Origin of the sequence: Roseiflexus sp. RS-1, from assembly GCF_000016665.1 — a bacterium.
Classification (GTDB): Bacteria; Chloroflexota; Chloroflexia; order Chloroflexales; family Roseiflexaceae; genus Roseiflexus.
This window is the reverse complement of record NC_009523.1, coordinates 1-57,671: the sequence shown is the minus strand read 5'-3', so window position 1 is coordinate 57,671 and position 57,671 is coordinate 1. Positions and strand designations below refer to the sequence as shown.

The 57,671-nt window shown below is 59.4% G+C and carries 50 protein-coding genes (1 of these 50 running past the window's edge); 29 read left to right on the top strand and 21 right to left on the bottom strand.

Annotation, left to right across the window (positions count from 1 at the left end; genetic code table 11):
• The 3 genes from ROSERS_RS00255 to ROSERS_RS00245 all read left to right on the top strand — a co-directional run.
• Positions 1 to 325: the 3' portion of a CaiB/BaiF CoA transferase family protein gene (locus ROSERS_RS00255; RefSeq protein WP_011954853.1), read on the top strand. The gene continues 890 nt to the left of window position 1, outside the view; 325 of the gene's 1,215 nt are visible here — the last part of the coding sequence; its start codon lies off the left edge, out of view; its stop codon occupies positions 323 to 325.
• Between the two features lie 3 nt (positions 326 to 328).
• Complete coding sequence (locus ROSERS_RS00250; RefSeq protein WP_011954852.1) at positions 329 to 1,243, top strand: hydroxymethylglutaryl-CoA lyase; 915 nt, start codon at positions 329 to 331, stop codon at positions 1,241 to 1,243.
• A gap of 279 nt (positions 1,244 to 1,522) precedes the next feature.
• Complete coding sequence (locus ROSERS_RS00245; RefSeq protein ID WP_011954851.1) at positions 1,523 to 2,155, top strand: N-carbamoylsarcosine amidohydrolase; 633 nt, start codon at positions 1,523 to 1,525, stop codon at positions 2,153 to 2,155.
• Between the two features lie 205 nt (positions 2,156 to 2,360).
• Here ROSERS_RS00245 and gyrB read toward each other — a convergent pair whose 3' ends face one another.
• Both gyrB and ROSERS_RS00235 read right to left on the bottom strand, forming a co-directional pair.
• Positions 2,361 to 4,298, bottom strand: coding sequence for a DNA topoisomerase (ATP-hydrolyzing) subunit B (gene gyrB, locus ROSERS_RS00240; RefSeq protein WP_011954850.1), 1,938 nt, complete (start codon positions 4,296 to 4,298; stop codon positions 2,361 to 2,363).
• Between the two features lie 120 nt (positions 4,299 to 4,418).
• Positions 4,419 to 5,384 carry a hypothetical protein gene (locus ROSERS_RS00235; RefSeq protein WP_011954849.1) on the bottom strand — a complete coding sequence of 322 codons (966 nt, stop codon included), beginning with the start codon at positions 5,382 to 5,384 and terminating at the stop codon, positions 4,419 to 4,421.
• Between the two features lie 191 nt (positions 5,385 to 5,575).
• Between ROSERS_RS00235 and ROSERS_RS00230 the strand changes: the two genes are divergently transcribed.
• Positions 5,576 to 7,312 carry an McrB family protein gene (locus ROSERS_RS00230; protein ID WP_011954848.1) on the top strand — a complete coding sequence of 579 codons (1,737 nt, stop codon included), beginning with the start codon at positions 5,576 to 5,578 and terminating at the stop codon, positions 7,310 to 7,312.
• Between the two features lie 317 nt (positions 7,313 to 7,629).
• Here ROSERS_RS00230 and ROSERS_RS00220 read toward each other — a convergent pair whose 3' ends face one another.
• Positions 7,630 to 8,670: a zinc ribbon domain-containing protein gene (locus ROSERS_RS00220; protein WP_198136341.1), complete on the bottom strand. Its 1,041-nt coding sequence runs from the start codon at positions 8,668 to 8,670 to the stop codon at positions 7,630 to 7,632.
• A gap of 295 nt (positions 8,671 to 8,965) precedes the next feature.
• Here ROSERS_RS00220 and purB point away from each other — a divergent pair, with 295 nt between their 5' ends.
• A complete protein-coding gene (purB, locus tag ROSERS_RS00215; RefSeq protein ID WP_011954846.1) occupies positions 8,966 to 10,321 on the top strand; it encodes an adenylosuccinate lyase in 1,356 nt (451 codons plus the stop codon).
• 34 nt (positions 10,322 to 10,355) lie between these two features.
• Here the strand turns inward: purB and ROSERS_RS00210 are convergent, their stop codons facing one another.
• Genes ROSERS_RS00210 through ROSERS_RS00200 form a run of 3 tightly spaced genes read right to left on the bottom strand, consistent with a single transcriptional unit; the run spans position 10,356 to position 14,286 of the window.
• Positions 10,356 to 10,775 carry a YbaN family protein gene (locus ROSERS_RS00210; protein ID WP_011954845.1) on the bottom strand — a complete coding sequence of 140 codons (420 nt, stop codon included), beginning with the start codon at positions 10,773 to 10,775 and terminating at the stop codon, positions 10,356 to 10,358.
• Positions 10,772 to 12,556, bottom strand: coding sequence for a thiol reductant ABC exporter subunit CydC (cydC, locus tag ROSERS_RS00205; RefSeq protein ID WP_011954844.1), 1,785 nt, complete (start codon positions 12,554 to 12,556; stop codon positions 10,772 to 10,774). Before cydC ends, ROSERS_RS00210 begins: the two co-directional genes overlap by 4 nt.
• Positions 12,553 to 14,286 (bottom strand): ABC transporter ATP-binding protein/permease, encoded by a 1,734-nt coding sequence (locus ROSERS_RS00200; RefSeq protein ID WP_049767443.1) that lies wholly within the window; start codon positions 14,284 to 14,286, stop codon positions 12,553 to 12,555. Before ROSERS_RS00200 ends, cydC begins: the two co-directional genes overlap by 4 nt.
• 326 nt (positions 14,287 to 14,612) lie before the next feature.
• On the opposite strand from ROSERS_RS00200, the gene ROSERS_RS00195 reads away from it, so the two are divergent.
• The 11 genes from ROSERS_RS00195 (at position 14,613) to ROSERS_RS00145 (ending at position 26,633) form a co-directional block, all read left to right on the top strand.
• The gene (locus ROSERS_RS00195; RefSeq protein ID WP_011954842.1) at positions 14,613 to 15,077 is read left to right on the top strand and encodes a chemotaxis protein CheW; all 465 of its coding nucleotides are present in this window, start codon (positions 14,613 to 14,615) and stop codon (positions 15,075 to 15,077) included.
• A 322-nt stretch (positions 15,078 to 15,399) separates the two neighbouring features.
• Complete coding sequence (locus ROSERS_RS00190; RefSeq protein ID WP_011954841.1) at positions 15,400 to 15,816, top strand: chemotaxis protein CheW; 417 nt, start codon at positions 15,400 to 15,402, stop codon at positions 15,814 to 15,816.
• Positions 15,817 to 15,824: 8 nt separating this feature from the next.
• Complete coding sequence (locus ROSERS_RS00185) at positions 15,825 to 17,330, top strand: methyl-accepting chemotaxis protein (RefSeq protein ID WP_011954840.1); 1,506 nt, start codon at positions 15,825 to 15,827, stop codon at positions 17,328 to 17,330.
• A gap of 60 nt (positions 17,331 to 17,390) precedes the next feature.
• On the top strand, positions 17,391 to 19,619 hold the full coding sequence (locus tag ROSERS_RS00180; protein WP_011954839.1) for a hybrid sensor histidine kinase/response regulator: 2,229 nt from the start codon (positions 17,391 to 17,393) through the stop codon (positions 19,617 to 19,619).
• Between the two features lie 70 nt (positions 19,620 to 19,689).
• Entirely contained in the window at positions 19,690 to 20,052 is a 363-nt protein-coding gene (locus ROSERS_RS00175) for a response regulator (RefSeq protein WP_011954838.1), read from the top strand.
• A 165-nt stretch (positions 20,053 to 20,217) separates the two neighbouring features.
• On the top strand, positions 20,218 to 21,366 hold the full coding sequence (gene cheB / locus ROSERS_RS00170; protein ID WP_011954837.1) for a chemotaxis-specific protein-glutamate methyltransferase CheB: 1,149 nt from the start codon (positions 20,218 to 20,220) through the stop codon (positions 21,364 to 21,366).
• 187 nt (positions 21,367 to 21,553) lie between these two features.
• Entirely contained in the window at positions 21,554 to 23,062 is a 1,509-nt protein-coding gene (locus ROSERS_RS00165) for a CheR family methyltransferase (protein WP_083763235.1), read from the top strand.
• A gap of 6 nt (positions 23,063 to 23,068) precedes the next feature.
• Complete coding sequence (locus ROSERS_RS00160) at positions 23,069 to 24,166, top strand: PP2C family protein-serine/threonine phosphatase (RefSeq protein ID WP_011954835.1); 1,098 nt, start codon at positions 23,069 to 23,071, stop codon at positions 24,164 to 24,166.
• Between the two features lie 108 nt (positions 24,167 to 24,274).
• Positions 24,275 to 25,843, top strand: a complete 1,569-nt coding sequence (locus ROSERS_RS00155; protein ID WP_011954834.1) for a tetratricopeptide repeat protein — start codon at positions 24,275 to 24,277, stop codon at positions 25,841 to 25,843.
• A gap of 21 nt (positions 25,844 to 25,864) precedes the next feature.
• Positions 25,865 to 26,299 carry an ATP-binding protein gene (locus ROSERS_RS00150; RefSeq protein ID WP_011954833.1) on the top strand — a complete coding sequence of 145 codons (435 nt, stop codon included), beginning with the start codon at positions 25,865 to 25,867 and terminating at the stop codon, positions 26,297 to 26,299.
• Positions 26,289 to 26,633 carry an STAS domain-containing protein gene (locus ROSERS_RS00145; RefSeq protein ID WP_011954832.1) on the top strand — a complete coding sequence of 115 codons (345 nt, stop codon included), beginning with the start codon at positions 26,289 to 26,291 and terminating at the stop codon, positions 26,631 to 26,633. The genes ROSERS_RS00150 and ROSERS_RS00145 overlap by 11 nt, the downstream gene beginning before the upstream one ends.
• A gap of 802 nt (positions 26,634 to 27,435) precedes the next feature.
• Here the strand turns inward: ROSERS_RS00145 and ROSERS_RS00140 are convergent.
• Positions 27,436 to 28,566 carry a hypothetical protein gene (locus tag ROSERS_RS00140; protein ID WP_011954831.1) on the bottom strand — a complete coding sequence of 377 codons (1,131 nt, stop codon included), beginning with the start codon at positions 28,564 to 28,566 and terminating at the stop codon, positions 27,436 to 27,438.
• Positions 28,567 to 28,770: 204 nt separating this feature from the next.
• Between ROSERS_RS00140 and ROSERS_RS00135 the strand changes: the two genes are divergently transcribed.
• The 5 genes from ROSERS_RS00135 to menE all read left to right on the top strand — a co-directional run bounded on the left by ROSERS_RS00135 (position 28,771) and on the right by menE (position 35,120).
• Positions 28,771 to 29,400, top strand: coding sequence for a TetR/AcrR family transcriptional regulator (locus ROSERS_RS00135; protein ID WP_011954830.1), 630 nt, complete (start codon positions 28,771 to 28,773; stop codon positions 29,398 to 29,400).
• On the top strand, positions 29,390 to 30,757 hold the full coding sequence (locus tag ROSERS_RS00130; protein WP_011954829.1) for an isochorismate synthase: 1,368 nt from the start codon (positions 29,390 to 29,392) through the stop codon (positions 30,755 to 30,757). Before ROSERS_RS00135 ends, ROSERS_RS00130 begins: the two co-directional genes overlap by 11 nt.
• 100 nt (positions 30,758 to 30,857) lie before the next feature.
• Positions 30,858 to 32,609, top strand: a complete 1,752-nt coding sequence (gene menD, locus ROSERS_RS00125; RefSeq protein WP_011954828.1) for a 2-succinyl-5-enolpyruvyl-6-hydroxy-3-cyclohexene-1-carboxylic-acid synthase — start codon at positions 30,858 to 30,860, stop codon at positions 32,607 to 32,609.
• A 166-nt stretch (positions 32,610 to 32,775) separates the two neighbouring features.
• A complete protein-coding gene (gene menB, locus ROSERS_RS00120) occupies positions 32,776 to 33,639 on the top strand; it encodes a 1,4-dihydroxy-2-naphthoyl-CoA synthase (RefSeq protein ID WP_011954827.1) in 864 nt (287 codons plus the stop codon).
• A complete protein-coding gene (menE, locus tag ROSERS_RS00115; protein WP_011954826.1) occupies positions 33,636 to 35,120 on the top strand; it encodes an o-succinylbenzoate--CoA ligase in 1,485 nt (494 codons plus the stop codon). The genes menB and menE overlap by 4 nt, the downstream gene beginning before the upstream one ends.
• Before the next feature lie 34 nt (positions 35,121 to 35,154).
• On the opposite strand, the gene ROSERS_RS00110 is transcribed toward menE, so the two are convergent.
• From ROSERS_RS00110 to ROSERS_RS00090, 5 genes are all read right to left on the bottom strand, one after another.
• Positions 35,155 to 35,406, bottom strand: a complete 252-nt coding sequence (locus tag ROSERS_RS00110; protein WP_011954825.1) for a hypothetical protein — start codon at positions 35,404 to 35,406, stop codon at positions 35,155 to 35,157.
• Positions 35,407 to 35,471: 65 nt separating this feature from the next.
• Positions 35,472 to 35,702 carry a YgiT-type zinc finger protein gene (locus ROSERS_RS00105; protein ID WP_011954824.1) on the bottom strand — a complete coding sequence of 77 codons (231 nt, stop codon included), beginning with the start codon at positions 35,700 to 35,702 and terminating at the stop codon, positions 35,472 to 35,474.
• On the bottom strand, positions 35,702 to 36,013 hold the full coding sequence (locus ROSERS_RS00100; RefSeq protein ID WP_011954823.1) for a DUF4258 domain-containing protein: 312 nt from the start codon (positions 36,011 to 36,013) through the stop codon (positions 35,702 to 35,704). The genes ROSERS_RS00105 and ROSERS_RS00100 overlap by 1 nt, the downstream gene beginning before the upstream one ends.
• Entirely contained in the window at positions 36,010 to 36,198 is a 189-nt protein-coding gene (locus ROSERS_RS00095) for a hypothetical protein (protein ID WP_011954822.1), read from the bottom strand. The genes ROSERS_RS00100 and ROSERS_RS00095 overlap by 4 nt, the downstream gene beginning before the upstream one ends.
• 878 nt (positions 36,199 to 37,076) lie before the next feature.
• Positions 37,077 to 37,382: a hypothetical protein gene (locus tag ROSERS_RS00090; RefSeq protein ID WP_011954821.1), complete on the bottom strand. Its 306-nt coding sequence runs from the start codon at positions 37,380 to 37,382 to the stop codon at positions 37,077 to 37,079.
• A gap of 113 nt (positions 37,383 to 37,495) precedes the next feature.
• Between ROSERS_RS00090 and ROSERS_RS00085 the strand changes: the two genes are divergently transcribed.
• The 3 genes from ROSERS_RS00085 (at position 37,496) to ROSERS_RS00075 (ending at position 39,600) form a co-directional block, all read left to right on the top strand.
• Positions 37,496 to 38,203 carry a TetR/AcrR family transcriptional regulator gene (locus ROSERS_RS00085; protein ID WP_011954820.1) on the top strand — a complete coding sequence of 236 codons (708 nt, stop codon included), beginning with the start codon at positions 37,496 to 37,498 and terminating at the stop codon, positions 38,201 to 38,203.
• Positions 38,204 to 38,292: 89 nt separating this feature from the next.
• On the top strand, positions 38,293 to 38,718 hold the full coding sequence (locus ROSERS_RS00080; RefSeq protein WP_011954819.1) for a hypothetical protein: 426 nt from the start codon (positions 38,293 to 38,295) through the stop codon (positions 38,716 to 38,718).
• 15 nt (positions 38,719 to 38,733) lie between these two features.
• Entirely contained in the window at positions 38,734 to 39,600 is an 867-nt protein-coding gene (locus ROSERS_RS00075; protein ID WP_011954818.1) for an SDR family oxidoreductase, read from the top strand.
• Between the two features lie 601 nt (positions 39,601 to 40,201).
• Here the strand turns inward: ROSERS_RS00075 and ROSERS_RS00070 are convergent.
• The 6 genes from ROSERS_RS00070 to ROSERS_RS00045 all read right to left on the bottom strand — a co-directional run bounded on the left by ROSERS_RS00070 (position 40,202) and on the right by ROSERS_RS00045 (position 48,312).
• A complete protein-coding gene (locus ROSERS_RS00070; RefSeq protein ID WP_011954817.1) occupies positions 40,202 to 41,989 on the bottom strand; it encodes an alpha-amylase family glycosyl hydrolase in 1,788 nt (595 codons plus the stop codon).
• Positions 41,986 to 42,441 (bottom strand): hypothetical protein, encoded by a 456-nt coding sequence (locus ROSERS_RS00065; RefSeq protein WP_011954816.1) that lies wholly within the window; start codon positions 42,439 to 42,441, stop codon positions 41,986 to 41,988. The genes ROSERS_RS00070 and ROSERS_RS00065 overlap by 4 nt, the downstream gene beginning before the upstream one ends.
• A gap of 79 nt (positions 42,442 to 42,520) precedes the next feature.
• Positions 42,521 to 43,546, bottom strand: coding sequence for a 1-acyl-sn-glycerol-3-phosphate acyltransferase (locus ROSERS_RS00060; protein ID WP_232282866.1), 1,026 nt, complete (start codon positions 43,544 to 43,546; stop codon positions 42,521 to 42,523).
• Positions 43,524 to 44,336, bottom strand: coding sequence for an FAD-binding domain-containing protein (locus ROSERS_RS00055; protein WP_011954814.1), 813 nt, complete (start codon positions 44,334 to 44,336; stop codon positions 43,524 to 43,526). The genes ROSERS_RS00060 and ROSERS_RS00055 overlap by 23 nt, the downstream gene beginning before the upstream one ends.
• A 251-nt stretch (positions 44,337 to 44,587) precedes the next feature.
• Positions 44,588 to 46,306 carry a TolB family protein gene (locus ROSERS_RS00050; RefSeq protein WP_198136339.1) on the bottom strand — a complete coding sequence of 573 codons (1,719 nt, stop codon included), beginning with the start codon at positions 46,304 to 46,306 and terminating at the stop codon, positions 44,588 to 44,590.
• Between the two features lie 479 nt (positions 46,307 to 46,785).
• Positions 46,786 to 48,312 carry a cryptochrome/photolyase family protein gene (locus ROSERS_RS00045; RefSeq protein WP_011954812.1) on the bottom strand — a complete coding sequence of 509 codons (1,527 nt, stop codon included), beginning with the start codon at positions 48,310 to 48,312 and terminating at the stop codon, positions 46,786 to 46,788.
• 320 nt (positions 48,313 to 48,632) lie between these two features.
• On the opposite strand from ROSERS_RS00045, the gene ROSERS_RS00040 reads away from it, so the two are divergent.
• The 5 genes from ROSERS_RS00040 (at position 48,633) to ROSERS_RS00020 (ending at position 53,670) form a co-directional block, all read left to right on the top strand.
• Complete coding sequence (locus ROSERS_RS00040; RefSeq protein WP_011954811.1) at positions 48,633 to 49,358, top strand: MSMEG_4193 family putative phosphomutase; 726 nt, start codon at positions 48,633 to 48,635, stop codon at positions 49,356 to 49,358.
• A gap of 33 nt (positions 49,359 to 49,391) precedes the next feature.
• Positions 49,392 to 49,904, top strand: coding sequence for a DUF3090 domain-containing protein (locus tag ROSERS_RS00035; protein ID WP_041332586.1), 513 nt, complete (start codon positions 49,392 to 49,394; stop codon positions 49,902 to 49,904).
• Position 49,905: 1 nt separating this feature from the next.
• Entirely contained in the window at positions 49,906 to 50,637 is a 732-nt protein-coding gene (locus ROSERS_RS00030; protein ID WP_011954809.1) for an SCO1664 family protein, read from the top strand.
• Between the two features lie 178 nt (positions 50,638 to 50,815).
• On the top strand, positions 50,816 to 52,219 hold the full coding sequence (locus ROSERS_RS00025) for an FAD-dependent oxidoreductase (RefSeq protein WP_011954808.1): 1,404 nt from the start codon (positions 50,816 to 50,818) through the stop codon (positions 52,217 to 52,219).
• Between the two features lie 587 nt (positions 52,220 to 52,806).
• On the top strand, positions 52,807 to 53,670 hold the full coding sequence (locus tag ROSERS_RS00020; protein ID WP_011954807.1) for a hypothetical protein: 864 nt from the start codon (positions 52,807 to 52,809) through the stop codon (positions 53,668 to 53,670).
• A gap of 45 nt (positions 53,671 to 53,715) precedes the next feature.
• On the opposite strand, the gene ROSERS_RS00015 is transcribed toward ROSERS_RS00020, so the two are convergent.
• From ROSERS_RS00015 to dnaA, 3 genes are all read right to left on the bottom strand, one after another.
• On the bottom strand, positions 53,716 to 54,429 hold the full coding sequence (locus ROSERS_RS00015) for an SDR family oxidoreductase (protein WP_011954806.1): 714 nt from the start codon (positions 54,427 to 54,429) through the stop codon (positions 53,716 to 53,718).
• Positions 54,430 to 54,475: 46 nt separating this feature from the next.
• The gene (locus ROSERS_RS00010) at positions 54,476 to 55,651 is read right to left on the bottom strand and encodes a class II aldolase/adducin family protein (RefSeq protein ID WP_011954805.1); all 1,176 of its coding nucleotides are present in this window, start codon (positions 55,649 to 55,651) and stop codon (positions 54,476 to 54,478) included.
• Positions 55,652 to 55,811: 160 nt separating this feature from the next.
• Positions 55,812 to 57,257 carry a chromosomal replication initiator protein DnaA gene (dnaA, locus tag ROSERS_RS00005; RefSeq protein ID WP_011954804.1) on the bottom strand — a complete coding sequence of 482 codons (1,446 nt, stop codon included), beginning with the start codon at positions 57,255 to 57,257 and terminating at the stop codon, positions 55,812 to 55,814.
• Positions 57,258 to 57,671: the final 414 nt, after the last annotated feature.

Sequence of the window (57,671 nt, the reverse complement as noted above, 5' to 3'; positions counted from 1 at the left end):
GATCGCCGCCTGGACGATCCAGCATACAACTGACGAGTTGCAGCAGTTAATGGATGCGCATGGCGTACCTGCCAGTCGTATCTACACCGCACGCGAAATGTTATCCGATCCGCACTTCGTTGCGCGCCAGGCGATCATCAGCGTTCAGGCGCCCGGCATTGGCGACATGGTGATGCAGAATGTGATTCCTCGCTTGAGCGAAACTCCCGGTGGCGTGGACTGGACCGGTCCCGAACTCGGCGAGCATACCGGGGCTGTGCTGGGCGAGTTGCTTGGCCTGTCATCTGCTGAACTTGCGGCGTTGCGCGATCAGGGGGTCATTTGAAACGTGGACAACCTTCAGCGAGACATAACCATCATCGACGTCGCTCCGCGCGACGGATTGCAAAACGAGCCGGAAATACTCCCGGTTGTCACAAAAGTCGCGTTGATCCGGCGTCTGGTGGAATCGGGTATACCGTGGGTGGAGATCGGCGCTTTCGTCAACCCGCGCCAGGTTCCGCAGCAAGCTGGCACGACCGAGGTGGCAATGGCGCTGACAGATGGTGAGACTGCCAGATTTACCTGCCTGATCCCGAATATGCGCGGGTACGAACTGGCTGTTGCTGCCGGTATGCGTCATGTTCGTCTGGTGCTGGCAGCCAGCGAGTCGTTGAATCAGGCGAACTTCAAACGCAGTGTGAGCGACTCGCTGGCAGATTTTGCACATATTGCCGGGCAAGCCGTCCGTGATGGCGTGGCGTTTGGCGTTGCCGTCGGCGCTGCTTTTGGCTGTCCATTCGAGGGTGCAGTCGCGCCGGTGCGTGTCCTGGATCTCGTGCGCCGCGCAGTCGATCTAGGGGCGACCGAGATCATCCTGGCGGATACCACTGGCATGGGGGCGCCGACACAGGTTGCCAGGTTGTGCCGTGAAGCCCTGACCCTGCTCGATCAACGCGCAGCACTGACTGTTCATTTTCACAACACGCGCAATACCGGCTACGCCAATGCGTTTGCTGCCTGGCAGGTCGGCGTGCGACGCTTCGACGCCAGTCTGGGGGGGATCGGCGGATGTCCGTTTGCGCCGCGAGCGGTGGGGAATATTGCGACTGAAGATCTGGTGCATATGTTCCACGGCATGGGGGTACGCACCGGGATCGATCTCGGCACATTGCTGGACGCAGCGAACTGGCTGGCCGCGCACCTGGGACGACCGCTCCCGGCGCTGGTAGGGAAAGCGGGTCCGGTCTACCATTCGAGTTGAGCAGGGTGGGCAGCGGTATCCAGTTCGCCACTGGAGGAGTTGCTGTCACGCTGCGAAGCAGAAACAGGCCTTCCCGCACCGCGCAAGCCGGTTCCGCTGCGGTGGGCGGCTGCGAAAGCCCGACGCAGGACGCAGCCTTCTGGCGAAAGCAACGGGGCAGCAGCGCAGGTCGGAGATGTCACTTCAGGTTCGGACGGGGCGCGTCTGTCGTGAGGAACGCAATTCCGCCGGACGATGGTTCTGCTGGAGTAACATCGTAGTATGGGGGTATGGACGTCGATGGCCGATCTCGAATCTGATTACAAACGCCACGGGCTTGCTGCGCGGGTCGGCTTTGGTTCGCGCCCCGCGCTTCTCGTGGTCGATTTCATCAAAGCATATACGACCCCCGGCTCGCCGCTGTATGCTGCGCCCGGCGTTCCTGATGCAGTACGCGCCAGTGCGCGCCTCCTCCAGTCTGTACGGGAGCGCAACATTCCTGTGATCTACACAACAGTCAGTTATGCGCCTGACGGACGCGACGGCGGCTGGTTTGTCCGGAAAGTGCCCGCGCTGCTCCAACTCACCGCCGACTCGCCGCTCGCTCAGATTGTCGATGAACTTGCACCGCGTGATGGGGATCTGGTAATCACCAAGAAGTATGCCAGCGCGTTCTTTGGAACACCAGTCGCTGCCACACTCACGGCGCTTGGGGTGGATACCATCATTCTCATCGGATGCTCGACAAGCGGGTGTGTCCGCGCCAGCGCCGTTGATGGCATGCAGTACGGTTTCAGGGTCATCGTTCCGCGTGAGTGTGTCGGGGATCGCGCTCCCGGTCCCCACGAAGCCAACCTGTTCGATATCGACGCAAAGTATGGCGATGTGATGTCGCTGGAAGAGGTTTTGGAGTATCTGCAGGGTGTGGAATAGCGCCCCTGTTTCACGTGAAACACCCCTGCCTCCGTTTCGCACTCAATATCGGGGAACAACACCCCTCCAGGATCTTGCGTTCCATCTCCTGTTCGGTCGCCATGACGCCAGAAGGACCCCCTTCTCCCGTACAAGGAGAAGGGGGGCAGGGGACGCAGTGTGCGCATTGAGTGAACATGAAGCGAGGAAAAGTGGGCGCACACCATCAAATGTCGAGGTTCCGCACCTCCAGCGCGTGCGTCTGAATGAAGCGTTTGCGTGGCGGCACCAGATCGCCCATCAGCATGGTAAATGTCTCATCCGCCTGTTGCGCATCTTCGAGCGTCACCTGGAGCAGCAGACGGTTGAGCGGATTCATCGTCGTCTCCCACAACTGTGCTGCGTTCATCTCGCCAAGCCCCTTGTAGCGCGTGATCGTCGCTTTATTCCGCTCGGAAGACGAAAGTGTCGCCAGGTACTGATCACGCTCCGCATCGGTAAAGACATACTTTTCCGTCTTGCCGTGAACAATCCGGTACAGCGGCGGTTGCGCCAGATAGAGGTGCCCATTGGTGATAATCTGACGCATATAGCGGAAAAAGAAGGTGAGCAACAGCGTGCGAATATGGCTTCCATCGACATCGGCGTCGCACATTAGAATGATCCGGTGATACCGGAGTTTTGCTGGATCGAACTGATCGCCGACACCGGCGCCGATGGCGGTGATCAGCGCCTTTACCTCGTTGTTGGAAAGCATTTTGTCGAGCCGACTCTTCTCGACATTGAGGATTTTACCGCGCAGCGGCAGAATCGCCTGGTAGCGCCGGTCGCGCCCCTGCTTCGCACTCCCGCCAGCGCTATCGCCCTCAACAATGAACAGTTCAGTGCGCGCCGGATTGGTATCCGAGCAGTCTGCCAGTTTACCCGGCAGCGAAAAACCCTCCATCGCACTCTTGCGCGCCGTTTCACGCACCTTCTGAACAGCGATGCGCGTGCGCGCCGCCGCAATACACTTCTCGATGATCCGCCGCGCTTCCTGTGGATTCTCCTCAAGCCAGGCGCTGAACGCGTCGCCAAACACCGTATTGACCGCGCCCGACGCCGCAGGACTGACCAGTTTTTCCTTGGTTTGCGAACTGAACTGCGGATCGCGCAGTTTGACGCTGATCACCGCCGTCAACCCTTCACGCACATCATCGCCGGTCAGATTGCCCTCATTCTCCTTAAGCAGCCCTTTACTGCGCGCATAGGCGTTGATCACCCGCGTCAGCGCACTGCGGAAACCGGCGACGTGCGCACCGCCATCAGTGTTGTTGATGCCATTAGCAAATGCATACACCGAGTCGGTATCAAAACTTTCGGTGTACTGCAACGCCACTTCCACCATCACATCATCGACGATCCGTTCAACATAGAACGGTTGTTTATGCAGGACATTCCTGTCCTTGTTGAGGTGGCGCACATACGAGCGGATACCGCCCTCGAAGTAGAAATTGACCTCGTTCCCGTCACGTTCGTCAACAAACTTGAAGCGCAACCCTTTGTTGAGATACGCCATTTCACGGAAGCGCTGCGCCAGCGTTTTGAAGTTGTAATCCAGCGTTTGAATAATCGTCGTATCCGGCAGAAAGCGCGTGATCGTCCCGCGCCGCGTGGTCGGACCGACCTTCTGCACCTCGCACTGCGGCACACCGCAGCGATACTCCTGGAAGTAGTGCATCCCGTCGCGTGCATTATGTACATCAACACGCATGTATGCCGAGAGCGCATTGACCGCCGATACGCCAACGCCATGCAATCCCGATGAGACTTTATAACTCTTGTTATCGAACTTCCCGCCAGCGTGCAGCACGGTCATCACCACCTGAAGCGTGCTGACGCCCAGTTTGGGATGCGGACCGGTGGGAATGCCATACCCGTCGTCGGCGACCGTCACCGAACCGTCGCGGTGAATGGTGACTTCAACGGTCGTCGCGCGCCCGGCCATCACCTCATCGACCGAATTATCGACGACTTCGCGCACCATGGTGTGCAGTCCGTTGACATCGGTCGGACCGATATACATGCCAGGTCGGCGGCGTACCGCCTCCATACCTTCGAGAACCTGGATCTGATTTTCGTCGTAGCCGGTTGCTTCGACCGGCTGCAGTGGTTCTGTCGTCATAGGTGGCTCGAGTCGTTCTTCGTTATGTTGATACGATAGATGCCTGAACGATACTGATGGCGTCGTTCCGACAACGGATGCTGTGCAGGTCAACGGATGTACACAATGCGTGTCACACTGTTATGCCCCTGGTCGGACCAGGTGCTGCTCACTCAGACGACGCAGGCGCTCACGGTAGAACGCCATACGCGCCGCCGCCAGTCCGGCGCCGATGTACGCACTGCCAAGCGCCGCCGCTATGCCGCCTGCTGTCGAATTGCCGAACATTTCCCAGATCACCTCGGTTCCACGGGTAATGATCAGGGACAGGATCAACAGACCGACGACGCCCCACAGGTTGCGGCGCACCACCTCGAAACTCGTCCGAATAGCGCGCAGCGGTCCCACCCGGCTCATCACAATCGCTTCGTTGGCAAAACCGACATAAATCTGCACCCAGATGATCACTACCAGGATCAGGCTGAACGCCAGGATGCCCAGCACCTCATTCACCGCCATCAGCAGGGCAGCCGCGAAGGTGAACGGTATGCCGATCAGCACGAACGCTGCGGCGAGGATTGCCATCACCCCAAGGACTGCCACACCAATGTGCACCAGCACGCGCCAGAAATCGCGGTGCAACACCGGCTCACCACGCACTGCTGCACCAACCAGCGTGAGAAACAGAATACCGATCGGAAAGACGATCAGGTTGATCAGGACGAACGTGAGCAGCGCCTCCGGAACACTGGCGATGGTCACCACCGCGCTCATACTGCCGGTCGCCAGCGCACCGGGCGCAAACCGCGGAATAACAAACCGCGGCATCACGTTCATCAACGCCAGCGTCTGTCGCAGGTCTGTCTGACCAAGCTCCGCCAGCAGTGCACTCATCTGAACCTGTGTGTCGCTGTTTGTGTCCGTCGATGCGCCTGCCAGCCTGGTCAGAAAACTATCGAAGCGATTGAAAAGCGGCGCAAATGAGACCGGTGCTGTGATCAGAAGCGCCAGATTAAAGACGAACACCAGCAGCAGCGCAGCCGGCCTCCGGTGAATGGCGCGATACCCTTCGCTCAGCGTGTCGATGATCGAGGCGGATTGCCGCATACGGACGCTCTAAATATGTCACAGACAACCTCCATATTATACCATATATCGCCAGGGATCGGGGAGGGATGTGAACGGGTGTTCGTTTTGGACAACGTGACACATGTATCTCCTGCCCCTTCTCGCTTGCCGGTCCATCATCGTCAACGGTGCTATAATAAGAAGGTTACAATGCATCAGAAAGCCAGGAAATGACGCTCTCCACCGTGTCGGATCAGAGCATGTTCACGCCAGAAGCGCTTGCCGCGCTGACGGTTCCCGGTGTCGCAGCGCGCTGGAATGCCATTCAGGAACGGTTGCATCCGGTGCTGGCAACATGCGCAGCACGTCTCGGCGCAGAGGCTTCCGTGCGTTTTCCGCGCATCTGGAACCTCTACGAGATCAGTTACCGCAGTCAACGCTCCATCAACCGTGGTCGGGGAGTGCGGGATCCAATCAACGAGTATTACATGGTCGTTGATCGACCGCCGCGCGGTGCAGGAGTCTACGTGGCGGTCAGCGGCGCCGAGCGTCTGATCCTTGTTGCGTTGCACGTCGCGCGGCGACGCAAAGAAGACCTGGCGCGTCTGTGGGAGGAATCACGCGCTTTCTGGTCGCCGCTGGTCGAACGGCTCACCGACGTGCGATTTGCCGAACGCGAACGTCCTTCCGATGTGGAGACGCACTGGCTCGACCGTTATCTGGCGAACCGTGCAGCATCGTCGCTGCTGGCAGGATTCGCCTATCGCTGGGACGATCCGCAGGTGCTGCAACCGGGGTTTATCGAGCGGTTGATCGACGATGCGCTGACCCTGCTGCCGCTCAATGAGGCGCTCATGGAGCGAGCCGAAGCGCGCGATCCGACCGGCGCCGCCTGGTTGCGCGAACAGCGCGCTGCCTACACGGCAGCGGAAGAACCTCCTGTTGAGGTGATTATCGAGCGCATCCACGCCCGTGGTTTTACCCTGTCGGAGCGTATTATTCGTGCGTACCATGTCGCGCTGCGCACCCGTCCGCTTGTCATCCTGCCGGGCATTTCCGGCACCGGCAAAACCCGCCTGACTCGTCTGTACGCCGATGCGGTGGTCGGTGAACGCTTCGCGCCTGGTCAGGAAAATGAGCGCTATCTGCTCGTCGCCGTGCAGCCCGACTGGCATAGCGCCCGCGATCTGCTCGGCTATTACAATGCGATCACCGGAAAATACCATCCAACGCCGTTTCTCCGCTTTCTGCTGCGCGCATCCGCCGACCCTTCCGCGCGCTACTTTGTCTGTCTCGATGAAATGAACCTGGCGCGACCGGAATACTACCTGGCGCCGATCCTGTCGGCGATGGAAACCGATGATCGCCTGATCGACCTCGGCGCGCCCGCCGCTGTTGTTGAGACGGTCACCGGCGAGGTGCTGTCCAATCCTTTTCGCCTGCCGGCGAATGTGGCGATCACCGGCACGGTCAATGTCGATGAAAGCGCGCATGCGCTCTCCGATAAACTGCTCGACCGCGCGAATGTGATTGAATTGACCGATGTCGATCTGGAAGGGTTCCGCACAGCATACCCTGGCGCTATCGACGATACGATCTGGAACGTCATTGTCGCAGTGCATAGCATTGTCGCGCGTGCCGGACAACCATTCGGGTATCGTGTGCTGAACGAGATAATACGCTACATTGAACAGTCGCAGGGGGTGATGACACCGCAGCAGGCGCTCGATCTTCAGATCAAGCAGAAGATCCTGCCAAAACTGCGCGGCGATGATACGCCACGTTTGCGGCGCGCCTTGACCGAACTGCTGGAACTGCTGCTCGGCGCACCGCAGAGCGTCTGGAAGCGCGCCGCGCATATCGCCGCTGAAACGATCGCGGAAGCGCCGTTCCCCGAATCGGCGGAGAAAGTGCGGCGCATGCTCGAACGCCTGGATGCTGATGGGTTCACCGATTTCTATGGATGACGTTGCTGCAAACACGCACCGCTGAGACGCCGGGGGCGCAGAGGGTAAAAAACGACATACATGCGCGTGACGCGATACGGAAGCCGCCGCTGCGAACGCCGCGTCGCTGCGGTGACATGCCCTTTTTGCAGCGGACTCGTGCTTTGCTGCAAAGACGCACCGCTGAGACGCCGGGGGCGCAGAGAACCCTGAAAACGACCCATGCATGGCGTAGCGTGCGTGTGCGTGATACGCGAGAGAATCTTCCTCTGCAAACGCCGCGTCGCTGCGGTGACATGCCCTTTTTGCAGCGGACTCATGGATGAAAACACATGCGCTCATGTGCTCGACGCGCCCTTGATGGCAGCCACCCATTGTTCGTCCAGCATCGCAATGTCGGGTTGATCTGGCGTGTAGCGCACCTGCACCGTCGCGCGCGTCTGGAGATAATCGTGTAACTCCTTGCCGATCTTCTGCGCCTGCCGGTAGCGTATGGTCCTTCCGTATCGGTCGATGACGGTCAGTTCCCAGGCGACGACAAATGGCTCACCCTCGAAGCCTTCATACTGCCAGACATCCAGGACTGGCGCTTCGGCAACCGCTGTGGCGTTGCGCAGCGATCGTGCGAACCGATACATTTGCATCCCCTGGATGATGTTGATGATTCCCGGAACGAGAAACAGTGACGGCAGAAGAAGTGACAGAAAGAGCGCTCCTGGGTGTGCCGTCCAGTTCTGTTGGATCGTCCATGCAATGATAGCGCCTGCGATGCACGTGATGACGATACCGACGATTGTCGTGGCATTAAACAAACGCGGCACACAGATCCGCTTCAAGGATTGTCCGGTAAGCCGTCGTTGCTCTTCCCTGGTCAGCGGCGTGCGTTTCGGGTATGATAGGGTGTCGGATGCGGAAGACGGCGGCGCAAGCGGGCTCTTGCAAAACGCACAGACCGTGTCGGTCGCCCCGATCGGTGCGCCGCACTGCGGACAATGGCGCGCCTGGTCTTGCGGCGCCTCTCCCTCCTGTGTGACGGTCTGCGCATGTATGGGAGCGGAAGACGACGATGAGCGAGACGCCTGATCCGGCGCGCTGGCGTCATGAGGCGCACGCGACGGCTGTGAATCAGACAACTTCTGGAGTGCGCGACGCGCGATCTGGCTGTTCGGGTTGATCGTCAGCGCACGTTCCAGGCACTCACGCCGCCGTTCAGGAGTCTCGGCGACGGATGCCATCCCCAACCAGGCGGTTTCGTTGCGTGGATCGATGCGCAGCGCCTGGGCGAGGAGCGTTCGTCCCCGCGCTTTGTCGCCGGAGCGGATGGCGGTGACGGCGTCGGTAAGAATGCGATGGACGTCGGGCGAAACGGTGTGCGACACGGGCGCCTCCGATGATGGATGATATGTTCGACTTCGCTGCAACAACGCACCGCTGAGACGCCGGGCGCGCAGAGGGTCAAAAAAACGAACCATGATGGATGCACGGCGAAGCATACGTGTGCGTGACGCGATACGGAAGCCGCCGCTGCGAACGCTGCGCTGCGGTGAAATATCCTTGTTGCAGTGGACTCACGTTTTGCTCCAATCTATCCAAATGATACCCAGGATCGCGGACAACGAATTAATCGCTTTGATTGCAAAAATGCAACAGAGTCGCTACTGAGGGAGAAAGGGAATGTCGCTGACTGCACTCTCGCCGCTCGACGGGCGCTATCGGGCGGATGTCGCCGAACTCGAAGCGTACTTCAGCGAGGCGGCGTTGTTCCGCTACCGGGTGCGCGTCGAGGTCGAGTATCTGATCTTTCTAACGCGCGCGCGGAACATCGATTTTGTGCCGAAACTCGATCCGCGCGCGGCTGCGGCGCTGCGCAACCTGTACCGCTCGTTCTCCGCCGCCGACGCGGAAGCGATTGCTGTATGGGATCGCCGGGTCAACCACGATGTCAAGGCAGTCGAATACTGGTTGCGTGAACGTCTCGATGCACTCGGTCTTGGCGCCTGGAAGGAAGCGGTGCATTTCGCCCTGACATCGGAGGATGTCAACAATCTCGCATATGCGCTGATGACCCGCGAAGCGCGTGACATGACGCTCATGCCTGCGGTCGGCGAGATCATCGTCGCGCTGCGCGACCTGGCGTTGACCGAAGCCGAAACGCCCATGCTGGCGCGCACGCACGGACAACCTGCCACGCCGACGACATTCGGCAAGGAGATGGCGGTCTTTGCTGCACGTCTGCAACGCGCCCACGAACAGGCGTCCGGCATCCGACTCACCGGCAAATTGAACGGCGCAACCGGAACCTTCGCCGCCCATGTCGCAGCGCTGCCCCAGGTGGACTGGATCGCATTCAGTCGCGGGTTCATCCGTTTTCTCGACCTGGAGCCGGTGCTGTTGACGACGCAGATCGAACCGCACGATACGCTTGCCGAACTGTGCGACGCGCTGCGCCGGCTCAATACGGTGGTGATCGACCTGTGTCAGGATATGTGGCGCTACATCAGCGATGGCTACCTGGTGCAGATCGCGCGCTCCGGCGAGGTCGGGTCGTCCACCATGCCGCACAAGGTCAACCCTATCGACTTTGAGAATGCCGAAGGCAACCTGGGGTTGGCAAATGCGCTACTGGAGCATTTCAGTCGCAAACTGCCGGTCTCGCGCTTGCAGCGCGACCTGACCGACAGCACTGTGCTGCGCAATCTCGGTGTCGCATTTGGCTACTGTCTGCTCGGTTATCGGCGCGTCAGCCGGGGGTTGGGAAGGATCGCGGTTGATCGGGCGCGGTTACTGGACGATCTGCGCGCCCATCCGGAAGTGCTGGCGGAGGCAGTGCAAACCATCCTGCGTCGCGCCGGGTATCCTGAGCCATACGAGGCGCTCAAGCGCCTGACGCGCGGTCGCGCACTGACCCGCGAGGCGTTGCTTGCATTTATTGATGAACTTGACGTGTCTTCCGACATTAAGGCGGAACTGCGCGCGTTGACTCCCGAAACCTATACCGGGCTTGCCGACCGCCTGGCGCGGATGGTGTAAACTCATCAGGTGCGCCGATGCGCGCGAATGAATGCTACGACGGTCGGGCAGTCTTGAGACGCAGAATGACGATCGTCTTGACAATCGCCAGTCCGATGAGAAAACCGCGCATAAAAAGGCTATCGACCAGAAAGATCGCCGCAGCGAGCAGCACGATCCAGGCAAGCCCCAGGACAGTCGCCTTTGCACGCATGGTCATTGAACGGTCCTGCTGAAAGCGCTGAAGATGTGGTCTGATTAAGGGATGACCGGTCATCCAGCGATGCAGACGTGGCGAAGAGCGGAAGAACAGGGCAGCAGCCAGAAGAAAAAAGGGTGTTGAAGGGAGAACCGGCAGGAACGCACCCAAAAATCCGAGCATGAGAAAAAACGTTCCACCCACCAGTAAGAGTGTACGCAAAAGAGGGTTTGAGGGCGCAGTGGATGCGGTTGATGTCTTGTCTGTATTGCTCATACACCGACCCTTTCCTGGTGCAGGTCTTCCCACACATCGCGCTGTTGTGCAAAGAGGTGCGCATATGCTCCATTGCGCATGAGCAGATCGTCGTGGGCGCCACGCTCGACTAATCGACCGTTGTCCAGCACCAGAATCTCGTCAGCCATGCGCACTGCCGACAAACGGTGCGCAATAATGATCGTTGTGCGTTCCTCTGCGGTTTCCCGCAGAGCGTCCTGGATAGCGTGCTCCGTTTCCGGGTCCAGATTGGCAGTTGCTTCATCGAGCACGAGAATCGGCGCATGCTTCAGCAAAGCGCGCGCGAGCGCCAGTCGTTGCCGCTGTCCGCCGGAGAATCGATTGCCCAGTTCACCGACCGGCGTATCGTAACCGTGCGGCAGGGTCATGACAAAGTCGTGCAAACGGGCGGTTCTCGCGGCTGCGATGATCTCCTGCTCTGGAGCCGACGGATTGCCCAGTCGAATGTTCTCACGGATGGACGTATTGAACACATGCGCGTTTTGCGAAACGACCGCAATATGGTCGCGTAATGCCGTCAGCGACAACTCGCGAATATCGATGCCGTTCAGCGTTATACGTCCGGCAGTCGGGTCCCAGAAGCGGAGCAGAAGTGCGAGCAGTGTTGATTTTCCTGCGCCGCTTCTGCCCACAATGGCGATGGAGCGACCGAAGGGTATCTCGAAGGTCACATTGTCCAGTGCCGGTTGAACGCTCTTTTCTTCGGACTCCTGCGGATAGCAAAACGAGACATGCTCGAAGCGCAGGTGCAGCGGTTGATTGACCGGAAACGGTCGTGGATGGGCTGGCTCCCTGACGACCGGGGGTTGATCCATCAGTGTGAACAGACGCTCTGCGCTCGCCATCGCGCCGTTAAAATCGTTGATGACGCCGCTGACGCCCAGCAACGGTTGAAACGCCATCCATCCCAGCGCCACAACGACCGGAACATCGCTGACGGCCAGCGCGTCAGATCGGACAAGCCAGGCGCTGATGGCAAGGAGCGTCAACACACCGCCTGCTATGAACGCTTCGATCACCCCATTTTGAATCGCGCCGGCGCGAACCAGTTCATTCTGCGCATTGCGCAGCCGCTCACCGGCAGCGCGCAGGAGCGCGCGGCGGCGTTCGCCGTAGTTGAACGCCAGAACCTCGCGCACGCCTTGAAAACTGTCGGTCAGCAAAGCGCTGAGCTCTCCTGCAATGATGCGTGTTTTTGCAGCAGGAGAGCGACTTGCGCGGTAGGCGATCCATGGCGCAACAACGCCGATCAGCAGCAGGAACGGCAGCAACCCCAGGACAAGGGTGATATGGTACAGTCCAAGGACCAGAAGCAACGCCAGTGGTGTGATGATGGCGGCGAAGAAGGGCGCAATCGTATGCGCATAGAAAGGTTCAATACGATCAATATCCGCTATCACGCGCGAGACGGCATCGCCGCTGCGCAGGCGTTGCAGCCCGGCCGGCGCCTGTGGTTCCAGGGCGCTATAGAACTGATAGCGCAGTTGGGCGAGCAGGTGAAATGCAACATAGTGCCCGGTGTACTGTTCGATATACCGGACGGTGCCTTTGAACAGCGCCAGCATCACCAGCGTGACCGCAACCGTTTCCAGCGCGAGCGGTTCAGCGAGAGCGGCACGCGCTACCGCATAGACGCCGATTGCCAGCAGCGCTGCTCCGGCAAGAAGGTTCAAAATGCGCGCTATAATCGAGATCGCCATCACCCAATACAGAGGGCGCAAGATATCAAGCAGACGTCTGAGAATCCCGGATCGGCTCATCGCATAACTCCTGAAGCGAGATGAACCATACGTGCGAATACGCCGTTCTGTCGCAGCAGCCCGGCAGGCGAACCTGACTCGACAATTCGTCCGTGCTCCATCACCACGATGTGATCGGCGCGACTGGCCGTGCTCAAACGGTGAGCGATAATGATCACCGTCTTATTTTTGAGGAGATGGTCGATAGAATCCTGAATAACCGCTTCAGTCTGACTATCAAGTTGTGACGTTGGCTCGTCGAGCAGCACGATCGGCGCGTCCTTCAGGAATGCACGCGCCAGCGCCAGACGCTGCGCCTGTCCGCCGCTCAGGGTGCTGCCGCGTTCGCCGATAATGGTGCTCAAACCGGCGGGGAGTTGCGCGACAACGTCATCAAAGTGTGCGGCGCGCATGGCGCGTTCCAGTTCCTCGGCGGTTGCGTCGGGCTTTGCCACCCGCAGATTTTCCTCGACAGTTCCGTAGAAGATGTAGGGGTCTTGCGATACCAGTGAAATCGATGCACGCAGCTGGTCAGGTGAAAACTCCGAGATAGGAATGCCATTAATGAGAATAGTCCCCTTTTGTGCTGCGATAAAGCGGAGCAGCAAATGGAAGACCGTGCTCTTCCCGGCGCCGCTCGCCCCCACCAGCGCAACCCGTTCACCCGCCCGGATGGTCAGCGAGAAATTGTCCAGTGCAGGAGCGTCTCTTCCCACATGCTGGAATGTCACACCCTCCAATCGAATATCAGGCGCAGTGGTGATGGTGATCGTATGCGCCGACGGAGACGTCTCTGCGACTCCTGGCGGCGTATCAAGAAACGCGGTAATCTTTTTCGCCACTGCGCGACCGATGGCGCCAGCGAAGAAAAACTGCCCGATAAGATTGAGCGGGCGGGCAAGCTCGAAGCTGAGCAGGACGAAGGTAACGGCTGTTCCCAGCGTAATGCTGTCTGTTGACAGCCGCCAGAGCGATGTGAGCGTCAACGCTGTCGTTGTCGCCAGGGCGAATCCACCGTCCACGACAAACAGCATGATCTGATTAACCGCCAGCAGGCGCATCGTTTCCCGGCGTAGCGTCTCATTTTCCTGACGAAACTGCTCGCCGCGAGCTTTTCCCTGATTGAACATCTTGAGGGTCGTCAATCCTTGCAGGCTGTCGAGGAACTGGGCACTCAAATGGTTCGCAGTCGCAAAAAAGCGATCGCTGACTGCTTTGAACCGTTGGGAAGTCGCTCCCAGCAGGAGCGGCGGCAGCGGCAATGCCAGCAGCAGAATCAGCGCTGTCACGATATCCTGCGTGGCAAGGTAGGCGATGACCAGCACAGGGCTGATCATGCCAACAAAGAACTGCGCCAGGTAGATGCTATAGTACTGCTCCAGCCAGTCCATGCCATCGACGGAGGTATTGACCAATTCGCCCGTGCGCTCACGATCCAGCCCGACCGGTCCGATTTGCAGGGCATGGGCATAGATCGTATCGCGAACTGCGATTTTCGTGTCGGCTGCCGCCTGCGCTGCGGCAAAGCGCTCAAGCCATCCGGAGAAGCCCTTGCCTGCGATCAGGGTCAAGGCGCCGATCAGCGTGCCAATGGAGAAAATGGACGCACCGACCCTTAGCCCCTCTATTGCCCAACCCACCATCGCAAACAGGGCAATGTTCAAGACCACCGTCGCCAATCCCGCGATGGCGGAGATTGCAACCCATCTTCCTGTCTGACGGGAGAACAGACGTTTGTCAATGCCCATCATACGACTTGGTATCAATACACGACCGGACTGTCAGCAGTATGGTAACAGTAATGATAGAAGATGTCAATGACTGTCGAACGTTGAGCGTTCAACGTTGAACCTTCCAACCTTCAACCTTCCAACCTTCAACCTTCAACGTTCCAGCCTTCAACCTTCAACCTTGCAACCTTCAACCTTCAACCTTGCAACCTTCAACCTTCAATGCCCATTCACCAAATCGTATGCAAACCGATCAGGTTCCGGTACTGTCGGGCGCTTGACCTTCGCCGATCTTCCATAGTATGCTGTCGCAGAGGAGATGAGTCGTTGTTCATTTTTTGCTATCCATGACAGGTGCACAACCCGACCTTGCCGAACGTACTGAGCAACATGTCCTGCTGTTTCGTCTCGCAGACGAGATCTACGCGCTGCCGTCAATCCATGTTCGTGAAGTCGGGCGGTATCGATCATATACTCCTGTTCCCGGTGCGCCGCCGGCGATCCCAGGTATCGTCAGTCATCGTGGCGTCATCCTGCCGGTTGTCGATCTGCGCCTGGTTCTGGGAATGCCGTCTATCGAAGCAACTCGCTCGACCCGTCTGATTTCTGTCGTGCACGACGATATCGGTATGGCGTTGCTGGTCGATGCCGTGATCGATCTGGAATCACTGCCGGCAGACGCCTTTGGTCAACCGCCGGTCGGGCTTGATCCGGCGCGTGCCCGGTTCCTCCGTGCTGTTGCGTACCATAACGATCAGACGGTAGCGCTGCTCGACATTGGTGAAATCGTGGCTGCACTGCGGGAGGGTTGAGGGCGAACATGTGGTTGTTGAAGGTGAATATTCCACGCTCAGTTCTCAGTTCCTGGTTCCTGGTTCCTGGTTCTTGGTTCCTGGTTCTCGGTTCCTGGTTCCTGGTTCTCGGTTCTCGGTTCTCGGTTCCTGGTTCTTGGTTCTTGGTTCTCGGTTACTCAGTTCAGCGATTGAAATCGCCTCTGGAAGACTTTTCGCCGGGCGTCCACCTGCGTGGACGCTGCCACGGCGACCGCATAGGCGGTCGCCCGGCGCGAAGCGTCCTCTCAGGCGCGGTTTCAACCGCACGCCTGAGCAGTTACCTCGGTTCTCGGTTCTCGAAATGTTACTCATCATCCGAACAGCGCAGCATCGCTATATTGTGCGGCGGGAAGATGTGGCGACCCTGCGCGCTATGACGCGAGGCGACGACGGGAGGCGGGAAGACGCCGATCCTTCTGTGATCGCTGTGGAATTGGGACCGCTGATCGATCCAGCCGATGTCAGCACGGTACAGCGGCGGCACGCATTGATCATTCCCTTGCGACGGCGCAACATTGCGTTGCTGGTCGATGCCGTGGATACGATTGTCGAATATGCGGACGTTCAACCGCTGCCGCCGTTGTTGCGCGAGCGGTTGCGTGAACCCTGGACGACCGGCGTCCTGCTGATCAATGACCAGCCTGTCGTGCAACTCGATGTGCGGGCGATTGCACGCAGCATTTTGTTACAGCGAACACACGCTTCGGAACAGAAGTGAGCAGCGTTATGGAACAGGCATCGAATCATAAAATCTTTGCAAGCGTTATCACCAATCCGCAGAGTCACGACGAGGAACGAGCCAGAGTACTGACCCATCTGACGATGGTGTTTGGCGGAGTTGCCGGTGTCGGCAGCATACTGTTCATCGTTCTCGCCCTGGTCGGCATTATGCCGCTGCAGGCTGTCGGTGCAGCAGCCGGGGTCATTGCGATGATCGCCGTGATCGTGGGTGGCACGCTTGGCGCGTTGCGTCTCAGCACGGCGACAGTCGCGTCAAATATTTTCTTGTACGGTTCACTCTTCTATGTTATCGGCATGATCTACCTGGGTGGCGGAGTCACAGGTCCTGCCGGGATAGCGTTTCTGTTTCCGGTGGTCGTGGCCGGGCTATTTGGACGCGCTGCGGAAAGTCCTCGCCTGTTCGGCGTCGCATTGCTTGCCTACCTGCTTCTCGCCGTTGCCGAAACCGTCGGCGTGGTGCAACCACAGAACGATGTTCCCGGATTGCCGCGTACTGTGGCATTCGTCATCTTCTTCGCCAGCGTCGGTGGATTGCTCACCTATGTTGCATCGCTCTGGTCGACCAGCACCACGCGCTTCCTGGAGCAGACCCGTGCGCAGTCGGAAGAGTTGTATGAAACCAACCAGCGTCTGATCGAAAAAAACATCCAGCAGGTCGAACTGGGAAGCGAACTCTCGGCAGCCGCGACTGAACTGCTGCGCGCCTCGCACGAACAGGCGAGCGGGGCTTCCGAGCAGGCAAGCGCCGTATCGCAGGTGAGCACGACAATTGAAGAATTGGGTTCAACAGCGCGCCAGATCGCCATCGCCGCCGAGCAGGTGGCGGAAGCGGCGCGGCAGACGCTCGAAAACCTGAGCGAGGGGCAGGAAGCCGTTGATAAAAGTATTCAGGCGATGGATCGCATCCGCAGCCGCATGCAGGATGTATCGGCGCGGGTGCTGAATCTCGGCGAGCGGTCGCAGCAGATCGGCGAAATCATCGACCTGATCAACGATCTTTCGGACGAGACCCATCTGCTTGCGCTCAACGCCGCCATCGAAGCCGCCGGCGCAGGTGAGCATGGTCGCCGGTTCGCCGTGGTCGCCGCGGAAGTCAAAAGTCTGGCGAACCGCGCACTGGTTGCTGCCAAAGAGGTCAAGGGCGTGATCGCTGAAATCCAGCAGGCCACCAACGCTGCCGTGCTGGCGGCGGAGGAAGGCGGCAAAGAAGTGGCTGCCGGCGTCGAACTGGCGCACAGCGCCGGTCAGGTGATGGACGTGATTGTGATGGCGGCGGAGCGCACTGCCCAGAGCAGCGCCGAGATCAATCTGGCGACTGCACAACAGCAGAGCGCCAGTGAGCAGGTGGTGGAAACCATGCGCGAGATCGCCGACGTGGCGCGTCGCACCGCTGCCGGTGCGCGTCAGGTGCAGGACGCTGCCCAACGTCTGACTGCGATTGCCAATCGGCTGCATGGACTTTCACAGGATGGCGCGGGTCGGGTGGCCTGAGTCGGGATGCGAATGTCTGGTCGGGACATCGGATGAACTCCAACGGTATGCTTCACATCTATGGATCTGGCGTCGTTCTACAGTCAATTTCGTGATGAAACTGCGGAGAACATCCGCATTGTCACCGAAGGTCTCATGGCGCTCGAAGACAACGGGCTGGAGGGAGAGGCGCGCCGTGCGCAGATCGACGCCATTTTTCGCGCCATGCACACGATCAAAGGCTCGGCGCGGATGCTTGGGTTGGAAGCGGTTGGCAAAGTGGCGCACACCTGCGAACACATTCTGGCGGCAGTCCGTGATGGACGGCGCTCACTTGATCGTTTTCTGACCGATGAACTGTTGAAGGGGAGCGATGCAATCCTGGAACTGGTTGCGGCTGCAATTGACGGCAAGCCTTCGTCAATCGATGTTGATGCACTGACGAGTCGGCTTGGGCGAGGCTTGCCGCAACCGTCGCCTGCCGTCGAAAGTCCGGTTGCACCCCTCGTTGAACCACACCCGCCGGTTGATGAGGGTTCCTCGCCATCTCTGCCGCGCGGCGGGCGCGAACGGGCGCGTCAGACGGTGCGCGTGCGGGTGGATCGGCTGGATCGGTTGCTAAACCTGGCGGGTGAACTGTCGATCGGCAGACAGATCGAAGAGGCGCATCTTCAGGCGCTGGAAGAAGTGAAAGCGCTTGTTGAGCGGCAGCAACGCGCCCTGTTGACCCTTGAGTCGGAATTACGGCGGATGCGGCTGTCGCCAGCCCAGCGAGAACTCTTTGATCGCGAAATGAATGTCGCACTCAATGCAGGCGAGCGTGTCGGCGCGCTCGTCCGGATGCAACTGGAACGCATCGGACAGCACAATACCCATAAAGCGCAATTGATCGACGATCTCGAGCAGGAGGTCATGGCGATCCGTCTGACGCCGGTTTCCACTCTCTACGCCAACCTTCCGCGAGCCGTGCGTGAACTGGCGCGCGATCTTGGCAAGGAAGCGACGTTGTTGCTGGCGGGTGAAACGACCGAACTGGATCGCAAGGTTATCGAAGCGCTCGCCGATCCGATGGTGCATCTCATCCGTAACGCCATCGACCATGGCATCGAGCCGGTTGATGAACGGGAGCGGTTGGGGAAGCCGCGCCAGGGAGTGATCGAGATCGCAGCGCAGGCGCATGGCGGCAGAGTGCTGATTACGGTGCGCGACGATGGGCGCGGCATGGATCCGCAACAGTTGCGCGAGACGGCGGTGCGCAAAGGGTTGATCAGCAGCGAAGCTGCAACCGCGCTCTCGGATCAGGAGGCGCTGGAGTTGATCTTCATGCCCGGGTTTTCGACGGCAAAACTGATCACCGATGTTTCCGGACGGGGCGTTGGGATGGACGTGGTACGCACCAATCTTGCCGACATCGGCGGCGAAGTGCAGGTCGAGTCGCAACCCGGCATCGGCACGAAGGTGACCCTTTCCTTGCCGCTGACGCTGATCACCACGCGGGTGCTGCTGATCGAAGCCGGCGGTCAACTGTTCGGTTTCCCGGCGTCTGGATGTCAGGGGACGGTATGGGTGCGGCGCAATCAGATCCGCACCGTTGAGGGGCGGGCGGTCTTCCAGCATCATCAGACGCTCACGCCGCTGCTCCGGCTGGACGAGTTGCTGGGAATTGCGAACGGTCACCCGTTTGCCGCTGCAACGCGCGCACCAGCGCTGCTGGTCGGCGGCGCACGGCGCCCTATGGCGCTGCTGGTTGATCGTATGGTTGATGAACGCGAAGCAGTTATCAAACCGCTGGGACCGCTGCTGGAGAAGCAGCGCCGCTATAGCGGCGCACTGCAGCTCGGCGATGGGAGGCTGGCGTTGCTGCTCAACCCGTCGATGCTCATCCAGCTTGGGCGGGGGACGGCGCTCATCGCGCCGACACAGGATCAAAGTGCGCGGCGCCGCGCCCGGTTGCTGGTTGTTGATGACTCGTTCGCCACTCGCGAATTGATCCGCAGCATTCTGAGCGCCGCCGGATACGATGTGGCGACCGCCGTCGATGGACTCGATGCGCTTGACAGGTTACGCGCCGAAACCTACGATCTCGTCGTCAGCGATGTCGAAATGCCGCGAGTGGACGGCTTCACCCTGACCAGTCGCATCCGCAGCGAACTGGGCAAGACCGACCTGCCGGTCATTATCGTGACCAGTCTCGCGTCGGAGGCGCATCGTCGGCGAGGGCTGGAAGTCGGTGCGCAGGCGTATATCGTCAAAAGTCAATTCAACCAGAACAATCTGCTGGAGACGATCCAGCAGTTGATCGGCATGTGATCATTCCTGTCTTCTATCGTTGCTCGGGCCCGACAAGCCGGTTGCGACGCGAAAGGACACGAGGTTTACTATGGCGGAAAAGATCCTGGTCGTCGATGATAGCAAACTGGTCACCGATATTGTCAAGATGCGGCTTGGCATGTACGGCTACGAGGTGCGACTGGCGCATAGCGGCGAAGAAGCGCTCAAAGCGATTGAGGAAGAAGTGCCGGATCTGCTGGTGCTCGACGTCCATATGCCGGGGATTGACGGGTACGAAGTCTGTCGCCGGTTGCGCGATAATCCGGCATTCGATGATCTGCGCATCATTATGCTGACCTCGAGTGACGACAAGCACGCAGCATTCGAGGCAGGCGTCGATGACTACCTGAACAAAGATGTTGATCTCCTTAATCTTCCCAATCGGGTCAAGATGATCCTGGAGATGGACTAGCACGTGCGGTATCGGGGCGGCACCGTTCGGATGCCGTGCAGCGCATACACCAGTGGCATATCCTGGGTTTCAGAGATGCGCCGCCGGAGCAATCGGCGGCTTTCTGGCATGCACGCAGGTTCTGTTATCGCGTGTCGTTTTCGTTGAGACGAAATGAGTTGACGCATGACCAGACCCATCCGTGTCGTCGTTGTTGACGACTCTGCCATGATGCGGCGTTTCATCACCGACATGCTGCAACGCGATCCTGCCATCCAGGTTGTCGGCGTGGCGTCGAACGGACGTGAGGCGATTGAGTTGGTGCAGCAGTTGCGCCCCGATGTTGTGACGATGGATGTACGCATGCCGGTGATGGATGGGGTGGCCACGACCGAACATCTGATGGCGTATTGTCCCACGCCGATTCTGGTGCTGACGGCATCGCTTGCCAGTTATGATGTGGACATCACCTTCAAGATGCTCGGCGCCGGTGCGCTCGAAGTGGTCGAGAAACCGCGCGGCAGCGACCCGCAGGCGCTTGAACACGCCGCGCGCGATCTGGTGAGGCGCGTCAAAATCCTGTCGCGCGTCAAGGTTGTGACCCATCTGCGCGGTCGCCGCCGCGCTCTCAACGATGGATCACCGTCGCCGCCAGCGTCGCTCGACCATCAGGCGCTGCCACCGGAAGCACCACCGCATCCTGCGATCACGCCAGCGTCCATTCCAGCATCGGCCAATGCGTCCGACGCTTCGCTCTGTCCGGTCGTCGTCATCGGCGCCAGCACCGGCGGTCCACGGATCATCCATCAGATCATTGCCGGATTGCCGCGATCATTTCCGGCGGCTGTACTGATTGTGCAGCATATTGCAGAAGGGTTCAGCGACGGAATGGCTGAATGGCTGGCGAGCGCCGGTACGCTGCCGGTGCAGATTGCGCAGGAGGGAGCGCCGGTGCGACCGGGGAAAGCGCTGATTGCGCCTGACCGGCGCAACCTGCTGGTGACGCACCAGGGAACGATCCACCTGAGCGATGCACCGTTGCTAATGCAACGCCCGTCGATTGATATTACCATGCAGGCGATTGCCGATGTGTACGGATCGCGCGCGATCGGTGTGCTGCTGACCGGCATGGGACGCGATGGGGCGTATGGAATGTTGTCGCTCTACCGTCGTAACGCCTACACAATTGCGCAGGACGAGGCGAGTTGCGCGATCTCTGGCATGCCGCGTGCAGCCATTCAGCTTGGTGCAGTGCGGGAGGTATTGCCGCCGACCGCGATTGCGCCACGATTGGTTGAACTGGTGGCGAGTATGGGTTTCAAGGTGAACGGTTGAAGATCCCATTGTTGAGCGTCGCAACAGGGCGAAGGAGCATCCTGCTCGATCGTCGCAAGCGTCTGCTGTGCGCAACATATGGCAGAAGCGATGCAGGAACGAAAGGTCTGGAGAGCGTGTTTCACGTGAAACACAGGAACGTTGCACAGGCTTCGGAACGTTCAGTCACGATGATCAGGCGGTTTGTATGAGCGCAGCGCACGATCTCTTTCTTCCTCCGCCGGTGCGTCTATCGCAGGAAGCGTTTGATCGTTTGCGCAACCTGCTGGCGGATTACAGCGGCGTCTACCTCGACACAGCGCAGCAACGGGTGCTGGAGTCCGGTCTGGCGCAACGCCTGGCAGCGCTGGAAGAAACGCTCGAAGCGTATGAGCGTCGCATCACTGCACCTGCGGGTCGAGACGAGTTGCAACGTCTGACGGAGTTGGTCGTCAACCACGAAACCTGCTTCTTTCGCAATGCTCCGCATATGAAGGCGTTGCGCGATACGCTGCTGTTCGAGATGCACCGTCGCAAGCCCGCCGGTGAGCCGATCCGCATCTGGAGCGCCGGGTGCGCAACCGGTGAGGAGGCGTATTCGCTGGCAATCACTGCGCTGGAAACATTTGGGTCGACGATGATTCGACCGGTGGAGATCTGGGCGACAGATCTCAGTGATCTGGCGCTCGAAAAAGCGCGCGCCGGATTCTATCGCGGTCGTTCGCTTAACAACGTCGCCCCGTCGCTACTCAGTCGCTATTTTGTGAAACGCGGCGACGGCTTTCTCGTCGCGGATGCCGTGCGGGCGCTGGTGCACTTCGAGCAGTTGAACCTCCTCGAACCGTTTCCACCAACGGCATACCGGGTCGATGCCATTTTCTGCCAGAATGTGACGATCTACTTTCAACCGGAAACGCGGCGGTCACTGATCGAGCGCTTCTATCGCTGTCTGCCGTCCCACGGGTTGCTGTTTCTCGGTTTTTCAGAGACGCTCTGGAATGTCTTCGACGGATTTCGCTCACGTGAAGTGTCGGGCGCGTATGTCTACCAGAAGGTTGAACGTCCGCCCTCGCCGTTGCAGCGCCGCACTGAGTCGCGTCAACCGGCGACAACGGCGGAGGCGCCGCAGCGCCTGACACCGGTCACTGCCACGCCGCGCACCGCTTCGCACGGACGACGGTCTCCGATTGCGCCGATCACGCCCAAACCAACCTCATCCAATGCCGACGCCGATCATCTTGATCGGGCGCAGGCATTGCTCGACGCTGGCAGGCTCGATGATGCAATGGAGGTCTTGCGCACCATTCCTCCCAACTCATCGCTGGCGCCGCGTGCGCTGACGCTGGTGGCGCGGGTGCACGCTAACCGTGGCGAACTCGATCTGGCGATTGCGGAGGTACGCCGTGCTCTCGAAATCGATGCATTGCGCGACGATGCCTACCTTTTGCTTGGAACCATGTATGTGCGGCAGGGTCAGTGGCACGACGCCATTCAGTCGCTCGAACGGGCGCGCTACCTGAATCCTGACGCCGCGCTGGTTTCCTACCATCTGGCGATGGCATACCGTCAGGCGGGAAAGAAGGAACTGGCTGCCCGTGAATTTCGCAGCGCGCTGCGCAAACTGGCAGCGTACCGTGCGGAGGATCTCCTCGAAGGCGTTGAGGTTGGTTGGTTGCGCGCCACGTGTGAGCAGCACCTGGCATCGCTCGAGACATAGAACGCTATGCGAAGTCAACGCAAACGACCTTTTCACCGCTTCACGCTGCTCAGTCACGCAGCGACCGGTCGACTGCGCCGCAGGGAGCGACCTGCACAGCCGCGGCTCACCCCGGAGGAAGCGCGTCGTCAGGCGGAAATCGAGCACGAACTGCTCCTGGCGCGTGATATTCAACAAGGGTTACTGCTCGAAGCGGTGCCACGCCTGCCAGGATGGGAAATTCACGCCATTTCGCTGCCAGCGCGCGATCTGGGAGGCGACCTGTACGATTTTTTGCCGCTCGGTGAGGAACGCCACGGGATCATGATCGGCGATGTTTCAGGAAAAGGGTTGCCAGCAGCCCTCCGTATGGCCGTCGCGCGTACCGTGTTTCGCTATGCCGCCCGGCGCGGCGCAACACCCGGTCCGACGCTTGCGGACGTTAATCGCGGGATCATCGCCGACATTCCACAGGGCATGATCACCATGCTGTATGCCGTGCTCGATCTGCGCCACGGTATTGTGCAGGTGGCGAATGCCGGGCATCATTATCCGCTGCTGCTCAACGGGCGCGTCAGCGAACTGGAACTCTCAGGATTGCCGCTTGGCGTCGATGACGATGTTGATTACGAAGAGATATGCGCCGATATCGAACCGGGCGCCACGGTGATGATGTACACCGATGGCGTGGTCGAGGCGACAAATAGCAGGGGCGAATACTTCGGGTACGAGCGGTTGGAGCGACTGTTGATCGAAAGCGCAACCCTGAAGCCGCGTGCCCTGGTTGCACGGTTGCTGCACGAACTGCGCGCCTGGAGCGACGCCGGTCAGGATGACGATATTACCGTTGTGGCGGTGCGACGACGGTTCGAGCGACTCGCCGATGAGTTGTACAGCATTCTCCGCGATGTCCTGGGTGATGATCGCGCCGGGCAGGCCTGGGAGACGTTGCCGCGCCCCGATGACCACGAAGGCGCCGATGCCTGGACGGAAGCCTTGCCGGAGATCGTCAAAGCGGTGCAGAGTCGTTTCGGGCGCGGTCTGGCGCGCGAGTTGAACGCGCAGATCCGTCTGACGCTCGAAGAATACCGAATCATGAAAAAATATGGACCAATGCGCTACTAAACTGCAATCGAGTCGTCTTTCAATAACGAAAGGGTTCATAGTAGAATAGAATAAGCGTCGATCTGGAGCGACGTGCACACGCCGACTGGTGAAGGGCACAGGTAGACGATGAGTTCGACAGAACCGCTCAATTTCATGCCGCTCGATCTGGACACGTTCAGCGGGAGCGAGCGATTCATGGCTGGAACGCGCCTGGGCGCGGCGTTCGGTCAGGGTATCCGCGCCTACCTGCGCGCTGACTACGCCAATGCGATCGAGCATTTCAAAGCCGCTTTGATCGCTGCATACATCGAAGGTGAAGAACGCGCTCAGATTTATGATCGCGAACGGGCGATCATCTATCTGTACATCGGCAATGCGCTGGCGTATCAGGAGGATTGGGAAGGGGCGCTGCGCGAGTATCTCGAAGCCGTGCAGACCGATCCGCAACTGGCTGAGGCGCACTACAACCTGGGGGTGGCATTTGCGGCGCAGGGGCGGCTCGACCGCGCGATTGCCGCATTCAAGGAAGCCATCGAACACAATCCGCGCCTGTACGAGGCGCACTTCTCACTGGGACGCTGCTATCAGCGCCTCGATGATGCCGGTCGCGCGTACATTCACTACGATCAGGCGTGTCAGGCGCGCCCGCAGGCCGCAGAGCCGCGCTACTACATGGGATTGATGCACCAGAGCCACGGCGCGCACGAACTGGCGCAGCGTTGCTTTGCCGAGGCGCTGCGCGTCGAGCCGACCTTCGTCTCGCCAGAATTGCAGGACGAGGTGCTGGTCAACCGCTCGGAAGAGGAAGTCGCCCAATGGTACTACCGCCTCAGCAACGATCTGAAACAGCAGGGGTACGAGGAAGAGGCGGAACGGATCTACCGCGCGCTGCTCCAGTGGCGTCCCGAAGAACATTATGCCCGTTATCTGCTCGGCAATCTGCTGGCGCGCGCGCGGCGTCTCGATGAAGCGCTTGAAGCGTATGCCCAGATTCCGCCACAGGACAGATATTACGTCGATGCGCGCATTCGGATCAGCGCGATCCTCAAACTTCAGAACAAGATGCGCGAGGCGTATGATACCCTGTTCGAGTGCGCCAAACTGCACCCGACCAATGGTCAGTTGTTCCTGAATATGGGTAAGTTGCTCTACGATATGAACAAACACGCTGGCGCTGTCAAAGCGTTTGAGCGCGCCGTGCAACTGCTCCCCAACGATCCGCAGGCGCACTACCTGCTGGGGTTTATGTACAACCTCATGGGACGCGAGGGATGGGCGCTGGCAGCCTGGCGCAAGGCAGTGGAACTCGCTCCGGACGCGCATTCTCTGCGCTACGACCTTGGCTACATGTACGTGCGACGCAACCGCTATGACCTGGCAGCAAAAGAGTTTGCCCGCGTGCTCCAGTTCTGGCCCGATGATGTCGAGACGAACTTTATGCTCGGATTGTGCTACAAAGAACTGATGGAACCGGCGCGAGCCATTCCGCTGTTTGAAAAAGTGCTGCGTCGCAATCCGCGCCACGTGCAGGCGCTCTATTATCTCGGCGCTTCGTACCTTCAGATTGGCAATACATCGCTTGGCAAGGCGTATCTCAGGCGCTACGACTACCTGGCGAGCCAGGAACAGTCGAGTGCGCCTGTGACGCGCCGGACCATGCGCCAGCGCACTGTCGGCATGCTAGAGTCGTCGTAAATTGCAAGGAGTAACGGGTCCATGCAGCAGGTTCTTGTAAATATTCCGTCTGTGCCGATTTTTGAGCGCGTCGTCCGCGCCAGCGCCGATGAGGTCGGACGTGCGCTGGGGTTCAGCGCCGAACGGGTCGAGGATCTGAAACTGGCGGTGAGCGAGGCGGTGAACAATGCGATCGACCATGGCAATAAGCGTCAGCCCGGTAAACTGGTGGAGGTTGTCTTTGCGCTCCATAACGATAAACTCGAGGTGCACGTCACCGATGAGGGCGGAGGCATCGATACCATCGATTTCTCGCGGAAAGTCGTCGATGAGCAGAATCTCGATGCCGGCATGCATCGCGGCTTTGGCATGTATCTGATCAGCGCACTGGTTGATGATTGCGAGGTCAATTCGTCACAGTCGGGTACAACACTGACACTACGTCTCTATCGGAGGAACCAGGACCATGACGAATGAAACGAACGAAGTGATCCGCCGTGAGGAGTTTGGCGATGTCGCGGTGCTCCACATAATGACCAATAGCGTCGATGCCGTGTCGGCCAGCGCAATTGAGGCAGTCGCAACAGCAACTGCCATGCGCCCGATCACGGTGCTCGATTTTGCAAATGTGGCATTTATCAACTCAGCAGGCATCTCGGCGCTGCTCAAGTTTGTCGTGTCGGCAAAGAAATCGGGCTATACCCTGTACGCCATGAATGTGACCCCGCACCATCAGAAGGTCTTCAAGATGGTCGAGATGTCGCGCTATATGCCCCCCATCGAGGAGCGTGATCTCGCTGCGTATCGGTAGTGGGACGCGAGTGAGGGGTTGAGGGTTGAAGGTTGAAGGTTGAAGGTTGAAGGTTGAAGGTTGAAGGTTGAAGGTTGAAGGTTGAAGGTTGAACGTCCCCAATGCTTGCGGTCTTTGCCGTGGAGGTAGTTCCTGGGGGCGAACGTCGCTTGCCGAAGAGGGCGCGCTCATTCTGTGAGTGCGGGCTGAAGGTCTCCGATGCTTGCGGTCTTTGCCGTGGAGGTAGTTCCTGGGGGCGAGCGTCGCTTGCCGAAGAGGGCGCGCTCATTCTGTGAGTGCGGGCTGAAGGTCTCCGATGCTTGCGGTCTTTGCCGTGGAGGCGGTTCCTGTCGTTGAATGTCGCTTGCCGAAGGGGGCGCGCTCATTCTGTGAGTGCGGGCTGAAGGTCTCCGATGCTTGCGGTCTTTGCCGTGGAGGCGGTTCCTGTCGTTGAATGTCGCTTGCCGAAGGAGCCGCGCCCATTCCGGGGACGTCGCCCGACCTCAAGGGTCTTGGGGAAGAGGTGAAAGATAACAGGCGTAAGACAGCCGACGTCCCCGGTTCTCAGTTCTCGGTTCTTGGTTCTTGGTTCTCAGTTCTCAGTTCTCGGTTCTCGGTTCTTGGTTCTCGGTTCTTGGTTCTCAGTTCTCAGTCCTCGGTTCTCGGTTCTTGGTTTTCGGTTCTTGGTTCTCAGTCCTCGGTTCTCAGTCCTCGGTTCTCAGTTCTCAGTCCTCGGTTCTCAGTCCTCGGTTCTCAGTCCTCGGTTCTCGGTTCTCGGTTCTTGGTTCTTGGTTCTTGGTTCTCAGTTCTCAGTCCTCAGTCCTCAGTTCTTGCGCGGTACCACGAGCGCTTCGCCCCCATCAAGAATGATGAACACCGTATCGTTTGAGGGGCGGGTTATCATAAAACCACGCTGAAACTGCCGGTGTCCCCCTGTTTCGCCCTGTTCCGGTTCAATCGCCCACCCCAAACGCGAACGCACCTCCGCATTATGCACCCATACATAGCCAAACCCACGTTCAGGCACATACCGTCCAGGAGGCGGCGTTTCGCTGAATCGTATGGGTGTTCCTTCTGTCCATTCGTCGGCGAACATCTGCCAGGTAAAACGTTGCGGATCGGTCGAACTGGAGGTGAGAACGAAGATTTCGCTGGGGACCGGCACGTCGCCCCAGCGTCGCGTCCATAGCATGACGCCACGCTCGAAACGCTGAACGGCAAGCGGTACAGGGCGCATCCTCAGTTGAACCGGACCGGTCGGACTGACCAGTTCACGCGACGATGCTATCGGACATCCGAGCAATCGCCGGTAGGCGTAAGCGGTCGGTTCATACATCGGCTCAAGGGAAACGCAACCGTCGATGCGCATGACTTCCACCCCTAACCGCCCCAACAGCACTTCATAAGGGGTGCCAGCAAGTTCAGGGTGGAATTCCATCCGTCGGCGTTCAAAGTATTGTACCTCATAAACCTTGCCCTCAATCTCTTCGCGTATGCGTTCGGTGATCGGATATCCGAACCGCTCCAGACCGCCGCGGGTGCGCCAGTACGTCAGGAATGGCTCGCACACCTGATGACGGGTGATGGCAAAATATGCGCACCCCGGATCTGCCTGGTCGACGGTCGGGAATGTCTGCCAGGGGCGGTCCTGCAATTCCAGGTAGCGCGCGCCAAGGCGTCCGGCGGTGACTCGCCCATCCGCCTGGATCTCCAGGCGATCACGCTCAAACCATTGCGCCTGCAACATCCGATCCTCCGCCATCTGCATCCCCTGATTGCTGATCGGGAAACCAAAGGTGCTCAGACCACCGTTTCGCTCCCAGTAACGCAGAATCGGTCCGGAGATGCAGTAACCGGTTTCGCGGAAGCAACGCTCCTGATTGCTGGCAGACACAGCCTGCGGTAGGATCAGAGCGCTCAGGCAGAGCATAAGAATTGCCGTAAACCGTTTCATAATCGTTCTCCTTCACAGAGTCGGGGCGTGTGGCATGGGAGGCGAGACTATAACCGATGTCGTGTGCTGAACTGACAGTCAAAGGTGACACGCCACGCTATCGTTAATTTTAACGCTGCGTGGAAGGCATAATGGTGCAGAAAGACATCCGTTTCCATGCTATACTATTAACAGTACTGACCAGTCAGTCGATTAGAAGTAACCATGACTCATTCCACTGAAAAACGTTCTGAGCCGGTGAGCACCCGCGAGCGCATTCTGGAAGCCGCGCTCGATGTGTTTGCGTCGAAAGGGTATCACGACGCACGTCTGGACGACATCGTTGAGACGGCGCATATCTCGAAGGGGTCGATCTACTTTTACTTTCCCAACAAGGAGCGCCTCTTCCTGGCGCTGGTCGATCAGTTTGCCGATCTGATCGAGCGGCGCGCCACCGAAGCCATCGCGCGGCAACCGCGGGTCGGGATCGACCGCGTGCGTGCAGCGGTGATGGCGGTGATCGAAACGTTCGGCAGGTATCGTCGTCCGGCGAAAATCCTGCTGGTTCAGGCGGTGGGGCTGGGGGCGGCGTTCGAGAAGAAACGCCTCGAAGTGACCGATCGCTTTGCTGCGCTGATCAAGCGCCATCTCGATGAGGCGGTTGCAGTCGGTGAGATTCAGCCGATCGATACGACAGTCGTGGCGCACGCCTGGATGGGCGCTATCTACAATCTGGTGATCCGCTGGGTGATGACCGGTGACCCGCCCGCCGAGCGCATTCCGCCAACCCTGGTGCCGCTGTTGCTGCGAAGCGTCAACTATCCCGTGGAGGAGAATCAGGGCAGTGCATCGTAACTCATACCAGCAACACTACGGTCGCCTGATCAGCATGAGCATGCCATGCCCTGGGGTGTCTCCCGCCGATCTCCTGCATGTTGCACGCGGACAACCGCGGTCGTACTGGGAGAGTGCGCGCGATGGGATTGCATTCGCTGGCATGGGGATCGCGGTTGAATTGATGGCGTGGGGGGGCAACCGTTTTGCCGGGATTGAACAGCAGGCGCGGGCGTTGTTCGAACATGCAATCATGATCGATGAACATGAGCCGCTCGCCGCGCCGCGTCTCTTCGGTGGCTTTTCGTTCCGCGACGATTTTGTGCCTGATCTGGCATGGGCTGATTTTCCGCCAGCGCACTTTGTGTTGCCGCATTATCAACTGGTGCGTGTCCGCAATTCCTTCTGGTTGACGTTGAATGTCCATGCACCGCTCAGCGAAGATCCGCGCACGCTGGCGCCCGATCTGCGCGAGGCGTTGCTGGCGCAGATCGATCGGTTGCAGCGTGTATCTTCTTCTCCTGCTGCTCGTCATTCATCAGGGCGTATTGTCTATCCCATGCCGTTCGATCAGTGGTCGCGCAGCGTGGAACGGATTGTGCAGCAGATCCGCGCTGGCGTTTTGAAGAAAGTTGTGCTGGCGCGTATCGCTGAGGCATCGTTCGACGAACCGGCGGATGTTGATGGTGCACTGGCGCATCTGGAACGACGCTATCCCGATACCTATCGCTTTCTGTTCGAGCCGCGTCCAGGTCGTGCGTTCTTCGGGGCAACACCCGAATTGCTGGTGCAGGTGAAGGGTGATCGGGTGATGACCATGGCGCTGGCTGGCAGCATCCGACGTGGTGCGACGCCCGACGAAGATGAGCGTCTTGCCGCAGTGCTGCTCGATAGCGCTAAGGATCGCCATGAACATCAGATTGTGGTGGACGAGGTGCGTGCTCGCCTGACTCCACTGACCCGTCATCTGGAAGTCGGTGCGACAGGTGTGATGACGCTGAGCAATATTCAGCACCTGCATACGCCGATTGATGGGATACTGCGCGAACCGCGCGGTGTTCTGCCGCTCGTCGCAACCCTGCACCCAACGCCGGCGCTCGGCGGTGAGCCACGTGAGGCGGCGATGCGCCTGATCGGTGAACTGGAACCGGCGCCGCGCGGATGGTACGCAGCGCCGGTCGGCTGGATCGACCGACGGCTCGATGGACAGTTTGGGGTCGCCATTCGTTCGGCAGTCGTACAAACGACACGCGCCTGGCTGTATGCCGGGGCGGGTATCGTCGCGGCAAGTGATCCGCAGCGCGAGTGGGACGAAACGAACCTCAAGTTTCGTCCGATGCTGGAGGCGCTCGGTTTGCCCGCCGATGGGTATCGGTAGGCGCGGTTCTCAGGTTCCTGGCGCTCAGTTCTCGGCTATCGGCTATCGGCTATCGGCTATTGGCTATCGGCTATTGGCTATCGGTTCCTGGTTCTCACCCATGACCAATCGCAACATTTTTTACGCAACGACACTGGTGGATGAACTTGCCCGCGCCGGGTTACGCTTTGTGTGCCTGGCGCCCGGTTCGCGCAATACGCCGCTGGTGCTGGCATGCGCGCGCCATCCCGCAATCAAAGTCTTTTCGCACCTGGACGAGCGCAGCGCGGCGTTTTTTGCGCTCGGTCTGGCGCTGGCGACCGATACGCCGGCTGCGGTTGTTTGCACGTCTGGTTCGGCGGCGGCGAATTTCTTTCCGGCGATTGTGGAGGCGCACCAGGCGGGTGTGCCGCTGCTGGCGCTGACAGCGGATCGCCCCCACGAACTGCGCGACAGCGGCGCAAACCAGACCATCGATCAGGTGAAAATGTTTGGCGGCTTTGTGCGCTGGAGTGTCGATCTGGCGCTGCCGGAAGCGACCCCGCCGCCGGTTGTGGTGCGCTCCCTGCGGACGCTGGCGGCGCGAGCGATGGCGATCGCTGGCGGTGAGCCGCCAGGAGTGGTGCATCTGAACCTTCCCTTCCGTCCACCGCTCGAACCGACGCCGGTCGCCGGAGACATCACCGCTCCCCCGGACGCGGCACAACCACGCCAGGCGGGTGCGCCCTACACGTATTGCCTGACCGCGACACGCTCTGGAGTGCCAGAAGCAGTTATCGAACAGATTGCCTCCCTCCTTCAGCAGCACGAACGCGGTCTGATCGTCTGCGGTCCGCGCTGCCCCAGCGGGGAGTTTGGCGCACTGGTGAGCGAACTGGCGGATCGCACCGGCTACCCGGCGCTGGTTGATGGTGTATCGGGGATCCGTTTTGGCTATCCGGGCGTGATTGGCGGGTACGAGACATTCCTCTTCGGCGAACACTCGTTTCCGCCCCCCGATGTGGTGGTGCGGTTCGGCGCGGTTCCCACCTCGAAGTGGCTCAACCAGTATCTCGACACGGCTGCGCCGTCGGCGGTCATCCATGTGCGCGCTGGCGGCGTATGGGCGGATGACAGTCATCGGGTGAGCCATTTCATCGCAGCGGATGAGTCTGCGTTCATTCGGGCGCTGTTGCCGCACCTGAAGGAGCGCCGGGGCGCATGGATACAAATGTTCGAGGAAGCGGAAGCGCAGGTCTGGTCGGCAGTTGAAGCCGCTCTTAACGACGAACCGTATTTCGACGGCGCTGCTGTCTACGACGCTGTGAGTCTGCTGCCGGAAGGTGCGGCGCTCTTCGTCGGCAACAGCCTGCCGGTACGTCATCTCGACCAGTTCGGGAAACCGGGCGCCCGGCGTATCCATGCCTTTGCGAACCGGGGCGCATCAGGCATCGATGGGAATATCTCGACGGCGCTTGGCGTCGGCGCGGGACGACCCGATACGCCGATGGCAGCCATTGTTGGCGATATTACGTTCTACCACGATATGAATGGCTTGCTGGCAGTGCGACGTTGCGGCGTTCCAATAACGATCGTGCTGCTCAACAACGATGGCGGCGGCATCTTTCATCGTCTGCCGATCAACCGCTTCGAGCCGGAGTTTACCGATTATTTCGTGACGCCGCATGGGTTGCATTTTGCTCACGCGGCGAAGATGTATGGTCTGGACTACGTACAGGTGCGGGATCGCGAGGCATTCCGGCGCGCCTTCCGCGAGAGCATCGAGGCGCGCGCTGCAACGATCATCGAACTCCGCACCGATGCGCGCGCCGATCTCGCCCGTCGTCCGGCTCTGATGCGGTCTGCAAAAGCATCCGATGTTCGTGGGTTGTAGGACATATGCATCTGGCACACTGGTGTGATCGTACCGCTGCATGGTTGAAGGTCGAACCGCGACCGTGCAGGTGCGGCATCGACGCATATCTGGAACACTCTTCTGGATCAGGACCGGTATGCGCTGACGCAAAAAAGAAAACTGAATGATAAGGAGGAGCAGCAGTATGACACGTTTCACCCCCAAACTTTCATCGCTGGTCGAATGGACGGAGGTGAAGGAGTACGAAGACATCACCTTTCACGTTGGCGGCGGCATTGCGCGCATTGCCTTCAACCGACCGGAAATCCGCAATGCGTTCCGTCCGAAAACGATTGACGAGATGACCGAAGCCTTTCTGAGCGCCTGGCACAACCAGGAAGTCGGCGTTGTCATTCTGACCGGCAACGGTCCAAGCCCGAAGGATGGCAAATACGCCTTCTGCTCCGGCGGCGATCAGACAGTGCGCGGGCAGGCGGGGTACGTCGACGACCAGGGTGTCGCCCGTTTGAACGTCCTGCAACTGCAACGCTACATCCGCACGATGCCCAAGCCGGTGATCGCTGCTGTTGCCGGATACGCTATTGGCGGCGGGCATGTTCTGCACGTGATCTGCGACCTGACGATTGCAGCGGACAATGCCATCTTCGGACAGACCGGTCCGATCGTTGGCAGTTTCGATGCCGGTTTTGGCGCGAGTTATCTGGCGGCGATTGTCGGGCAGAAGAAAGCGCGTGAGATCTGGTACCTCTGCCGCCAGTACAACGCGCAGCAGGCGCTGGAGATGGGGTTGGTGAATACGGTGGTGCCGGTTGATGAACTGGAAGATGAGGCGGTACGCTGGGCGCAGGAGATTCTTGAGAAGAGTCCGATTGCCATCCGCTTCCTCAAGGCTGGCTTCAACGCCGATCTGGATGGACAGACCGGCATCCAGGTGCTGGCGGGCGATGCGACGATGCTCTTCTACATGACCGAAGAAGGCAACGAGGGCAGGAAAGCCTACCTTGAGAAACGCAAGCCCGATTTCTCGAAGTTCCCCCGCCGACCATGATGCCCGACTGGCTCTCGGCTCAGGCGAAGGCGCGCCCCGACGGGGTGGCGCTGATCGTCGGCGAGACGATGCTGACCTACAGAGCACTGAACGAACAGACGGCGCAGTTTGCTGCCCGTCTGTTCGCGTGGGGCGTGTCGCGCGGCGATGTGGTGGGCATCCTGTTGCCAAACCGTCTGGAAGCGGCGCTGGCGATTCATGCCGCAGCACGTCTCGGAGTGACGCTGGCGCTGTTCAACACCCGGCTCACACCGGTGGAACTCGATATGCAGGTGCGCAGTGCCGGATGCTGCTTCCTGCTCTGCGACCGTGACACCCTGCCGACAGCGCTGGCGCTGCCATCTGCGCCCCGACTGCTGTGCGTCGATCCGATTGATGACCCACGCCTGACGCCGCTTGACCGGTTGACCGGCGATCCCGCAACGTTCCGTGAGGGTATGATCGACCCCGACGCGCCTTTCGCAATCATCTTCACATCGGGGACAACCGGCAGTCCCAAGGGCGCAGTCCTGACCTGTGGCGCATTCTTCGCCAGCGCGATGGCATCAGCCTATCGTATCGGCGTGCTTCCCGATGATCGATGGCTCTGCGTGCTGCCGTTGTACCACGTCGGCGGACTCAGCATTCTTCTGCGATCTTGCCTCTACGGAACCGCCGTTGATCTCTGGCAGCGCTTCGATGCCGCAGCCATTGCCCATCGCATGACAACCGCGCCGGTGACGCTGATCTCACTTGTGCCGACGATGCTCCACCGCCTGCTGGAACTGTTCGGCGATGAACCGCCGCCGCCACGCCTGCGACTCGTGCTGCTCGGCGGGGCTGCCGCGTCGCCCGACCTGCTGAAACGCGCGTTACAGGCAGGATGGGCGCTTGCCACAACCTATGGATTGACCGAGGCGGCATCGCAGGTCGCCACAGCGCTGCCCGAACAGGTGCGGCGCAAACCCGGCAGCGTCGGACGCCCGCTGCTATTCACCAGCGTGCGTGTCGTCGATGAAGCAGGGCATGATCAACCACCCGGAGTCTACGGCGACATTCTGATACGCGGACCGACCCTGATGCGCGGGTATCTCGGCGAACCGCCGCTCGACGCTGGCGCCTGGTTTGCGACGGGAGACATCGGCTATCTCGATGCCGACGGTGATCTGTGGGTCGTGCAGCGACGCAGCGATCTGATCATCAGCGGCGGTGAGAATATCTACCCGGCTGAGATCGAACAGGTGCTGCGTCAGCATCCAGCCGTCGCCGATGTTGCGGTTGTCGGCGTTCCTTCACCGGAGTGGGGGCAACAGGTCGGCGCTGTGCTCGTACTGCGCGATCCAGCCGTGGACGTGCGCGAGATCCTGGCGTTCAGTCGCACCCGGCTGGCAGGCTACAAACAACCGCGCATCGTCCGGGTCGTTGACGAGTTGCCGCGCACCGCGTCAGGGAAGATCCACCGGGCGGCAGTGGCAGAATTGCTGGAAGGGATGATACACTAATCTAGACCAAGGCGCTTCCGCATTTCTTCGGAGGTCAATCGCTTTTTCTCTTGCGCTCTATCGCGCAAGAGGTCCATAAGTGCAGCATTTTGCCGTGTTCGTGCAATTTCATCGGCAAAATCTTCTTCAGCAGCGACGACTTGCCCACGCCGCCAACGCCGTGAATGACCAGCATCCGTTTGGGCAACGTGGGCGCAGCGAGCCACTGCTTGAAGAGTTCGCGCAGGTGCTCCACATCGGTGAAATAGGTTTGCAGTTCGCGGTCGTGCTCGGAAAGAGAGGACATAGGTGGCTCTCCTTATGACAAAAGGTGAAGGATGAAGCAATAGCCACAGAGTTGCTGATTGCTGTTCAGGCATACGCAAAGACATCCAGTCGCACTGACTTGACAGGCTTGCCTTGTCCGCGTACCAGTTGTCGCACCGACTCAGCCGTCTCTCGGCTAAAAATGGTCTCACCACAACGGCGACAGACAACGGCGGGAATGTTTTCCACCAGCACGAACTGTCCGTCAATGTGAAACACTTCATGGACACGCGCCTCCTGTCCTTCCGTCGAACCGCAGACATGGCACTTGAACATTACAACCTCCGTTTTGAGAACTCTATCCATTCATCAGGATCAGGCTCGTATAGAGTGATGATTCTCACTTTTTCGTTTTCGGCATACGATACCTGAATGTGCAAGGGTCGTCCTTCTTGAGTAAAGCCCAATATCAGGCAACTGGGCGAGTACTTGTCGTCAGGATAATCTTCAATGATACGACCATTTCTCGCCGCTTGACGAATCTCGCTCTCGCTGATGTTGCGCTCAACGACTCGTCGCAGAGCATGGCGGGTAAACTCAAATTCGCCATTTGTCAGTTGTCGCAAGATTTGCTCGATGGTCTTCACAGCACTGCCTCAATCTGCTCCACCACACTCTTCTGCAGCGAGCCGTCTCCCGGCTCGCGCTCGCGGGCGATGCGTTCGGCTTCGAGCAGCGCGATACCTTCGGGGATGGGTGAAATCGTATCGGGGCGCGGCGTGCCGATGTCGTTCGTGCCCGTCTGCCACCAATCGCGCAGGACGATGAGCATCCGCCGCCCTTCCTCGCCGCGCTGCAGGCATTCGGGGATGATGGGACGCAACGGCGTGCCCTGGGGCGGCCGCTCAGGACTTCATCCGGCAAAAAGCGGTTGTAGCGCAGGGCGTAGATGAGAGCGTGCTGGTAGTAGCGCAGCACGGCGTCAAAGCCGTTCTCCCACGCAGGTGCGTTGCCTTCCCAGGCGATATGCCCCTGCGTGAGCCGCAGCGATGCCAGGTGGTCGTTGTATTCGTACTGCTGGGCGAGTTGCTCCACCTCCGCCGGCAGCGATGAAATGGCGGCATTGCCCCCCTGAGCGTGTTTGACGCGGATGAGGCCAATAAGAGCGGTGCGCGCAAAATAATGCCTGCTTTTTGAGACTTGCGCCTGAGAGATACATTCTTTGTAGTAGTTATCCGCTAATGTAAGATTATGAGCTGAGTTCTGGACACGTTTTGCGCTGACTTCCATAAGTTCTCCTAACCAATTATATAGCTCATAGCATCGCGGGTAATCTTTGATCTCTGTCTTCATCTCCAGACTCCGAAGTAATTTGTCCTTTGCTTCTTGGATTCTCCCCTGTCTTTTTAGAATAGCGCCCTCAAATCAGCACTGCTTGGTCGCCTTTTCCATGTAAAGCACTAAACTTTAAGAGAATGGAGAGAGATTCTGCAAAGTAATCCTCTGCTTACCTATATCGGCATTGCATTCCAATTAAAATAGGCAATATCTTCGCCTGCATTCTCTGTATATTCAATGGAATATGGCATGACCCTCTGCCCTTGCAACGCCTGTATGCTTGAAGTATACCATAGTGACGTACACATTGAACCGAACACAGAGCTACAGCCCACCGCTCAACCTTCAACCTTCAACCTTCAACCCCTCTCGTCAAAACTCACCCGGCGAGCGAGCCTTTCTCAGCATTGATCCGATTGCTATCCCCAGCAGCATATACGTGATCAGGGAGAGCGGAGCGAGCCAGATTGCCTGCGCCAGATCATTCGTCAACAGATTCACCGGGAAAGCCAGAAACCCGAGCGCGCCGTACACCGGATCGGCGCAGTACCAGGGCATGGGCATCACAGCGGAGATGCGGAGCGGCAAACAATGCATGGCAAGCGCCAGGAGGCTTGCAAGCGCCAGGGCGCCCGTGATCAGACCGGCGATTGCCCCACGTTGTACAGCATTGCTCATCGATCCTCTCTCCTGCACAAAGTGTAGCATAGATCGGCATTTCGCTCTTGACAAGAAAAATAAACGATGTATATTTACAGTGTAAATGTACGCTGTTTAGTTTTTGAGGGCGCATGTCCCCACGACCACGCAAAGGCGAACGCAGTATCAATCTGCAGGAGGCGATCAAGGAAACCGCCTGGCAGCACATTGCCAGGTATGGCGCTCCTGCATTGAGCCTGCGCTCCATTGCCCGCGCCCTGGGGATCACTGCGCCTGCCATCTACAACTACTACCCCGACCGCGATGCGCTGGTGACGGCGTTGATCATCGATGCCTTCACGTCCCTGGGCGATGCGCAGATCGCTGCGTGCGACGCCTTCCCGCCGCATGATCTCATCGGGCGGCTGTACGCCATCGGGCGTGCGTATCGTCAGTGGGCGCTGGCGCATCCGCAGCGCTATCAACTCATCTTTGGCGCACCGATTCCTGGTTATGTAGCGCCGATGGATCAGGTCTTTCCTGCTTCGGCGCGAGCGTTTGGCGCACTCGTGAGCGTGGTGGAAGCGGCGCGTCGGGCAGGAACGTTACAGACGGACTCTTTCCCGCCTCTGATACCAGGCTATGAGGCGCTCCTCGAAGAGTGGAAACTGTTTGGCGGCGATGCTGATATTCTGTCGCTCTCGGTGGCGGTGCTGATCTGGGCGCGGGTGCATGGACTGGTGTCACTCCAGATCACCGGGAACCTGCCACCCTTCGGCGCTGACATCAAGGCGCTCTATGAGTACGAGATTGCGTCCATCGAGCGGCAGTTTTTCAGGAGAGATGATCATTCCGGTTGATCCCGGCGTGGAGCGCCCCCGCGTTGCGCGACGAGATGCGGAGAACGTTTTCAGATGGCTGAAACTGTTACTGGGGAAAGGAAGTCGCTATGCTTCGTGAACTGGTGCTGCTGGCGTACAACTGGCATTCAATGGGGCGCTGGATCCTGTTGGCGCTGGCGCTTGCTGCTCTTGTGCGCTGCGGCTGGGTGTGGGTGCGTAACGAGGCGCGTGGAGGGATCGATCGGGTATTGCTGACAGGATTCGCTGCTGTGATGACCGTGCAGGGAGTGCTGGGTCTGGTGGCGCTCTTCGGTTTGGGCGCGCTGGGTGCAGCTTTCCCGCTTACGAGCATCCTTCACGGCATCGTAACCTGCCTCGCCATCGTCGTCAGTTTTCTGTTTCTGCGCTGGGATGATGCTCCCGTCAGGGTGCGGGCGCGCAATAGTCTGTTCTCGGTCAGCGGAGCGTTGATGTGTGCGGTTATCGGAATGTCGCTGCTTCCTGGCGGTCTGATGCGCATCGTGAACGTATGAGCGAAGAGGCGAACCATGAACGATATGACCGGTCGTGTCTGCGTTGTCACCGGCGCAAACACGGGTATTGGCAAAGCCACGGCGCTTGGTCTGGCGCGGATGGGCGCCACCGTCGTCATGATCTGTCGCAACCGCGCACGTGGCGAGGCGGCACAGACAGAGGTGCAGCGCGTCGCCTCTGCACCGGTTGACCTCTTTCGCGCCGATCTGTCGTCGCAGGCCGAGGTGCGTCAGGTAGCCGACGATATTCGTGCCCGCTATGCCCACATTCACGTTCTTATCCACAACGCCGGACTGCAACTGCCGCAACGCACCCTCAGCGTCGATGGCATCGAAATGACGCTCGCCGTCAACCATGGAGCGCCATTTCTTTTGACCCACTGTTTGCTGGATGCACTGAAGGCTGGTGCGCCATCACGTATTGTCGTCGTATCGTCGCTGGTGCATCGGTGGGGGAGCATCGATTTTGATGATCTCCATCTCGAACGCGGCTATACTATGGATCGGGCGTATTTCCGGTCGAAATTGTGCAATGTGCTGTTCACACGCGAACTGGCGCGGCGACTATCCGGTTCTGGCGTGACTGCCAACAGCCTGGAGCCGGGTCTGGTGAAAACTGACTTTGCGCGCGTCTACACTGGCGTGCAGGGATGGTTCGTCCATAATGTGTGGATGCGTCTGTTTGCTCAAACGCCTGAGCAGGGCGCGCAGACGTCGGTGTATCTTGCGACCTCGCCTGAGGTTGCCGGGGTCACAGGCGCACACTTCGCAAAATGTCGTCCCATCGAGCCGTCGACGCTTGCGCGTGATGATGCCCTGGCGCGGCGTCTGTGGGATGTCAGTGTGCATTTGTGCAATTATAGCAGTTCTCAGATACGTTGACCCTTGTCCGGGTCTGCCGTATCGCGCGAGACGGCCGCTTCCGGCGGAGTGTAGACCGAAATGATGGTCTTTGAGTCATTATTCCGCATAGCCCGCGCAGGCGGGCTTCGCCTTGCATAGCCGAGGGCTTCAGCCCGACGGCAAGAGGCGCATACCGGATTAAAACCGACAGGCGGAACGCGCCGTTGATTGCAGACGCATATGTCCGCTCTCGCCCGCGCAGGCGGGCTTCGCCCTGGCTAGCCGAGGGCTTATGGTCTTTGAGTACATAATCCGCTCCAGCCCGCGCAGGCGGGCTTCGCCTTGCATAGCCGAGGGCTTCAGCCCGACGGCAAGAGGCGCATACCGGATTAAAACCGACAGGCGGAACGCGCCGTTGATTGCAGACGCATATGTCCGCTCTCGCCCGCGCAGGCGGGCTTCGCCCTGGCTAGCCGAGGGCTTATGGTCTTTGAGTACATAATCCGCTCCAGCCCGCGCAGGCGGGCTTCGCCCTGGCTAGCCGAGGGCTTCAGCCCCACGGCTAGCGCGGGATAGCGGATTTATTTCTCAATCTTCATCAGCCCGACGGCAAGAGGCGCATACCGGATTGCGTCTGCTGTCACTTGACAAGACTGACAATCAGCGCACTTTGTGGCGGAATATCGGGCAGTGCATACGCGCTGATAGATCCATCGGCGCCGACGGTCAGCGGTTGGAGGTTGCCGCTGCCGAACAGAACATCAGGGTTGTACGTACCCGCTTCAAGATTGCTCCGCGCCGCCGAAAGGGTAACGCCCGACACCTGGTTGGCGCTGAAGTTGATGACGACCAGTGCAACATCGTCGTTGTGGCGACGGAGAAAAGCCGCTGCGCCGCCGGTTGCGCTCACAGGCGTGAAATCGCCTTTGCCGAGCGCCGGTCGGGTGGTATGCAGCCGGATGAGGGTGCGATACAGGTTGAGCAACGAGTCGGGATCGGCTTGTTGGGCAGCGACATTCACCGTCGTGAAGTCGCTCTGTGGCGCCTGCCAGGGTGTGCCGGTCGTGAACCCCGCTCTGGGTTCGCCGGTCCACTGCATCGGCGTGCGGATGCGCTCATCCGGTTTTGCGCCCGTCATGCCGATCTCCTCGCCATAGTAGATGAACGGGAGACCGGGCAGGGTCAGCAACGCAATTGCTGCAACGCGCGCTTTGCCGACATCGCCGCCAAAAACAGTCATGGCGCGTTCCTGATCGTGGTTGGTGAGGAACGGCGCCCAGCGCTGGTAGGGAAGGCGTGTCAGCGCTTCTTCCACAGCGGTGAGGTATGGTCCTGGCGCGCCGGTGTTCGCCGAGCGCAGGATCCCTTCTGCAACGCCAAACTCGAAGTAGGTGTCGAGCTGGTCGGGGTAGTACGCAGCAAGCGAGCCAGCGCGCCCGCCGAACACTTCGCCGACTGTGAACGCGCCCGGTTTGATCCGCTCGATAGCCGCCTCGAACGAACGCATCCAGGCGTGGGTTTCGCGCGTGCCTTCCTGCTCAGAACCGTTCTCAACGATGTGTTTAATGGCATCCAGTCGGAACCCATCGACCCCCATCTCATTCAGCCAGAAGGCGGCGATTCGCTCCGCCTCGGCGACGACTTCCGGGTTGCGATAGTTCAGATCGGGCATTTCGGCGACGAAGATGCCGTAGTAGTACTCGTTGCGCGCCGGCGAACGGTGCCACACCTGTTGTCCCCACGGTCCGCGGTAACCTGGATCAACTGGCGACCAGATGTACCAGTCGCGGTAGGGTGATGATGGATCGTTCAACGCCGAGAGAAACCAGGGATGCGCACTGGAGGTGTGGTTCAACACCAGATCGACGATCACCCGGATGCCGCGCCTGTTCGCCGCTTCGATCAGACGCTTGAAATCGTCGTTTGTGCCATAGTCTTTTTCAATGGCGTCGTAGTCGATGACATCGTAGCCGTGGTAACTCGCTGCTTCTGCCACCGGCATCAACCAGATGCAGGTGGCGCCCAGATCATCGCCTCCGGTTGGATCGCCGTCGTTGATGTAGTCGAGTTTCTCGATCAACCCATTGATGTCGCCAATGCCGTCGCCGTTGCTATCGTAGAACGAGCGAACGAAGATTTCGTAGCACACCGCAGTATCCCACCATCCTTCCGGCAATGGACGCGGTTCGGCTGTCGGTCCGAGGGTGATGGTCGGGAACGTGGTCGGCAGTGGAACGGTAGGCGTCGCTGCTGCGGGAGATGGCGCATTGGCTGCTATAGTAGCGAGCAGCGCCGCCTCTTCGCTCAGCGGTGTCGCAGAAGGCGCGACGGTCGGCTCAGCAGTTGGGGGCGCAGTTGCAGGTGACGCGCCGCAACCGGCAATGATGAGAACAATGCTCAGGAAGAGCGCGAGAACAGGTGCTTTCATTGTTCGTCGAACAGCGGCTTCTGCCCGAAGGCGTACTTCTCCGCCGTTGCCCAGTAGCGTGAAAAACGGCGGAGATCCAGGCGACCAGTATACGTCAGAAATGGCTCGACCGGCAAAACGGCGACAGGCAATTCACTGCGCAGACGGTTGCAGATCGCGCGGAAGCGCGGGCTGGGACTCGAAGCGGTTGCGATGCCATCGGCAGCGTGCTCGCGGGCGAATGCCAGAACTTCGGTCGCCACATCGCCGCGACGGATGACGACCGGCAGATCCAGTAGACACTCGTAGATGAAGACGATCCGTTTCAGCGAGATTCGCCACTCCTCGAGCAGGGCATCGTCCCACACCCAGATCGCGGGTGCGCCGGGATACGCCGTGAGCGCCGGTCCATACGGACTCAGGCAGTCACCGTGAACCCACACAATCGGGCGTGTGAATTGGCGCGTTGTCATCAGGTGTTCCCTCTTTCCGTCAAAAAAACCGCCCCCGCCTGCCTGTCCCGTATGACTGTTCCCTTCGCTCCTGTGCCCGTCACCTGCATGCACCGATGTGCTCGCGTGATGACGCCAGATGCGCCGGTTGCTCGATGATTGACTCATCACCTGCCCGGATGACATTCATCGGGTCTGGCGTCTGCATTCGCCGCATGGCATCGGCGACGCGCCTGGTGATGGCGCGCATAATATCGGGTGGACCACCGAGTTCTGCGAGACCGGCAGCCTGGAACGGTTCGGCAAAAACGACGCGCACCACCGGCGGTCGGTATGCTGGTATCAGCACCTGGAGCGTCGCCGCTGCCCACTCACGGTCGCGCCGTTTACGGTAGAGACGCGGTATCGGATTGCGCAGTGCGGCAGCCGAAATCGTTCCACCGACTGCGACCGGCAACACGAGCGTCTCCGGCGCCAGCCGCGCAAAGAGGGTCACACTTTCCGACCAGTTCGCCAGAGCATCGATGGCGTCGGGCATGACCAGCGGGTCGGGTTCGATCCTGCCGGCAGGGTAGATCAGCGCCGCGCCGCCGCGTCGGAGATGTGCCGCGATTGCGCGCATGCCGCTCATACGTCCGCGGCTTTCGTCTTCGCCTTCCGGTATGAACACCAGATGGCTGCTGATGTTCGGCAGCAGACGCAACAGTTTGCGCTCGGCGGCGATGACCTTCAGATCGGCGCGGCACAGCGCTGTGAACAGCGCCATCGCGTCCGACATCCCTGGATGGTTCGAGAGCACCAGCAGCGGACCTCGCCGGGGAACCAGTTCTGCCCCATAGATTTCGAGACGACGGGCGAAGGTATGCACGATCCACGATGCGCCGACGTGCAGACCACACGAGCCGACCATCTGTTCATACGCCAGGATCTGATGCGCAAAGCGGCGCGCAGGGAGCCAGCAGATCAACTCCAGCAGGCGGCGACCGCGCCGGATACGGTCGAGTTTGAACGAAGCGATCAGGTCTTCAATATTCAGACGGGTGACTGCATCGAGTTGTTCCGGATCGCGCTCTCTGCGCAGTGTATAAAAGCCCATCGCATATTCATCCGCCAGCGTCGGTTGCATCACGAAAGAGACGCCGGTTCAGCGCCTCGTGGGTTCCTTCGAAGTCGCAGCGTCCGTAGAGGGGGCATGTGCGGCAGTAGACGCCATCGGTAAAACGTTCCAGGTTTTCACGATTGAAGATGTACGGTTTATGGCTGAAGGTGCTCGCCACCCACTGCCACGACAGATTGTTGCTCGCCGGGTCGCCGTCGAGCAGGTGTTCGAGAAACCAGCGCGCACCCGCCTGCCACGCGACTCGTCGCCAGTGTACCACATACGATGCCAGCCACATGCGCGCATGGTTGTGGAGGTAGCCGGTGGAGCGCAGGTCGCGGCTGAATGCGTCCATACATGCCAGCCCTGTACGCCCTTCAATGATGTCGTCCGGCAGTTCGGCGGCATACTCGTCGGCGCGGTAACCAGTCTTGTATGGCTCCTGATCGCGCCAGACATCATCGCCAAGGCGTTCGTAGAGCCGCTGCCAGTAGTCGCGCCATCCCAGTTCACTCACCAGTTTGGCAGCATCGGCGGGGCGGCGCACCCGACTGAGCGCAGCGTCGCGCACCTCCGCCAGACTGAGCACGCCATAGCGGATGTAGGGCGACAGATGGGTGACCGCACCATTCAGGTAGTTGCGTGTGGCGGCGTAGCGGCGCGGGTCGATGCGCTGCAAGCGCACCTCCGCTTCCTGCCGTCCGCCACGGATCGCGCTCACCTCACCGCTCCGTGCCGCAGCCTGCGGAAACTCACGGCGCAGGTAGGCGATCAACTCATCGCGGCTGGCAAACTCCCGGCGCATGTTGGAGGACATAGGCAACTTCCTGCTATTGGTAACGATACGTTACGCAATAAGCGAATTGGTGGATGGGTCAGCAAACCTGGACACGGTTTTCTCCACGCGCGCTCTATGTGTGCCTCTGCGGCAAAACAACCTTTCTTCTTGCGCGAGACTCATAAGATGGCAATGTAAAGGCGCCACCCAAGAGCCGGATGACCTGGTGCAAAACTCAGCATGACGCCTGTTCAGGCAGTCCGTTCGAGAGTTTTGCACCAGAAACACTGCTAACGAACGATCAAAGGCAAAAAGATGGCCTTCTGGATGGTGTAGATCTCCCCATCGGTGAAGTTCCCATTGCCGAAACCCGAACCGCCGAGGGGATTGCCAGCTGCATCGATAATAGTATCGTTATCGATCACGTCCAGCCGCAGCGTGCCTGTGCCTGTACCGGTGCTTACCGTGACGGAGTAAGTGTTGCCCGAACCGCTGACGCTCGTGACGCTCATGCCGCTTAGACTGCCGGTGGTAGTAAGGGCGAAGTCGCTTGCGTCCACGCCAGTCACAGGTTCAGAGAATGTGACCGTGAAGCGCACGCTGGCGGCACTGGTCGGGTTCGGGTCGGCGCGAGTGATAGAGACAACAGTGGGGGCAGTGTTGTCTTCTCTATCATGAACGAAGATGTCTTGGGTACCATTCGTATCCCCGTCTACCAGGTTGCTGGCATTCGACTCAAATGCTATATAGCGCCCATCGGCAGAGATGGAAGGAGCAGATGACACGTTGTTCGCTTCCGTCCCGTCGAAAGCAATAGAGACACGGGTGGTGACCCCAGTCTGCCGGTCATGAATGAAGATGTCTGTGATGAAACCAGTATCCCCGCTCACCAGGTTGTTAGCCTGCGACTGAAATGCCACATAGCGCCCGTTGGCGGAGATGGAGGGATCATTTGACCCACTGTTTCCTTCCGTTCCATCAGAAGCGACAGAGACGCGGGTGGTCTGGCCGGTCTGCCGGTCGTGAACGAAGATGTCTTGGGTACCATTCGTATCCCCACTCACCAGGTTTGTGGCTATCGACTGAAACGCCACGTAGCGCCCGTCGGCGGAGATGGAGGGTTTAATTGATACACTGTTCCCTTCCGTTCCATCAGAAGCGACAGAGACGCGAGTGGTAGCACCTGTCTGCCGGTCGTGGACGAAGATGTGTGTGGTGCCATTCGTAACCCCGCTCACCAGGTTTGTGGCAGATGAATGAAATGCCACATAGCGCCCGTCAGCGGAGATAGAGGGAGCGAGTGACCCGCGATTCGCTTGCGTGCCTCCCGGACCGATAGAGACACGGGTGGTGGCGCCTGTCTGCCGGTCGTGGACGAAGATGTCTCCAGTATTGTTCGTATCCCCACTCACCAGGTTGCTGGCAATCGACTCAAATGCCACGTAGCGCCCATCAGCAGAGATGGAAGGATCAGACGAAGCGAGGTTGGCTTGTCCTCCGCCTGTAGCCACCGAGACGCGGGTGGTCTGACCAGTCTGCCGGTCGTGGACGAAGATGTCTTGTTCGTTATTCGTATCCCCGCTCACCAGGTTGGTGGCAAGCGATGCAAACGCCACATAGCGCCCGTCGGCGGAGATGGAGGGATCAAATGAAGGGCCATTCGCTTGCGCTCCGCCTGAAGCGACTGAAACGCGAGTCGTCTGGCCCGTCTGCCGGTCGTGAACGAAGATGTCTTGGACGCCATTTGTATCCCCACTCACCAGATTTACAGCAATTGATGCAAATGCCACATAGCGCCCGTCGGCAGAGATGGAAGGAGTGAAAGACCCGCCATTTGCTTGCGTTCCATCCGAAGCAACTGAGACACGAATGGTATTCCCCGGCGCAGCGCGAACAGACCCCGCCGGTGTCAGTATCAACGCCAGCAGCAAAAGCATTGAACAAAAGTGGGCAATGGTTTTGAGAGAAACCACAGTAACCTCCTGAAATGATGCGTGCTCATCAGCCATCGTCATCAGTAATAACGAGACTGTGCATCGAAAATTATAATTATATACAGTGTCAATTCGTCAAGTTACAGAAAGTTTAGGGATCACCATTATCAAGACTCTGATATCTATAGCAATTCTCATAGAGGTTGAACCTCGTCGGACGACCGCAGTACGTGCGGGCTCAAGCCCTCCCTGAGCGCATGGAAGCCCCTGCGGGGCTGGCGTTTCGGTTATCCTTGCCATATTTCGGGGGGACCGGGGTTGATCCAGCCCGCAGGGCTTGCCCGACCTCAGCCAGGGCTTATGGTCTTTGAATAAATAATCCGGTGTAGCCCGCGCAGGCGGGCTTTGCCCTGGTTAGCCGAGGGCTTCAGCCCCACGGCTAGCGCAGTATAGCGGATTTAATTTTCAATCTTCATCAACCCGCCGGAGGCGAAGATGGAACGCTCCAGAAATCCGGTCAAGGGTTCAATGCATCTGAGAACCGCTATAAACCCCTACAACCCCTCCACCAACCCCGCAGCCTCGCGCATGATCGCTGCGCGTTCGGTAGCGTCGAGTCGCGCCAGCCCCAGCACTGCCGGACCAAGCCGTGGATTGGCGCGGAGCGTCGTTTCATGCTGGATCAAAAAGTTCCAGTAGAGCGTATTGAACGGACAGGCATCCGGTCCGACGCGCTGCTTCGGGTTGTAGCGACACCCATCGCAGTAGTCGCTCATCCGGTTGATATACGCAGCCGAAGCGATATACGGTTTGGTCGCCGTCAACCCGCCATCGGCGTTCAGCCCCATACCGATCACATTTGGCTGCATCACCCAATCATAGGCGTCGATGTAGTGCGCCAGGAACCAGTCATTGACCTCTGAAGGGCGGATTCCTGCCAGCAGGCAAAAGTTGCAGACCACCATCAGACGTTCGATATGGTGGGTGTAGCCGGTCGCAATTGCACGCTTGATAACATGGCGCAGGCAACGCATGTCGGTTTCGCCATTCCAGAAGAAGCGCGGCAGCGGACGCATCGCATTCCAGGCGTTCGCATCGCGCAATGCGGGCATCAACCGCCAGTACTGCCAGTAGATATACTCGCGCCAGCCGATGACCTGGCGCACGAATCCCTCGACTGACTGGATCGGGGCGGCGCCGGTGCGGTATGCTTCCTCAGCAGCGCGCACCATCTGCAACGGTTCGAGCAGACCGATATTAACGTAGGGCGAGAGCATTGAGTGGAACACCACATCATGCGTGGCGCTCATGGCGTCCTCGTAGGGTCCGAATGCCGCCAGGCGATTGGTGATGAAGTCGTTGAGCGCCGCTTCCGCCTGCGCGTGGGTGACGGCGAGCGCAAATCCGGTTGCTGTGCCGACCCCGCTGCCGCGCGCATCGACGTCGGTCATCACCTGGCGTGTGATCGCATCCGGCTCGAAGGTGATCGGCGGCGGCGGCGCAACCGTGCGGGGCAACGGACGGCGATTCTGGCGGTCGAAGTTCCATTCCCCGCCGGTCGGCGAACCGTCCGGTTCGATCAACACCGCGAAGCGGCGGCGCATCGCGCGGTAGAAGCGCTCCATGATCACGCGCTGCGACGGCTCGATAGCCGGGAAAGGATCGTACTGACCGACAAGAAACTGCGTGTTCGGGAGTACGTCGACCGGAATCCCAAGAAGGGCGTGGAGGGTTTCGTGCTGGAAGCGTCGCGTCTCATACTCGGCAGCCGCCATGGTCACCAGGCGCTGCGATCGATGCTGCGCAACGTGATGCTGCAACCCCTCCGCAAATGACGGCGCGCGCACCTCATCGACCAGGTACCCGCGCTCGCGCAGCGCTGCTGCGTAGTGGCGCATAGCACTGAGGATCAGGACGATCTTCTTGCGCTGGTAGGGCAACTGCGCTATCCGCGCATCGCTTTCCACCAGGACAATGCGGATATTTCGACGACCAGAACGAGACTCCGCCGCCTCAATCGCCGGGTGCGCACGCAGCAACTGGTCGCCAGGAATCCAGACTGTGACCGGCGTATCACTCATCTCAATCGTGCAAGACGAAAACCGACCTTCAGAAGGGGATACGTCTGCGCAAAACCGGTGGATGCCGGGGCAGCGCTGGCGGTGTATCGCGCGTGCTGCGGAAATGCTGCAACCATGAGCCCATCCGATCCTGGCATTTCATGGTGCAACGCCTGAGACGTTTTGGGGGAACTGTTCACACCTGGGGTGGCACACGCGCCTGCGAGGGCAAGATGCCCCTGCCCCCAGGAGAAATGTGAACACTTCCTTTTCAGGCGAGTCTTTGAAGCGCCAGTGAAATATGGTATAGTACTATGAGAAATGTTGACGAGGGTAAAAGCGTGACAGTACTCTTACTGGTTCGTCACGGCGCAAACGACATGGTGTACGGTCGGCTTGCCGGTCGTCTCCCCGGAGTGCGCCTGAACGAAGAAGGGCGGCGTCAGGCAGCCAATCTGGCGGCGCGCCTGGCAGACCTGCCGATCGACGCGATCTATTCCAGCCCGCTGGATCGCACCGTCGAAACTGCCGAGGCGATTGCTGCGCCGCGAGGTCTCTCGATCCGGTTGGTCGAGGCGCTGCAAGAGGTGGACTACGGCGAGTGGCAGGGCGCCGAACTCAAGGAACTGTACAAACACGAGTTGTGGCCCGGCATCCAGCATTACCCCAGCGGCACCCGTTTCCCGAACGGCGAAACGCTGGGCGAAACGCAGATGCGGATCGTGACTGCGCTCGATGCGCTGCGCGCGCGCCACCCGAAAGGGTTGATCGTGGTTGTGTCGCATGCCGATGCCATTCGGTTGGCGACGGCGTACTATATCGGCATCCACATCGACCTGTTCCAGCGGCTCGAAGTCGCTCCCTGCTCGGTGACCGCCATCGGGTTCACCCGGATGGGGCCACGATTGCTGGCGTATAATGATACCGGTTCCCTGTCACATCTGAAGCCGAAACCGGAAGAGACGCAACCGGCATCTGCAGGATCGGCGCCGCCAACCGATCAGGCGTCGGAGAATGGCGTCGAGGCGTCGGCAGAAAAGACAACCGGCTCGCCAACATCGGCGTAGTGGTGTGCAACGTGGTTGTACTGGCGTATGGCTATGGCAAAGTTCACGTATGATCTCGACCCGGTGACGCGCATTACGGCAAGCGCAGTTGGTCCGCCGGGGCAGCGCGTCTTCTACATCCAGGCGCGCCGTGGGCGCGAACTGGTTTCACTCATTGCGGAGAAGGAACAGGTTCGGGCGCTTGCTCAGGCAATCGATCGCCTGCTCGAAGAACTGGCAGAGAAGAATCCGCTCCTCTCTTCTTCCGACGATCTGCTTCTGGCGAGCGATATGAACCTGGAAGAACCGATCGAACCGCGTTTTCGTATTGCTCAGATGGGGATCGGGTACGATGCTGAACGCGATATGGTCATTCTGGTGATGCAGGGGTACCGTGAGGACGGCGAAGATGATGAGCCGCCGACGGCACGTTTCGGTGCATCGCGTCAGCAAATGCGCGCTTTGAGTGAACACGCGGCGAGCGTGGTTGCCCGTGGGCGAAAGATCTGCGGCAACTGTGGCCGTCCAATCGATCCCGGCGGTCACTTCTGCCCGCAAATGAATTGATATGAGCACAGAGTTGAGTGTCGGCGACGTGCTGGCGCTGCTGGCGAAAGGCGAAATGGAAGTCCAGGGCATGATGCCCTGGAGCAGTAACTATACGCTGCTCGTCACTGTGCGCGACGGCGATCTGCAGGGGCTTGCCGTGTACAAGCCACGCCGCGGCGAACGCCCGCTATGGGATTTTCCGCGCGGTACGTTGTGTCAACGGGAGTTCGCCGCCTTCCTGCTCAGCGAAGCCCTCGGCTGGTCGCTTGTGCCGCCGACCGTTCTGCGGGATGGTCCGTATGGCTATGGCTCGGTGCAGTTGTATATCGACTGCGACCAGGATGCGCATCTGTTCACCATGCAGAAGGAGGGCGGCTACGAGGATCAACTCGCGCGCCTGGCCGCCTTCGACATCCTCTCGAACAATGCCGATCGCAAGAGCGGCCATTGTTTGAAGGGAACGGATGGACGCCTCTGGGCGATTGACCACGGTATCTGCTTTCACGCCGAACCGAAGTTGCGAACCGTGCTCTGGGACTACGCTGGCGAACCGATCTGTGAAGAGATCATGGCAGACCTGCGCGCATTGCGTGAAGATGTTCGCAACGGCAGGCGGTTCATCCGCGCACTCGAAGGGTTGCTCGCTCCCGAAGAGGTGCGCGCCTTCCGCCGCCGCCTCGACCGCCTGATCGAAACCGGGTGCTACCCCGATCCCGGCGCTGCACGCCATATTCCCTGGCCTCCTGTCTAGGGTGTTCCCCCTCCTTTCCTCGCCAAATGAACGATCAAGCACTCCTGCGGGTGTGGTATAATTTCGCTCAACCTGTTCCATCCATCACAATCACGACGTGCGACCGACGATGACGCGGCCGCCGATGGGTGTTGAGCCGCGCCCTCGATTGAGTTCTTGAAGAAAGGGAGCCTGGAGCGTGGATGCACAATTGGGAACTGAAGGACGCCCTGTGCGCGTGGCTATCGTTGGCGCTGGCCCCGCCGGGTTCTATGCCGCCGAGGCGTTGCTCAAACAGTCGAACATCGTTGTCCTGATCGATATGTTCAATCGCTTTCCAACACCGTATGGACTGGTGCGCGAAGGCGTCGCACCCGACCATCAGTCGATCAAGTCGGTAACGCGCATTTATGATCGCATCGCTTCCGATCCCCGCGTGCGCTACTTCGGCAACGTAACCTTCGGTACCGACATCACCCACGAAGACCTGAAACAGTTCTACGATCAGATTGTCTACGCTGTCGGTGCGCCGGCTGACCGGCGCATGGGCATTCCCGGCGAAGACCTGATCGGCAGTTACCCGGCGACGGCGTTTGTCGGCTGGTACAACGGGCATCCTGACTATTGCAACTGGACGTTCGATCTTTCGCATGAACGCGCCGTTGTGGTCGGCAATGGCAATGTGGCCATTGACGTGGCGCGCATTCTGGTGACCAACCCTGACAAACTGGCGAAGACCGATATTGCCGATTATGCCCTGGAGGCGCTGCGGCAGAGCAAGGTGCGCGAAGTCGTGATGCTGGGGCGCCGCGGACCGGCGCAGGCGGCATTCACCAATGCGGAGATCAAAGAACTCGGTGAACTGGACGGCGTTGATGTGATCGTCGATCCTGCCGACCTGGAACTCGACCCGATGAGCGCCGAGCATGTGAAGGAGGACAAGTCGGCGGCACGCAATGTTGAAATTCTGCGCTCGTTCGCCGCGCGCACGGTTCATAACGCCCCGCGCCGCATTCGGATGCGTTTCCTGACATCACCGGTCGAGTTGATCGGCGAGAATGGTCGGGTGGTGCGGGTGAAGGTGGAGCGCAACGAACTGGTGGTCGATAAGAACGGCGGTCTGCGGGCAAAGGGCATTGGCGTCTACGATACTATCGAAGCGGGATTGGTACTGCGGTCGGTCGGGTATCGCGGAGTACCGTTGCCCGGAGTGCCATTTCAGGAAGGGTCGTTCATTATTCCGAATGTCAACGGTCGGGTCATTCGTCCGCGCGATGATGCGGTCATTCTGGGTGAGTATGTGGTGGGTTGGGCGAAGCGTGGTCCATCTGGCGTGATTGGCACCAACAAACCGGACGCCGTTGCCACTGTGGCAGCTATGGTTGAAGACCTGCCGAAATTGCCTGGCATTCCCGACGAAAACCGCGATCCGCAGCGCATCGTCGAGTTGCTGCGCGTTCGTAAACCCGATTTCGTCACCTACGCAGATTGGAAGCGGCTCGATGCGTATGAAACGGCGCGTGGCGCCGAACAGGGTCGCCCGCGCGTCAAGGTGACCACCGTTCCCGAAATGCTGGAGGTTATTCGCGGAACATCGTCGTAACACGTGTACATCAGGCTCAATGCTCGCCGTCGAAAGCCAGGGATGACTTCGCTGCAAAACGCACCGCTGAGACGCCGAGGGCACAGAGGACCCTACAAACGAACCATGATGGATGCATGGTGAAGCATGCGTGTGCGTGACTCGCTATGGAATCCGCCGCTGCGAACGCTGCGCCTCAGCGATGACATACCTTTTTGCAGTGGACGCAGGGATCATTCCCTGGCTTTCTGGCGCCATGCGACCGGCGCTGTGCGCAGCGCGCTGAGACCAGTCAAATACTACGAACGAAAATCTTGCTTCCTTCGACGCGACTATGCTCCCCTTCCGTCTCCTGGATGGCATACTTTCCTCACCGAATCCTTATGTTTGCGATGCATCATACCGGTCGAAGCGGACGTACCATAAAGTGACCGCTATCGATGGGTTCAGGGGCAGGACAGAACATCGATATAAAAGGATCCCCCTTTTCCCCTCGTAGGAGAAGGCGTGCACCGCGCAGACGCAGAAGAGACGTGTTGAGAGAAACATCCGCTTCCGGGGTATAATTCATACAGAAAGAGAAACCTATGCAGGCGACCGGGGAACCCATGACCGAATCGACCGCTACCGAAGTGCAGCAGTTGATCGCCGAAGGACGAGCAGCCGCGCTGGCAGGCGATACGTTTACGGCGCGCGCCCGGTTTCGCCGCGCCACTGAACTCGACAGCGAGAATCCCGAAGCGTGGCTCGGTTTGAGCAGCGTCGTTCCGATCCTTGCCGAAAAGCGCGACTATCTCCAGCGCGTGCTGGCGCTCGACCCGACCAATACCGAAGCCGCAGATAGTCTGGCGTATGTCGAAAAATTGATTGCGGAAGGGTTGCAGATTGCACCTTCACACCGTCGCCAGGAACAACACGCAAGCGGTAATGCCTCGCCGTTGCTCTCCGCCCCGGAACCGCCGACCACAACTGTCGATGTGGCGTACTGCTACATCCACCCCGACCGTGAGACCGGTTTGCGCTGCGTGCAGTGCAACCGCCCGATCTGCGGCTCGTGCGCGCAGATGACCCCCGTTGGCCAGTTGTGCCCGGAGTGCCGCAAGGCGCGCCGCCCGCCGCACTACCAGGCGGAACTTTCGCACATGCTGATCGGTGTGGTGATTGGGTTTTTTGCTGCGCTGATCGGTTCGATTCTGGTCGTGGCGCTTGCCGGTGTGCCGTTTTTGGGGTTGTTCCTGGCAATGATGTCCGCTCCGCTCATGGGTGCGCTGACGGTGCGCATCGTCGAGCAGTTGACGCACAAGCGCGGACGCGCAATGCAGGCGTCGGTCGGCGTCGGGTTGGGGTTGGGTGCGCTGCCGCTCTTTGGGTTTGGCGTTATTGCCCTGCTGAGCGGCGCCGTGTTGCAGTTGCTGTTGATCGGGTTGTGGATGGCGCTGCTGATCGTTACGGCTGTGGCGCGCCTGCGTTAGCGCCTTCTTATTTGGTAGTGAATATTCATAATCCCCCAGCAGGGTTTATGCTCTCCCATACACCGGGATCGCAGCGCCACTGATGATCCGCGCATCGGGACCGACGAGGAACAGTACGACGCGTGCAATCGCCTCTGGCGCGACCCAGCGACTATGGTCAGCTTTGGGATCGGCGGCGCGATTGGCGGGGGTGTCGATCACGCTGGGCAGAATGGCATTCGCAGTGATGTTCGAGTCGCGCAGTTCAGCAGCGAGCGCCTCGGTCAACTGGAGAACCGCGCGTTTGGCAGCGCCATACGCAGCGACATTCCTGGCGCTTTGCGTTGCGGTGCGACTGCTGACGTTGACAATCGCTCCACCGCCACGCGCCAGCATATGCGGCACCGCTGCAGCGCATGAGATAACCGCCGTTTTGAGATTGATGTCCAGTTGCTGCTGCCAGAGCGCCCAGGATGTGCGGTGCACCGGTTCACCGCCAGCAAACCCTCCTGCAACATTGACCAGGATATCAATGCCGCCGTGGGCGCTGGCAACCTGAGCATACGCCTGTTGCACCGCTGTTTCGTCGGTCAGGTCCAGCAGTCTGCCATCCAGTCGCGTACTGGCGGGGGCGCCGAGACGCTGACGCAGATGGTCGAATTCAGACGGATTAATGTATGGAACCCACACCGTCGCGCCAGTGTCGAGCAACGTCTGCACCACGGCGCTGCCAAGCGCCCCGGCGCCGCCGGTTACAATTGCAATCTTTCCTTCGAGCATAGCGTTTATCGGTTTCCTCTGTGTTGCACCTGTTTCATTCTGTCGGTTACGACATGGGCACCTGCGGGACGATCATCCCCTCGATACGCTGGAAAATCTCCGGGATCGAATGACCGGTGATGGTCAGTCCGTGATTTTTCAAGCCGATCACCGCGCGTGACGGATCGGGCGCCTGACGCACCAGTTCCGCTACCTCGGCGGCAAGTTCGTAGGTGCCGCACGGATAGTTGACCTGTGTGGAAGGAATGGGATCGCGCCACCAGGCGTGGATGTGAATGATCGCCTGCACCTGCGGATGCTCGCGATAGATCATGTAGTGCTCGATGGCGTCGACCGAAACACGACGCGGCTCGATATGTGGCGGCACGCTCAGGTTGATCTGCAGGTTTTGTGGATCATACCCGGTGACCAGCAGAATGTCGCGCCCCACCACCTCAAGGCGGCTCTTGTCAACCCCCGATGCCGACATCCAGAAATAATCCGGGTTGTGGAGCGCGCGGGCGCTGAGGTTGCCATAACTGAGACCGCCAATGCCGTACAATCGCCTGACGTGGCGCAGTTCGCGCTCCGAAAGGTATTCGTGGATCGGGATTGCCGCTGGCAGCAGGCCCATCCCATCGAGTTGCCGCCCCGCCCAACTGATCTGGCGTGTGGCTTCATCGCCCTCCCACAGATAATCCGGCAGGTCGGGCGTGAACTTGTTGTTGATCACCAGATGACTGCACGCCAGTGGCTGAATGCGCCGATAGATCTGATCGAAGAATGTCTGCTCGTCACCTTCGAGTCGCACCGTGTAGTGCCCCTGCTCGATGGTGACGAAATGGCTTTCGAGCACGCCATCGATGCGCGTGTTGTAAATCACCATGTTTGCCAGCGAGCGCACAATCAGCGGATACGCCGCTTTCATCACATCACGCTGGTTGTCTTCCCCCTCAACAATGGTCACAACAAATGTGCCCTGTCCACGGCGATGGATCGGTCGTGGGCGATCAAGATCGCACAGGTTCAACACCAGGCGTGCAGGCGGTGATTCAGGAGCTTCATCGTCTGTAGGGGCGTCGGGCGCGATGAACGCATGTCCGTGGCGTTCCAGCGCCGCGCTTAACCCCTGCGCAAACCAGAGAACGAATGCGCTTCGGGTGTTTCCAGCAGTTGTAAAGGTCAGATGCTCGTCAGGGGCAAGACTCGGCCCCATCAACGGCGTCCAGGTATCCTGATGCATGGCACTTCCTCGAATACATGGTGCAACGTTTCGTGCAGCCGTCTGGTCTTCACCGTATCTTATGCAAGCATAGCCGCATGAGGCGTCTCTGTCAAACAGCAGAGCCTGTCCAGCGCATGCTGCGGTTACTCCCCTGGCAGATAAGCTGGACAGGCTCTGTTTATCCGGCGCTGTGCAGCAGGCGTTCGCGAATCGTCGCAACTTCCTGGCGCAGGCGCGCGTCCGAGTTGAGTTCTTCGGTGATCTTCTCGCAACCATACATAACGGTCGTGTGATCACGCCCGCCGAGCAGTTGACCGATTTCCATCAGGCTCGAGTCGGTTTCCTCACGGAGAAGATACATCGCCACCTGACGGGGAATGACGATATTGCGACTACGACTGCGCCCCTGTAATGCACGCAGATCGACGCTGTAGAATGCGGCGACTTCGCGCAGGATGGCATCGGGGGTCACCCGTTTGCGCCGGTTGGTGTCGAGCAGTTCGCTCAGTGCTGCGGTCGCCACCTCGATGGTCACCGGAACATTATACATTTGCGCAAATGCTGTCACCCGATTGAGGCATCCTTCCAGTTCGCGAATATGGCTCTGAATGCGCTGGGCAAGGAAGTCGATCACCGGTTGGGGTACCGGAACCGGTGATTGCTCCGCTTTTGCGCGCAGAATTGCTGTGCGCGTCTCCAGATCAGGCATTTGCACATCGACGATCAACCCCCACTCAAAGCGTGAGCGCAGGCGCTCTTCGAGCGTCAGGATCGCCTTGGGCGATCGGTCTGACGATATGACGATCTGTTTCCCGGCAGAATGCAGTGTGTTGAAGGTATGAAAAAACTCTTCCTGGGTTTGCTCTTTGCCCGCAATGAACTGAATATCGTCGATAAGCAAAATATCGATATTGCGGTAACGAATGCGAAACTCCTCCGTCTGCTGGCGGCGAATGGAGTTGATCAGGTCATTGGTGAACGTCTCGGAAGAGACGTAGAGCACATTCACCTCCGGGTCGCGGTCCAGCACGAAGTTGCCGATGGCGTGCAGGAGGTGCGTTTTCCCCAATCCCACGCCGCCGTAGAGGAACAACGGATTGTACGCCTGCGCCGGATGTTCCGCCACCGCCATGCACGCGGCATTCGCCAGGCGATTGCTTGGTCCGATAATGAAGCGGTCGAAGGTATACCGCGGATTGAGCATGCTGGAACGCACCGCCCGATGTAATTCGAGTTGCTGTGGCGGCGTCCGTTCGAGCGGATGGTTCACGCCATTGCTGGAGCTGCCCGGCTGCAACGGTAAACTTTGTGCAGTCCTGCGCGTCTCGTTCTCCGTGGATCGCCCGTTGTGTGGTGCGCCATCGAAGCGCTCGAAGTCGGGCGATGCCAGGACGACGCGCACATCGACCGGAAAGCCGACCACCGATCCCAACTGTTCGCGGAGAGTGGCGAGATATCGGCTTTCCAACCCTTCTTTGATGAAGGCGTTCGGCGCGCGAACAATCGCCACGCCATTGTCGATCTCGAGCAGGGTGGCGCCGCGTACCCACGTGTTGTACTCGTGGCGCGGCAGTTGAACCTGGAGCGATCCCAGTGTTGTATTCCAGACTTTGGTGAGGTTCACTGCAACCCCCCTGTTGTTGGCAAACACAATCCCCCTGGAGTACAACCTTTGGACTCCAGTGCGGCATATATGCGATGGACACAGATGACGCTTTCCTTGCCAGAGGTCCTTCGTGCAAGCGTTTCTTGTGCCACCGATCATACCCCATGCCTTCGTACTTTTCAAGCCGAAAGAAGGCTTCCGGTTATCGCACTTCCTTATAGTAAGTGCTCTCCGATCTGCGGTCGTGATTGTGAGATCCCGCACGTCGCCTCTTTGCTATGTCGAGCAACGGTGATCAGAATCGTGGATAACTCTGGACGAAGGGTCGATCCTGAGGGATTGTTATCGCTTGTTTATGGGCAATACGGCGATTCATACAATGGAAGGATGTTATCCACAATTTTGTGGATAACATCCCGGATAATGTGGAAA

What these genes read in the sequence shown, in the direction of transcription:
- ROSERS_RS00020 (WP_011954807.1), top strand. Translation starts at nt 52,807, where the DNA reads ATGACCGAATCGACCGCTACCGAAGTGCAGCAGTTGATCGCCGAAGGA.
- ROSERS_RS00155 (WP_011954834.1), top strand. Translation starts at nt 24,275, where the DNA reads ATGAGTTCGACAGAACCGCTCAATTTCATGCCGCTCGATCTGGACACG.
- ROSERS_RS00085 (WP_011954820.1), top strand. Translation starts at nt 37,496, where the DNA reads ATGTCCCCACGACCACGCAAAGGCGAACGCAGTATCAATCTGCAGGAG.
- gyrB (WP_011954850.1), bottom strand. Translation starts at nt 4,298, where the DNA reads ATGACGACAGAACCACTGCAGCCGGTCGAAGCAACCGGCTACGACGAA.
- ROSERS_RS00080 (WP_011954819.1), top strand. Translation starts at nt 38,293, where the DNA reads ATGCTTCGTGAACTGGTGCTGCTGGCGTACAACTGGCATTCAATGGGG.
- ROSERS_RS00175 (WP_011954838.1), top strand. Translation starts at nt 19,690, where the DNA reads ATGGCGGAAAAGATCCTGGTCGTCGATGATAGCAAACTGGTCACCGAT.
- ROSERS_RS00075 (WP_011954818.1), top strand. Translation starts at nt 38,734, where the DNA reads ATGAACGATATGACCGGTCGTGTCTGCGTTGTCACCGGCGCAAACACG.
- ROSERS_RS00070 (WP_011954817.1), bottom strand. Translation starts at nt 41,989, where the DNA reads ATGAAAGCACCTGTTCTCGCGCTCTTCCTGAGCATTGTTCTCATCATT.
- ROSERS_RS00105 (WP_011954824.1), bottom strand. Translation starts at nt 35,702, where the DNA reads ATGTTCAAGTGCCATGTCTGCGGTTCGACGGAAGGACAGGAGGCGCGT.
- menD (WP_011954828.1), top strand. Translation starts at nt 30,858, where the DNA reads ATGACCAATCGCAACATTTTTTACGCAACGACACTGGTGGATGAACTT.
- ROSERS_RS00150 (WP_011954833.1), top strand. Translation starts at nt 25,865, where the DNA reads ATGCAGCAGGTTCTTGTAAATATTCCGTCTGTGCCGATTTTTGAGCGC.
- ROSERS_RS00140 (WP_011954831.1), bottom strand. Translation starts at nt 28,566, where the DNA reads ATGAAACGGTTTACGGCAATTCTTATGCTCTGCCTGAGCGCTCTGATC.
- purB (WP_011954846.1), top strand. Translation starts at nt 8,966, where the DNA reads ATGTCGCTGACTGCACTCTCGCCGCTCGACGGGCGCTATCGGGCGGAT.
- ROSERS_RS00235 (WP_011954849.1), bottom strand. Translation starts at nt 5,384, where the DNA reads ATGCGGCAATCCGCCTCGATCATCGACACGCTGAGCGAAGGGTATCGC.
- ROSERS_RS00210 (WP_011954845.1), bottom strand. Translation starts at nt 10,775, where the DNA reads ATGAGCAATACAGACAAGACATCAACCGCATCCACTGCGCCCTCAAAC.
- ROSERS_RS00185 (WP_011954840.1), top strand. Translation starts at nt 15,825, where the DNA reads ATGGAACAGGCATCGAATCATAAAATCTTTGCAAGCGTTATCACCAAT.
- menB (WP_011954827.1), top strand. Translation starts at nt 32,776, where the DNA reads ATGACACGTTTCACCCCCAAACTTTCATCGCTGGTCGAATGGACGGAG.
- ROSERS_RS00190 (WP_011954841.1), top strand. Translation starts at nt 15,400, where the DNA reads ATGTTACTCATCATCCGAACAGCGCAGCATCGCTATATTGTGCGGCGG.
- ROSERS_RS00065 (WP_011954816.1), bottom strand. Translation starts at nt 42,441, where the DNA reads ATGACAACGCGCCAATTCACACGCCCGATTGTGTGGGTTCACGGTGAC.
- ROSERS_RS00055 (WP_011954814.1), bottom strand. Translation starts at nt 44,336, where the DNA reads ATGTCCTCCAACATGCGCCGGGAGTTTGCCAGCCGCGATGAGTTGATC.
- ROSERS_RS00090 (WP_011954821.1), bottom strand. Translation starts at nt 37,382, where the DNA reads ATGAGCAATGCTGTACAACGTGGGGCAATCGCCGGTCTGATCACGGGC.
- ROSERS_RS00050 (WP_198136339.1), bottom strand. Translation starts at nt 46,306, where the DNA reads ATGGCTGATGAGCACGCATCATTTCAGGAGGTTACTGTGGTTTCTCTC.
- ROSERS_RS00095 (WP_011954822.1), bottom strand. Translation starts at nt 36,198, where the DNA reads ATGCTCATCGTCCTGCGCGATTGGTGGCAGACGGGCACGAACGACATC.
- ROSERS_RS00110 (WP_011954825.1), bottom strand. Translation starts at nt 35,406, where the DNA reads ATGTCCTCTCTTTCCGAGCACGACCGCGAACTGCAAACCTATTTCACC.
- ROSERS_RS00245 (WP_011954851.1), top strand. Translation starts at nt 1,523, where the DNA reads ATGGCCGATCTCGAATCTGATTACAAACGCCACGGGCTTGCTGCGCGG.
- ROSERS_RS00045 (WP_011954812.1), bottom strand. Translation starts at nt 48,312, where the DNA reads ATGAGTGATACGCCGGTCACAGTCTGGATTCCTGGCGACCAGTTGCTG.
- ROSERS_RS00200 (WP_049767443.1), bottom strand. Translation starts at nt 14,286, where the DNA reads ATGATGGGCATTGACAAACGTCTGTTCTCCCGTCAGACAGGAAGATGG.
- ROSERS_RS00030 (WP_011954809.1), top strand. Translation starts at nt 49,906, where the DNA reads ATGAGCACAGAGTTGAGTGTCGGCGACGTGCTGGCGCTGCTGGCGAAA.
- menE (WP_011954826.1), top strand. Translation starts at nt 33,636, where the DNA reads ATGATGCCCGACTGGCTCTCGGCTCAGGCGAAGGCGCGCCCCGACGGG.
- cheB (WP_011954837.1), top strand. Translation starts at nt 20,218, where the DNA reads ATGACCAGACCCATCCGTGTCGTCGTTGTTGACGACTCTGCCATGATG.
- ROSERS_RS00165 (WP_083763235.1), top strand. Translation starts at nt 21,554, where the DNA reads ATGAGCGCAGCGCACGATCTCTTTCTTCCTCCGCCGGTGCGTCTATCG.
- ROSERS_RS00230 (WP_011954848.1), top strand. Translation starts at nt 5,576, where the DNA reads ATGACGCTCTCCACCGTGTCGGATCAGAGCATGTTCACGCCAGAAGCG.
- ROSERS_RS00060 (WP_232282866.1), bottom strand. Translation starts at nt 43,546, where the DNA reads ATGCAACCGACGCTGGCGGATGAATATGCGATGGGCTTTTATACACTG.
- ROSERS_RS00160 (WP_011954835.1), top strand. Translation starts at nt 23,069, where the DNA reads ATGCGAAGTCAACGCAAACGACCTTTTCACCGCTTCACGCTGCTCAGT.
- ROSERS_RS00035 (WP_041332586.1), top strand. Translation starts at nt 49,392, where the DNA reads ATGGCAAAGTTCACGTATGATCTCGACCCGGTGACGCGCATTACGGCA.
- ROSERS_RS00195 (WP_011954842.1), top strand. Translation starts at nt 14,613, where the DNA reads ATGACAGGTGCACAACCCGACCTTGCCGAACGTACTGAGCAACATGTC.
- ROSERS_RS00145 (WP_011954832.1), top strand. Translation starts at nt 26,289, where the DNA reads ATGACGAATGAAACGAACGAAGTGATCCGCCGTGAGGAGTTTGGCGAT.
- ROSERS_RS00015 (WP_011954806.1), bottom strand. Translation starts at nt 54,429, where the DNA reads ATGCTCGAAGGAAAGATTGCAATTGTAACCGGCGGCGCCGGGGCGCTT.
- ROSERS_RS00180 (WP_011954839.1), top strand. Translation starts at nt 17,391, where the DNA reads ATGGATCTGGCGTCGTTCTACAGTCAATTTCGTGATGAAACTGCGGAG.
- ROSERS_RS00135 (WP_011954830.1), top strand. Translation starts at nt 28,771, where the DNA reads ATGACTCATTCCACTGAAAAACGTTCTGAGCCGGTGAGCACCCGCGAG.
- ROSERS_RS00010 (WP_011954805.1), bottom strand. Translation starts at nt 55,651, where the DNA reads ATGCATCAGGATACCTGGACGCCGTTGATGGGGCCGAGTCTTGCCCCT.
- cydC (WP_011954844.1), bottom strand. Translation starts at nt 12,556, where the DNA reads ATGAGCCGATCCGGGATTCTCAGACGTCTGCTTGATATCTTGCGCCCT.